Genomic DNA, 57,671 nt, shown 5'->3' on the forward strand with positions numbered 1-57,671 from the left:
GATCAGCTCGTTGTGAATAGTATCAACGGAAATCTCGGCCAGTCCCATACCGCGACGCAGCGCATTGTGGTGGGTCAGCAGGCGTTCAATTTTCGGACGCAGGCTTTCAGGCTCTGCCAGATCAATCACGCGGATTGCACGACGGCCAACCTTGTCTTCATAAGCAGGACCGATACCGCGCTTGGTGGTGCCGATTTTCAGACCAGCGGAACCATCTTCACGAATGGCATCCAGTTCGCGGTGCAGAGACAGGATCAGCGGAGCATTTTCAGCAATACGCAGCACATCAGGTGTAATTGTAACACCCTGCGCGCGCAGCTTTTCAACTTCTGCTACAAAATGATGAGGATCGACAACAACACCGTTACCAATAACGGAAAGTTTGCCGCGTACGAGGCCTGAAGGCAGCAGTGCCAGCTTGTAGCTTACACCGTCAATAACCAGAGTATGACCGGCATTATGGCCACCCTGATAGCGCACGATCACATCAGCGCGCTCTGACAGCCAGTCAACGATCTTACCTTTACCTTCGTCGCCCCATTGCGAGCCGACGACGATCACATTAGCCATGAAGAAAACTCCTCAGTACAAAATGTACAGCTTGTTTGGAATTTGAATCGAGCCTGTGACACATGCCGAATTAGGCCCGCTCTTTTTAAAACGCGTACTTATATAAGCCCGTATTTTTTTACAGAACGTGAGCTTCTATACAGCGTCACAACAAAAAGTGCGACTCCCGATTGTCGGAAATCGCACCTCATCCTGCAAAAACTGGCTTATTTTACCAGATTGCGTATCATAAACCGCGCATCCTCGGAATAGCTCAGCAATTTTTCCTGCAAATGCGGAACATCCTGCACGGAGAATCCCTGTTTTTCCCAATAAGGCTGCGATCCGTTCACTGCCACCAGAGACAGTGAGTCGAAACCATGCGCCTCAGCCGTTTCCACGAGCAGTGCCACCAGCTTGCGTGCGGCACCCAATGCGCGTGCCTCCGGCAACAGCGCCACATCATGCATATAGAAACTGTCTGCACCTTCGGGCACCTGATGTAAAAGCGTGTTCAGCGCCGGTGCGGAAAAACGCACCCACGGATGGCTGAAACTATAGCCGAGCAGCTGTTTATCGCCCTGCAACACAAAAGCACCGGGAGCAAAAACATTAAGCCGGTCTGCAAAGATCGCCGGATCTTCCGGAAAATCCGGGTGCACCACGCAGCTCATATCATGCACTTCCGCAAGATCTGCCGGCTGCATGTGCCGCCAATCGGCTGTCAGCGGTGTTTTATTCTCAGACATAATCATTGCCTTTATTCATATGACGGACTGTCTCATAAATTTCCCGTCAGTTGATAAAGCACATCCCGAAAAGCGCAAAACGCTTTCGGGATGCATGTTGTTTCTAAGTATGAAGGCTTAATGCCTTAATCAATCCGCGGCCACGTCAAAGACCAGCGGGCGCGCCTGCACGATAGCTTCATTGGCACGCAACACCTCAAGCACGGCATCCGGAATACGCTCATCCAGATAGAGAAGCGCAATCGCATCGCCGCCCATACGCTCACGGCCAAGGGAGAAGTTCGCAATATTCACACCGTGATTACCGCAAACTGTACCCAGCCAGCCGATCATGCCCGGCGTGTCATTATTGGTCGTATAGAGCATGTGCTGACCAACTTCCGCATCCAGATTAATACCCTTGATCTGGATAAAGCGCGGTTTGCCATCAGAGAAGCAGGTTCCGGCAATCGAGCGCGTGCGGGTTGTCGTGCGCACAGTGATCTTGATGTAGCCGTCGAAAACGCCGGATTTATCGCGCTTCACCTCTGATACGATAATACCGCGTTCTTTCACCATCACCGGTGCAGAAACCATATTTACGTCCGATACCTGCGGGCGGATCAGACCGGCAAGAGCGGCACTCATCAAAGCGCGGGTATTCATGGCAGCGGTGGAACCGTCAAACAGGATTTCCACTTCCTGAATAGGCTCGTCTGTCACCTGACCGATAAAAGCACCCAGAACTTCTGCCAGTTTTACAAACGGCTTGAGGCGCGGTGCTTCTTCCGCGGTGATCGACGGCATGTTGATCGCATTGGTCACAGCACCCTTGATCAGATAGTCGGCCATCTGCTCGGCAACCTGCAGCGCAACATTTTCCTGCGCTTCCGAAGTCGAAGCGCCAAGATGCGGTGTGCAAACCACATTCGGCAGATCAAACAATTCGGATTCCGTTGCCGGCTCCACTTCAAAAACGTCAATACCGGCACCGGCAACCTTGCCGGATTTCAGTGCTGCAACCAGATCAGCTTCAACAATCAGACCACCACGGGCGCAATTGATGATGCGCACGCCGTCTTTCATCTTTGCAATGTTTTCAGCATTGATGATGTTGCGGGTCTTATCGGTCATCGGCGTATGCAGACTGATGAAATCGGCACGGGCGAGCAAATCGTCCAGCTCAACCTTCTCAACGCCCAGCTCTTCCGCACGACCCTCCGAGAGGAACGGATCAAAAGCCACAACATGCATTTTGAGGCCGATCGCACGGATCGCAACAATCGAACCAATATTACCGCAGCCGATAATACCCAGCGTCTTGCCAGTGATTTCCACGCCCATGAAGCGGTTCTTTTCCCACTTACCGGCGCGGGTTGACTGGTCGGCTTCCGGCAGCTGGCGTGCAACGGCAAACATCAGCGCAACTGCATGTTCCGCAGTGGTGATCGAATTGCCAAAAGGCGTATTCATCACGATGATACCGCGGCGCGATGCAGCCGGAATGTCAACATTGTCCACGCCGATACCGGCACGACCGATAACTTTAAGATTGGTCGCCGCAGCAATCAGCTTTTCAGTGGCTTTGGTCGCCGAGCGGATGGCCAGACCATCATACTGGCCGATAACTTCGAGCAGCTTGTCTTTGTCTTTGCCGAGATCCGGCAGGTAATCCACTTCAACGCCGCGATCTTTGAAGATCTGCACTGCGGTTGGCGACAATTTATCCGAAACGAGAACGCGAGGTGCCATAACGGCCTCCGTAATTGTGTGATAGAAGAAAAATAAGAGTGGTGTGCCGCAACCGTCCCAACACAGTTGCAGCGGGTACTCAGCATGATCCCGAAAAGTGGAAACCGGTTTTCGGATAAGATCATGCGCAATCAAAAGATTAGAGCGGGATAACTATTCAGCTAAAGACATCACGCTCTAACAATTTTCGTAGCCTTGCGGCCGTATGGATAGTTTTAGGAAAGCTGCGCTTTTTGCGTCTGGAATGCCCAGTCAAGCCAAGGCAGCAATGCCTGCAAGTCTGATGCTTCAACCGTTGCTCCGGCCCAGATCCGCAGGCCTGATGGTGCATCGCGATAAGCGCCGATATCAAAGGCAACGCCTTCTTTTTCCAGAAGTGTCACAATGCCTTTAGCAAAAGCAGCCTGATCATCGGCAGACAATGCAGCAATCTGAGCATCTGTAATTGTCAGACATACAGACGTATTAGAGCGGGTGGCCGGATTTTTAGCCAGATTGGCAATCCAGTCACGGCTTTCAACAAAGTCGTTCAACACGGCAAAGTTCTTATCCGCACGCGCCATCAGACCCTGAAGACCACCGATCGACTGCGCCCATTGCAGCGCATCCAGATAATCTTCAACGCAGAGCATTGAAGGTGTGTTGATGGTTTCGCCGGTGAAGATCCCTTCAATCAGCTTGCCGCCTTTGGTCATGCGGAAGATTTTTGGCAACGGCCATTGAGGCTTATAGCTCTCAAGACGCTCAACTGCACGAGGGCTCAGGATCAGCATACCATGTGCGCCCTCACCGCCGAGTACTTTCTGCCATGAGAAAGTTACGACATCGAGTTTGCTGTAATCCATATCCTGCGCAAAAGCCGAAGAAGTGGCATCGCAGATGGTCAGACCTTTACGATCCGCCGGAATGAAATCCGCATTCGGCACACGAACGCCGGAAGTCGTACCGTTCCATGTGAAAACCACATCGCGGTCGAAATCCACTTTGGCAAAATCTACGATTTCACCATAAGGTGCATCAAATGTGCGGACATCTTTAAGCTGAAGCTGTTTTACAACATCGGTGACCCAACCGGCACCGAAGCTTTCCCACGCGACCATATCAATGCCGCGCTCGCCAAGCAGCGACCACAAAGCCATTTCAACGGCACCGGTATCCGATGCCGGCACAATGCCGATGCGGTAATCTGCTGGAATTTGAAGTATTTCACGGGTCAGGTCAATCGCTGCTTTGAGCTTTGTCTTGCCGATTTTAGCGCGGTGCGACCGGCCAAGCGGTGCATCTGCCAGCGCCTCCAATGTCCAACCCGGACGTTTGGTGCAAGGACCTGAAGAAAATTGTGCATTAAGCGGACGGATGTCCGGCTTTGGAAAAGTCGTCATTTTGTATCTACCCTTTCAGATAGCACGCTTCCCGTTGGGGAGAAGTGGCCCACTGACCGAGATATAGAAAATCAGGGCTTTGCGCAAGTGATCTTTAAATGGAAGCGTTCGATTTTTAACGCGCTGCGACAATGGTGCTCAACTTGACATATAGTTAGGCGCCATATTATATTGTGATGTATGGATATATTAGACACAAAACATCATACCCTTATTGCACAGGCAGAACGCAACAATGCGCAGCCTGAAAATCTGCGTCTGTGCTTTGAATTGCTCAGCACCGCCAGAATGATCGACCTGAGCTGCGCTCAGCGACTGGCACCCTACCAGCTCTCCGAGAGCCGTTTTGTGATTCTGTTTTTGCTGCACCATGAGAGCGCTGGGCTTGCTCCTCACTTGCTCGCAGAGCGCGCTGGCATTACCCGCGCTACGCTCACCGGCCTGCTCGACGGGCTGGAGCGCGATGGTTTTCTCAACCGAAATCACGGACAGGCAGATCGCCGTTCAATCCTGATAACCCTCACGGAAAAGGGTGCACAGACTGCCGCATCCCTGTCAAAAGACCATACGCAATGGATCAGCTCCCTGATGACTCCTCTGGACGCACAGGAAAAACAAATATTGAGCGCATTACTGGCAAAAATCCGGACAGCAGCACAGGAGCCATCAGACCATGACCAAAGCCCCCGTTAAATCTGTGCGCCGCATGAGCGACATCACGCCGGAGCGACTAGCCGATCTCAATAGCGGTATAGCTGAAACAACGGTTTTGACAGAATGTCTCGCAATTGATTTTGCACAGCTGATGAAGACTGCGTTTCCTGATACCCCTGCGCAAATGCATCAGGAAATGGCTGCTCCGGCAACCGGATTCACCGCACGTATGGCACTGGCGGCACAACTGCTGCATGACCACGGCAAAACCAATCTGAGCGACCTGAATACCCATAGCTCCGACACTATACGCGGATGGGCCTGCTATTTCATCGCTCAGCAACAGCATTTTTCGCTCCATGAGAAGCTGGAACAAATTCGTCCCCTTGCAGATGATCATCATTTTGGGGTGCGGGAATGGGCATGGCTGGCACTGCGCAATGATCTGATTGCTGAGCCGGAGCTGAGCTTTACCCTGTTGCAGCCGTGGACAAACGATCCGTCCTATAAAATCCGGCGCTATGCCTGTGAGGCTGTCCGCCCGCGCGGCGTATGGTGTGCCCATTTTAATCTGCTGAAAACACAACCAGAACTGGCTCTGACGATACTTGAAGCACTGCGCAGCGATCCGGAAATTTATGTCCAGGATTCTGTTGCCAACTGGCTCAATGACGCCTCCAAAACCACACCGGACTGGGTGCAAAGCCTATGCAACCGCTGGCAGCAGGAAAGTTCGTCGCCAGCCACTACCCGCATTTGCAAACGGGCGTTGCGCACCATCAACAAATAATCCCCCTCAAGAATGAGACTGATATGACCCATTATCTCGCGGAGCTTTACAGCCCGAAACCTGCATGGCTTGCTTTGGCTATGGAAGAAAGACAGGCGTTTTTCGCCACAATCGGTGCAGGCATGGGCAGCCTGTCAGAATTCGGTATTGAACCTCTGGCTTTTGGCCAGACAGATCCGTCTCAGTTGCATCCGGCACAACAACAGTTTTTCGCAATCTGGAAATTCACGGATAAAGCGGCCGTCACAGCCCTGCTTGAGGCAATTGCTGCCACCGGCTGGCATGATTATTTTGAGACCATCAATGCCGCAGGCGAAGCCTCAGACATGAGCACACATCTGGCGCAACTGGCTGCCTGCTAAAAACAAAAATGCCGCGTTTTCATAAACGCGGCATTTTAATTATGGCAGGAATTTCAGCCAGATCACCAGGTTGTCATGCGCAAACCTGCGCGAATCTGATGCGATTCCAGACCTTTATCCGCAATCGTCAGTGACCCCAGATTTCCGACATCTCCGGATGATATACGTGCATAGCGGTAACCAAGATCAAATTTGATATTCTCGGTCACATCAATCGCCGCACCGGCCATCAGCGCCCATTGCAGACGGGTTGTGTCGCGACCATCAACCAAATTGCTGCCTGTTAGCGAATCTTTGTAACCGATTTTGTAATCGACATTGGCCATACCAAGACCGGCACCGATATAAGGCGTTACGCCGGAAAAATTACCGATATCGTAATAGGCATTCGCCATAGCTTCCCAGATACCGGCATCAACCGGTTCACCGCTCAACTTCATCTTACGATAGCCAACCGTTACATCGCCGCGAATATTATCGGTAAACTGATAACCGACACCACCACTATATGCAGCTGTGGCTTTGGTGTCGCCGCGCCCTTCGCCCATCCAGTCATAGCCCTTCAGGCGAGACTTAACATTATCAGACGGCACATAGGCGATATCACCGCGCAAATACCAACCGGAACCGATTTCCACCGGACGGATGACATCCTGCTCCGCAGGCGAAGCGTAGAGAATCTGATCAAGATCGGCAGCCTCGACCAAACCGGTTGCAGCAATTAAAGCCGAAACTGCAATCATCGCGCTAGGCAATGACGGGAATGAAGATTTTTTCATCATCTGCATCCTGTAAAATCGCATCCTGCCCAATCATGACAGCAATGCATTGATTAAAAATCAGCATAAAACCCTGCACATTCCAAACCGGTCCGGTTCAGAGCACGTCACTCAGGGTCTTCATATCCGTGAAAATGTGCTGCGCCTGATATCGCGCAGCACAAGCTGTTTTATTTATAAACCGGTGTTGTCATATCGTTATAGGCAACAGGGCTGGAATAGCCGCCGAACTGATAACGCAGACCGACGCGCACATCATGGATGTCGAAGCTCTTATCAAAGCCACGGCCGATATCCTTGGTCGCACCGAACATTTCGCCGCCCTGAATGCGACGGAAGCGATAACCGGCATCCAGCTTCAGGCTCTGTGTCAGGTCGTAGGAAAGACCGGCCATCAAAGCCCATGTGAAGCGCCAGCTCGCCGAACCGTAATGAACGGTTGAACCTGACTGATCAAAACCCGGATCAATCGTATTGGTCAGATCGCCCCACTTGATGCGCGTTCCACCGATACCGGCACCGACATACGGTGTGAAACCGTTGAAGTTACCAAGGTCGATATAGGCATTGGCCAGAATTGACAGTGCAGACATTTTCGCTGTGTCGTTAGACACGCAATCAACATAAGCATTGTTTGCTGTACATGTGCCGCTGGTTGACCCGCTGAATTTTGCACGGGTCAGATAATCAACCGTCAGATCTGTACGGAAATAATCAGTCACCTGATAACCCACACCACCGCCAAGCAGGAATGAACCTTTCAGTTTGCCGTCCAGTGAATTTTCACCAAAAGTCGGGCTGCCACCGCCGCACTGGCCACAATTATTATCAATCGTGGTATAATTCGCGCCTTTGAACTTCGCACCTGCATAACCGATATCACCACGCAGATACCATCCGCCGATAGGTGAAGGAGGTACAATCACCTCAGGAATAACAGGCTCCGGAATATCAACGATATCCGCAGCGAAGACCGAAGAAACAGAGGCTGTGACTGTAAGCCCTGCAACACCGGCGATAAGCAAATTCTTTAATTTAGTCATAGCGTGTCCTATCGCATTTCCACGGTCAGTTACACCGGGACAACTATTCTCGGACACCACCATAGAAGCGAAAGGTTAAATGCTGCTTAACCTTGTTTCTTCACGATATTTATTAATATTTACGCAAGTTATTATATAAAGGAAAGGGCGCTTGCGCGCCCCTTTTACCCTCTGCATTACTTCAAGCTATCAAACCAGACTAAACTGATTTTATTGCGCTATAAGCTGCAAAACGCGCAGATCACTTAGCAGCAGTTCTGATAGATGTAATAATATCATCAACAACCGTTTCAACCTGCCGGTAGTCATCCCCTTCCGCCATAACACGGATAAGCGGCTCAGTTCCCGAAGGACGGATCACCACACGGCCGCTGGCACCGAGTGCATTTTTACCTTCTTCAATGGCCTCAATGACTTTTTTGTCTTCGAGCAATTTTCCGCCCGCAACACGGATGTTTTTGAGAATCTGAGGTACAGGCTTAAATTTACGGCAAACCTCGCTCAGCGGACGTCCCTGCTCCTGCATAACAGCAAGGATTTGCAAAGCCGAAATCAGACCATCGCCAGTTGTACCGAACTCCGACAGAACAATATGGCCGGACTGCTCACCACCCACGTTAAAGCCATGCTCACGCATGTGCTCCACAACATAACGGTCGCCGACTTTTGTGCGCGCCAGTGTCAGCCCCTTATCACCAAGAAAACGCTCCAGTCCCAGATTAGACATGATCGTTGCCACGATACCGCCACCGGCGAGACGTCCGGTTTGAGACCAGCTTTCCGCAATCACGGCCATCAGCTGATCACCGTCAATAATCGTGCCGTTCTCATCCACCAGCAACACGCGGTCAGCATCACCATCCAGCGCAATACCAACATCTGCGCGGGTTTCATGCACTTTGCGGATCAGGCCTTCGGGATGGGTTGAGCCACAGTCTTCATTAATATTGGTGCCGTTCGGCGTGTTATTAATGGTAATGACCTCTGCACCCAGTTCCCACAATGCAGAAGGTGCCACTTTATAAGCAGCGCCATTGGCACAATCGACTACAATGCGCAGACCATTCAGCGACAGCTGGCGTGGCATAGTACGCTTGGCAAATTCAATATAACGGTAAATATCGCCGTCAACGCGCTTGGCACGACCGATTTCACCATGACTGCTCATATGAGCACTCATGTCATCATCAATCAGTTTTTCGATCTGCAGCTCAAGCGCATCCGACAGTTTGTAGCCGTCAGGACCAAACAGCTTAATGCCGTTATCATAATACGGATTGTGCGAAGCCGAGATCATCACACCGATATCTGCCCGCAGCGAGCGGCAAAGCATAGCCACTGCCGGTGTCGGAATTGGCCCCAGCAGAAACACTTCCATGCCCATTGAGGTGAAGCCCGCAACAAGCGCGTTCTCCAGCATATAACCTGAACGGCGGGTATCCTTGCCGATCACCACACGTTGCCCCTGCCCGCCATCGCGGAATGACAGGCCGACAGCCATACCGACACGCATCGCAATGTCCGGTGTCATCGGGAAAGAATTAGCCTTGCCGCGAATGCCGTCAGTACCAAAATATTTACGGGACATGTTCAAGCCTTTTCTTCAAGCAGTGCCTTCACCTGCAAATCTCATCGTCCAAGGGACAAAACAGGCATTATTTGAAAATAGCAATGCAGCGATTTCTTAGCCCTTGTCAAATATTGACGCGATCAAACTGTGTTTCTGGTAAACATATCCGGTTTAAAATCGTTAAAACGGGTGAGAAATTTAACGCGCCATCTCACCGGACAGAGCTTGCTCATTGCGCTTCTTAATAAAAAACCGGGCTCTTAAGCCCGGTTTTTTATCGTTTAATCCGTGTTACCGGCAAGCGATCAGGCCTGCGGTTCAGGTTTCATATCCTGACCGGCTTCAGGTTCACTATCCGGCTTTTTGCGTGATGCTCCGGCTTTCGGCACACCTGAGCCACGGGACGATGATGAATCATCGCCTGTATCACGGTTCGGTTTCTGACCGGCGATCAGCTGTTTGATCTCTTCACCGCTCAGCGTTTCGTATTCCAGCAGGCCTTCAGCAATGGCAACCCATGCATCATGCTTTTCTGTCAGAATACGGCGCGCTTCAATATAAGCAGTATCAATCAGCTCACGCACTTCCGCATCAATCAGCTGTGCTGTTGCTTCAGAAACATTCTGTGTGCGCGATACGGAATGACCAAGGAAAACCTCTTCCTGATTTTCGCCATAGGCAACATAGCCGAGCTTTTCAGAGAAGCCCCAGCGGGTCACCATTGCACGGGCAAGCTTTGTTGCCTGTTCAATATCAGAAGATGCGCCGGATGTGATGTTTTCCTTACCGAATTTCAGTTCTTCGGCAATACGGCCCCCCATCATGATTGCAAGGCGCGACACCATCCACTTATAGCTCATGGAATATTTGTCGCCTTCCGGCAGCTGCATCACCATACCCAGCGCACGACCGCGCGGAATGATTGTTGCTTTATGCACCGGATCAGCCGCAGGCACATTCATCGCCACGATCGCGTGACCGGATTCGTGATAGGCTGTCAGTTCTTTTTCTGCCTGCGTCATCGCCGAAGAACGGCGTTCCGCACCCATCATGATCTTGTCTTTCGCGTCCTCAAATTCCTGCATGGTCACCAGACGCTTGTTACGGCGTGCAGTCATCAGCGCAGCTTCATTGACGAGATTCATCAGATCCGCACCGGAGAAACCAGGGGTACCGCGTGCCAGCACTTTCAGATCGACATTCGGTGCCAGCGGTACATTGCGCACATGCACTTTGAGGATCTGCTCACGACCGCTCACATCCGGATTAGGCACAACAACCTGACGGTCGAAACGACCCGGACGGAGAAGCGCAGGATCAAGCACGTCAGGACGGTTGGTTGCAGCAATCAGAATAATATTCTCATTGGCTTCAAAACCATCCATCTCAACCAGCAACTGATTCAGCGTCTGTTCGCGCTCATCATTACCGCCGCCAAGACCGGCACCACGATGACGGCCAACCGCATCAATTTCGTCGATAAAGATAATGCAAGGCGCGTTCTTTTTTGCCTGTTCGAACATGTCACGGACACGGCTCGCACCGACACCAACAAACATTTCAACAAAGTCAGAACCGGAAATCGTAAAGAACGGTACATTCGCTTCACCGGCAACAGAACGTGCCAGCAAGGTCTTACCGGTTCCCGGAGGACCAACGAGCAGCACACCGCGCGGAATTTTACCGCCCAGACGCTGGAACTTCTGCGGATCACGCAGGAATTCTACGATCTCTTCCAGATCTTCCTTGGCTTCATCAACACCGGCTACGTCCTGAAAGGTCACACGGCCATGCGCCTCAGTCAGAAGTTTGGCCTTGGACTTGCCGAACCCCATAGCGCCACGCGAACCGCCCTGCATCTGACGCATGAAGAAAATCCACACGCCAAGGATCAGGATCATAGGCAGCCATGACAGAAGAATACCGAACAGCGATCCCGAGCCATCGCTTTCAGGCTTTGCGGTAATCGCAACATTCTTTTCTTCAAGACGGCTGATCAGAGTGGCATCTGAAGGGGAATAGGTCTGGAATGTCGCATTGTTATCCGCATAGGAACCAACAATGCGCGGACCGGTAATGGTGACGGATTTCACCCGACCGCCCGTTACATCCTCGATAAACTGCGAATAAGGAATTTCACGAGACGACGCACGCTGCGCCGGACTCTGAAACAGGTTAAATAGTGCAACCAGCAGGAGAGCAATGATCGCCCAGAGGGCGAAGTTGCGATAATTTGGATTCATCTCGGGTCCAATCGATTACCAATCGTCCTTCCGGTTCATGCGCCGTTTGGTGCGTTCCGGAAAAATATTCAAACCTAACATAGGTTCGATGCACGGCCTTGCCAAGGCGATGTAAAGCCTCATAAGTGATTCTTCTGCATTCTTTGCAGAATTTACCTGTAAATATGGTTGAAAGGCATGGTTAAAAGCACCTTCACAGCCTTCGCCACCTCAAAATCATGACCTGAAAGCACCCTGTCGAAGCAAGCAACATGGCGTTTCATCCGCATGGAAGAGGCTTGCGGCACCAGATGGGACAAAGCAGGAATCTCAACAAGGCTTCCGTCACGGAATATTGCCGGCGCGGACAACAACATGTCACGCTCACTCTGTGTGCTCTCAATCTGATGCCCGCGCAAATAACCGGACAATTGATTCTCATTCACCGCTGCCACAACCAGATCATCCGTTCCTTCATTGCTAAGAGTATAACGCCCGTCCCACACCGCGCGCTCACTAGAATGCAGCAACATTACGGGTAAATTACGCCGCTCGCGCCGGATGAGAATTCCCGTTACTGATTTTTCAACAACACAGGAATGCAGCGTCTTGCGGTGTTTTCCCGACGCCGGAGCGGAGCGCAACCAGTCAGCCAAAATACTGCAATCACGCATGGATGGTAAATATGTCTGACCACCGACCGTTGCCAGCAAATAGCCAAGCATCAGAGGTGCTGCATCTCCGACATTCTCAGTCCATCCGGCCACCAGTAACAGACCATCACCTGCAAGCCGCTCAATCGGATAATCCTCACGGGTGAGCAAATGAACAACTTTGCGATTATCAGCGCGCCGCTGTTCCGCCGCCTGTTCTGCTGCTGCCAGCAATGCTGGTTTATCCAATGTTCTGGCGGCCTGCCTGATCCGCGGGCGTTCATAGGTCGGATTGTCATTGCTCGGATCATCAAACCAGCAGATATTGTCAGTGCGCAACACGTCCCGCAGCTCTTCCCGCCAGATAGACAGCAGAGGCCTGCACAGCAAAACACTGTCTTGTAACAATGTTTGCATGGCCATAGCGGCAAGTCCGCGCCCCTCACCGGCAAGGCCGGTAACCACATCGGCCCGCTCACGGCGCATCAGATAAGTCTCAACCTGATCATCCGCTGTATGCCCTGTCAGGATCATACCAGCACCGCACGCCCGTGCGGCCTGCACCAGCAAGTCATAACGGGCATTGCGCGCGGCCATAGCAAGGCCGCTGGCAGGCTTTTCACCTTCCCAACACATTATCTGATGAGGGATATTCAGGTTTTTGCAAAATTCGGCAACACCTGCTGCCTCTGTCGCGGATTCTGCACGCAGACCATGATCCACTGTGACCGCAATCAACCGGCATGCGGGCAAATATGTTTGCAGATAGCGCCTTGTCAGCAACAAAAGCGCCAGAGAATCGCTGCCGCCGGAAACTGCTACAACTACGGCGGGGTTTTCCTGCTGCGGCATACAAGAACCAAAGCCCTTAAGCACCCGCGGCATAAAATCAGACCGGATACCGGTGCCCGTTTCAGTGTTTTCGGTGATTATTGCGCTCACATCTCCGCCCGCAATGCCCTGCCAGCCCCTGACTGGAGATTAGCAATGGTTTAGTTTGCGCTCATCTTCCGCCCGTTTCAAGACAGCCGGTGCAGCTGAAGGAAAGCGGGTGCCGACCTTGGCCAGCGTAGCACAGGCTACTTCACGATCATTGAGCTTGGCCATTGCCATACCGAGCTTCAGCATATTTTCCGCACCGCGTTTGGAGTCAGGAAAGTCGCGCTGATTATCAATAAAAACCGTGGCCGATTCCGCATAGCGATCCTGCCCGTAAAGCGCCTCACCCAGCCAGTAGCGGGCATCCGATGTCATAGGATCAGCCGGATAGCGATCAATATGTGCGCGGAACGCCACTTCAGCCGAGCGGTAATCACCGGCCAGAATAAACTGATAGGCCGCATTGTAGAGCTCGTTCGGATTATCGGTTTGCGGCAGGGAAACGATCTGCTGCTGCGCTGTATCTTCCAGACTGCCGCCGATTACATTGCCACTGGAATCAAACCGGATAGAGCCGAGCGCACGCGGAGCCTGCGAATTGACAATAACCGGAGATTGCTCACCAGTAGCAACGGAAGCGGCGGAATTATCTGTAGTGCCCGCAGCCTGTGCCGGCTGAAGATCAGATGGATCCTGCTCTGTAGCATTATCATTATCTGCACTCAGAGCAGCGCTCTGACGCGGCTCTTTATCTGAAGATGCACTGCCTGAAGACACAGCGGCAGAATCTGCCGCTGCTGTCTCAGTTGATGTTTCAGAACCGGCATCAGCCTTTTTCTTCTTTTCCAGCTCTTCGAAGCGGAATTCATTATCTTCCTGAATTTTACGCATCTGCTCCTGCATCTGCAAAATCTGGAAGTTCATTTCTTCAAGCTTGCCGGTCAGGTCACGCACCTGTTCCTGCAGCTGAATTACCCGCTGATCACTGGCCTGAGCAAAGGCTGTGGTTCCGCCAAATGCCAGAGCCAGCAGCGGCAGTAAACTGACAGCCAGAGCCAGTTTTTTCATCGCTTTCTTCATTCGCAATACCTCATGCGCCCGAACTTTATCCTTGGGGTCATCATCGTCCTGTCAATGCAGCCGAAGTGAACACCCGCTCAATCTTTATAATCTCAGTTGAAATGGTGCAATTGAGTGCGGCCAAATTTTGGCTTTTATGTTCAAACTGAAAAAAGCGACCCTAAGGCCGCTTTTCACATAACTCTGTGTCTTTTTTATCGCGCAATGCATACGAAAACACGACAAATGACTTTACAAACTGCCAGATTAGCTACCGGCACCGTTCAGAACGGTTACTGCACGGCGGTTCTGCGACCAGCAGGAAATATTGTCGCAAACTGCAACCGGACGCTCCTTACCATAAGAAACAGTGCGCATGCGGTTAACAGGTACGCCGCGTGAAGCAAGATAGTCACGGGCAGCAGCAGCACGACGCTGGCCAAGTGCCAGGTTGTACTCGCGTGTACCGCGTTCGTCCGAGTGACCTTCAACAGTGATTGAATAGTTCGGGTAACGGGCAAGCCACTGAGCCTGACGCGACAATGTCTGCTGGGCGTCAGCGCGGATCACGGAACTGTCGAGATCGAAGAACACGCGGTCGCCGACATTAACAGTAAAGTCCTGTGCAGAACCGGCAACAGCGCCATTGGCGCCCATGCCGCCATTCAGGCCAAGATCACCTGCATTGTTCGGCAGGTTTTTCTTGTTCGCGCAACCGGCAACGGCAAGCGATAGGAACAGGGCAACAGCAAACGGGCTGCGGGCAATCGACTGGGAACGGCGCATGGCCCGTACTCCTTAAGAATAATGCGTTTACATGATGTATGACTAACCAGATGATTAATCATATTGAGGTTAAAAACCGTTCAAATAACATGGTTAATTGTTACTTAATCAGCATAAAAACTCAAGTTTTCTCCGTCAAAAATCCGTTTTTCGGGTTATGCACGGAGGCAGTTTTAAAGTGGTTCTTCTCTGATTTCAAAGCGAACCGTTTTTAGGCAACCTAAAAAGCAATGCGGCAGAAACACGGCTTTAATCACAAAAAGCTTATTTGACGCCACCACCTGCTCTCAGAAAATAAGCTCTGTGTCTTATTCAGCACACAGAGCTTATCTCAAACTTAATTCAGCAATGGCGACCATGCCGGATCAGAAGCCGCATTCGGCGTCTGGATCTGGCGTTCATTGCGGCCCGTCAGATCAATCGTAAACAGACGTGATGAACCGCCGGCTTCACGGAAGAACATCAGAACACGGCCGTTCGGGGCCCAAGTCGGACCTTCATTATGGAAGCCGCTTGTCAGCAAACGCTCACCCGAACCATCGGTCTTCATCACGCCGATGGAGAACTGACCACCGGACTGTTTGGTGAAGGCAATCAGATCGCCGCGCGGAGACCATACCGGTGTGGAATAGCTGCCGTTACCGAAAGAAACACGCTGCGGGTTGGAACCATCGGCACCCATCACGTAAATCTGCTGACGGCCGCCGCGATCGGATTCAAATACGATCTTGGAGCCATCCGGAGAATAGGACGCCGAGGTATCAATGGCCTGACTGCTGGTCAGACGGGTGGTTGTACGAGAACGCAGATCCATCGTGTAGATGTTGGCGCTACCATCATCCTGCAAAAGGCTCATCACCACTTTCTGGCCATCCGGCGAGAAGCGCGGAGCAATGGTCATGCCCGGAAAATTACCGACCAGTTCCTGCTGACCTGTTTCCAGCTGCAGCAGATAAACGCGCGGACGGTCACCGGCGAAAGACATATAGGTGATTTCCTGACGGCTTGGTGAGAAGCGCGGTGTCAGAACCAGATCTTTACCATTAGACAGGTAGCGCACATTCGCACCATCCTGATCCATGATCGCCAGACGCTTAACGCGTTTCTGGGCACTACCGGATTCATCAACGAAAACAACACGTGTATCGAAGTAACCTTTTTCACCGGTCAGGCGCTCATAAATCGCATCAGCGATAATATGAGCAACGCGGCGTTTGTTTTCCGGCGTAGTAAAGAATTGCTGTCCGGCAAGCTGCTGTCCGGCAAAAGTATCCCACAGACGGAATTCCGCTTTCAGGCGGCCATCCGGCTGTTTGGTCACACGACCGGTCACCAGAGCCTGCGCATTGATAACTTTCCAGTCTTCAAAGCGCGGTGCCACATCCGGATTGGTGATTTTTTCAATGAATGCTTTTTTGTCGATCGGCGCAAAAAGGCCGGAACGCTCAAGATCCGCAGCGATGATAGAGGTAATTTCCGCACCCAGCGCATCACCGGACAAAAAGTCGGTCAGAGCAATCGGCAGTGGGTCAACATTACCCTTGTTAATATTTACTTCCACAACGGCGCGGGCGGGCAGCACCGCAGCCGTGCTCACAACTGCAACAGTCGCAAGCACAGAAAATAAGGTTTTAAACAGTGTCTTCATGATGGCGTGGACCTCGTTTGTCCTGATCATATTTGGTTCTGTGAGACGTCTCACATGTGTTTGTAGTCAGGAGCCTCACAAGGAGAGCCCCGGAACCGGCGCTACAGAACGCCGGTCCGTATTTGGTTTTAGAACATTTCACTCGGGTCAAAATTCACGATGACCGTCGCCCAGGTTTCATATTTATCCCGCGGCAGGTTGTAAGGGGCTGCGCGCATCACTGCACGCCGCGCACTGTCTGCCGCCGCACGACCGATGACAGAATCGCCGCCTGTAAATGTCACTTCCGGTGTGCCTTCGATTTCACCCGCTTCTGTCAGGCGCATTTTGACTATAATCCGCAAGTCCGATGCATCAGCCACACCTGAAGGAATACTCCATTTGTCACTGATCTGACCTTTCAGGGCATCCATTTCAGTCTGGCTGAGTTTGGTGCCGCCGGTGGTCTTTTTCGCGCCAAATGCTTCCTTATCGGTCGAGCGTTTTGCACCGCCACCCGCAGCTTTCTCACGGTTCAGGAGTGCGGCAACCTCATCGGCCTTTGCATCCTTATCCTTAGAAGTGTTCTGCGCGGTTGTGCTTGGCTTCTCCGGCTTTTTCTCGTCTTTTTTCTTATCTTCAGCTTTCGCCGTTTCCGTTGGTTGCGGCTTCGGCTTGGCTTCCGGCGCAGGCACACGATCCGGCAATTTGACGTCTTCGGTCTGTTCAGGCTGCTTTTCAATCGCTTCCGCAACCGGATCAGGCTTCACTTCAGCCTTTGGTTCCGGCTTCGGCTCAACCTTTGGCTCTGGCGGCTTGACAGGTTCAGGCGGTTTAACCGGCTCCGGCTTTGGTTCCGGTTTGGTTTCCTGCACAGGCTCCGGCTTTTCTGCCGGTTTTTCCGCTGGTTTCGCTGCTTCTGCCGTCTCAACCGGTTTCGGTTTTTCGTTTGGCATCGGCGGCGTTTTCAGATCAAGCTCGCTGTCACCAGCATTTTCAGCCTGTTCAACGGTTTTCGGCTTGGTTGTCGGCTTTGGTGCAGCCTTCTCGGCTTTCGGAGCTTTCTTGTCGCCCTGCTGAACCTGCGAAATATCTTCAACCGGCACAATATCGACAGGAAAGGATTCAGTATCGGTCATGTCAAAAGGCTTTGGCGATGAGAACGTGAAAAGTCCCCAGCCAATAATAGCCACATGGATGAGTGTTGAGGAAGTCAGACCTGCCTTCATGATGGCGTCAGCTATCCTGCTCCTGGAGTGTCACCAGACCGATATTCTTGAAACCGGCAGCGGAAATACGCGACATAACTTTCATAACCGTACCGTAATCAGCATTTTTGTCGCCACGCACAAAGACGCGCTCTTCATAACCGGTCTTCGCAATGGCTTCGAGCTTCGGCACCACTTCAGCAATGTCGATTTCGGATTCCTGCAGATAGACCTGCCCCTTGTCATTCACAGAGACCGTAATCGGCTGGGTATCGGCATTGAGCGCTTTGGCCTGCGTATCCGGCAGATCAATCGGCACACCGGAGGTGAGCAGCGGCGCAGAAACCATGAAGATAATCAGCAGCACCAGCATCACGTCCACAAACGGCGTAATGTTGATTTCGCTCATCGGAGCCTTCTTGCCGCCGCGTCTGCGACGACCGCCTCCGCCCTGACTTCCTAGTGACATACCCATATTCTGAACCTTCCGGCCTCAATCTAAATGACCTGAAATCCGGCCTGACTTTAAAACAGCTGACGTGGCGCGGATTATCCGCGCGGCGTCAGCTTCTCATCAATTTGTCGCGACAGTATGGCCGAAAACTCATCGGCAAAACCTTCCATACGCGCAGTGATTTTTCCGGCATCGGCAGTCAGCTTGTTATAGGCAATAACGGCCGGAATAGCGGCGAGAAGACCAATCGCGGTAGCCAGCAGCGCTTCGGCAATACCCGGCGCCACAACGGCAAGACTGGTATTTTTGGAAGCGGCAATCGCCATAAACGAGGTCATAATACCGACAACAGTACCAAACAGCCCGATAAACGGTGCCGACGTACCAATGGTCGCCAAAAATCCGAGGCGTGATTCCAGCTTGTCGTTTTCACGTGCCAGTGCCACATCCATCGCTTTTTCAATACGCATCTGCAATGCGATCGGTGAGCGTGCACCTTTCTCGAAGGATTTTTTCCACTCGCGCATTGCCGCCATAAAAATGGCGCTCATACCGGTCGTGCGGCGCTCACCGAGATTGCGGTATAATTCTTCCAGCGACTGACCAGACCAGAAAACCTGCTCAAAACGGTCAATCGCACTTGCTGCGCGGCGATAGGACAATGTCTTGTCCACAATGATCGCCCATGTCCAGATTGAGGCTGCCAGCAAGCCCAGCATGACCAGTTTGACAACCCAGTTGGCCTGCATGAACAGTCCCCAGAGACTGACATCACTTGTGTGCGCTGCAATGGGTAGCGTTTCCATTTGTCACCTGTCCTCGAATCCAAACGCCCGGCTCATCACCGGGCGGCAAAAGCAAAACGGTTGACTGCACGGGTTCGTGCGACCGTTTCGATCTGTTGTTACCTTGAGCGGTCCGGATGCATTTTGCTTGCACGGCCCGCTGAATTGCTTTGCGCCGTATCTGCATGTCGCCGGACACAATTATTGTGCATAACCGGCAACTTTGCTTTTTACGGTTAATTTTGGTGAAAGGAAGGCGACAAGCAGATTCAAGCCTGTCACCTCTCCATCTTGCGCTAAAGATGAACTATTATGGTTAAAGATAAGTTAGGATTCGTGGCAGTGTGGGCAATTTTGCACGTGCGAACTTATTTTCCGTATCCAGTTTTGCCATCATGAAAGCCGCTATGCCTAACCGGCAAACAGCTCTTTCCATGTCGCAGGCATACGTCTTGGACGCCCCTGCTTGTTGATAAGCGCCGCCTCAACCTGCGCTTCAATCAGCAGATCGCCATTGTTGCGCTTAATGCTTTGGCGCATTTTCACCCGCGCACCGGAGGCTTCTGTCACGCAAGTCTCAATCACCAGCATATCATCAATGCGGGCAGGCAAACGGAAATCAATCTCCATCCGCCGCACGATCCAGACAATCGGCTCTCCGAGCTGTCCTTCTTCAAGTTGAGTATGATGCACACCTTTCAGCCGCAGAAAATCTGTGCGGCCGCGCTCCAGAAACTCCAGATAGCGGGCGTGATAAACCACACCGGAAAAATCCGTATCGGCATAATAGACCCGCGCCAACAGCCGGTGCCCTTCTGCCGTCAGCATGCCATTAATCACTTCAGATTCTGCAGTGCTTAAATTGTCTGGCGCAGTTACATCCGGCATCAGCCCTCATCCTCAAACATCGTGATCTGGCGTGCAGCCAGATCGGTCGGTGCCGTCAGGCCTAAGTGCTGCCACGCAATTGTTGTCAGTACGCGGCCACGCGGAGTACGCTGCAAAAAGCCCTGCTGGATCAGATAAGGTTCAATAATATCTTCAATCGCGTCGCGCGGCTCAGACAGACCGGCAGCTATGGTTTCAATCCCCACAGGCCCGCCGCCAAAATTGCGCGCAATCATATTGAGATAACGGCGATCCAGCTGATCGAGGCCAATATTATCCACTTCCAGACGGATCAGCGCCTCATCTGCAATTTTTGCATCAACAATGTCTGCTTTTGCCACCAGAGCAAAATCACGGACACGACGCAGCAAACGTCCGGCAATACGCGGCGTTCCGCGTGCACGGCGCGCAATCTCACGCGCACCATCATCGGAAATATTCAGTTTCATCAGTCGTGCACCACGGCGCACAATATATTCCAGCTCATCAACCGTATAGAAATTCAGCCGAACCGGAATACCGAAACGGTCACGCAGTGGCGTGGTCAGAAGACCGAGACGGGTTGTCGCTGCCACAAGCGTGAATTTCGCCAGATCGATTTTAACCGAGCGCGCCGCAGGCCCCTCACCGATAATCAGATCGAGTTGATAATCTTCCATCGCCGGATAAAGAATTTCTTCAACCGCAGGGCTGAGACGATGAACCTCATCAATGAACAGCACATCGCGGTCTTCAAGGTTGGTGAGCAGTGCCGCCAGATCACCGGCTTTGGCAATCACCGGCCCTGAAGTGGAGCGGAAATTAACCCCGAGTTCCTTAGACATAATCTGCGCCAATGTGGTCTTGCCTAGCCCCGGAGGGCCGACAAACAACACATGATCCAGCGCTTCACCACGGGTTTTTGCGGCTTCGATAAAAATCTTCAGATTGGCACGAGCCGCCGCCTGACCGACAAAATCATCCAGACTTTGCGGGCGCAAAGCTGTGTCCGTATCCTCTCCGCGCTTTTGCGCAGAAATCAGACGATCTTCATCACTCATCAGTTACACCCGCACTTCAATTATTTCTGGGCGCGATCTTATCGCGCCAGTTCTTTCAGACCAAGCCGGATCAGCTTGGCAGAATCTGCATCTTCTCCGACCTCGCGCAAGGCGCTGGCCACCGCATTGGCAGCCTGATCGCGTGAATAGCCGAGATTGCTCAGCGCGGAAACCGCATCACTCACAGCAGTGGATGCAACACCCTCACCGATTTCCTGCTTCAGCCCGATATTTGCGGCAGCATCACCGGCAAAGGCAGGTGCTTTGTTTTTAAGCTCCGTCACAATGCGCTCAGCCACTTTTTTGCCGACACCCGGCGCACGGGACACCATAGCAATATCACGCAAGGCAATGGCATTAGCGAGCTCAGACGGCGTTAATGTGCCCAGCACTGCCAGCGCTACTTTAGCGCCAACGCCCTGCACATTCTGCAAAAGGCGAAACCACTCACGCTCCAGCACTGTGCCAAAACCATAGAGACGCAGCACATCTTCACGCACATAGGTTTCAATCAGCAGGATTGCCGCCTCACCCGCTGAAGGCAGATTGCCCAGCGTGCGCGCAGAACAGAAAGCCACATAGCCGACACCATGCACATCAAGAATGACGTGATCGTCAGCGATTTCATCGACAACACCTTTCAGTTTCCCGATCATGATATGGCTGCAATCCTCCCGCTTTTCTTCAATTCCGCCAGATTATACAGGCTGTGCCGGTTATGGGCATGACAAATGGCAATCGCCAGCGCGTCAGCCGCATCGCTTGTATCGAAGCTTGCTCGCGGCATCAGCACTTTGACCATCATATGAATTTGCTGTTTTTCACCGTGGCCGACACCGATGACAGACTTTTTCACCGCATTCGGTGCATATTCGGCGACACGCAATCCGGCCTGCGCAGGCACCAGCAGCGCAATACCGCGCGCCTGCCCCAGTTTCAGCGTTGCCGCCGCATCTTTATTAACGAATGTATGCTCAACAGCCGCCTCGTCCGGCATCATCTGATGCAGGACGGCGCTCAATCCCTCATGCAACTGGCGCAGACGTGAGGCCAGATCCAGCTTGTCATCAGACGTCACTGTTCCGGCCGCAACAAAATGCAAGGAATTACCCGCGGATTCAATCACGCCCCAGCCGGTGCGCCGTAATCCCGGATCAATACCAATAATGCGAATCGCCTGTTTCATATGCTGACCTTAACTTGTGTAAGGCGCACTCAACAATCAAAATGTGAACAAAATGGAAACATTGTCTGTGAAGAACTGATTTTAATCACATCAGCCGGATCAATTACCGCCGAAAGCTGTACGCAACAAAACGATCTGATCGGAAACAGCATTGCCCTTACATTCAACCAGTCTGCGGATCGGCTGATGATAGCTGTCACCATCCATGCAACGCACACGATCCTGCAGATGCAAAGAATGTGAGATCATATCGCGGAATGCCTGCGGCAGTTCCTGCCAGCCAGCCGTCTTTTCACCGGCAGAATGGGTTTCCAGACTGACTTTGGCCTTTTCCTTCGCCACCATTTCGCGCGGCATATCGCCGGAACGGCTGGCGCGCAGCAGCAAAAGCCAAGAAGCAATATGCATAAGGCGCGATGTCAGACGCATGGATTCGGCCGCATAAAGTGTTGCAGCCTGATGAGAGAGAGAACGTGCAACGTCTTTGCCGTCACCGTCCAGATATGCCGCGGCTTCTTCAACCAGCGCCATACCTTCACTGTAAAGCGGCTTGAAACTGTCTGAAAAGACCATCCGTTCTGACAGGCGGATCATATTATCCGTACCCGTATTTTCTCTGCGATGTGTCTGTTCCATCATGTTGTTCTGCTCACTGGCAAAAACAGCATCTCTGCTGCATCCGCAATTTCTGACAAGCATTCTGACTGAAGTGATTCCACGATTTGACCGGTATTTTTGCCGGTAAAACAGGCGAATCCCTTTTCATTCAGGCTGCACTTGACTTGTTTGCATCACAAAGCGTGACCGTAAAAAACCGTCTGGCTATGGCCTATCCAAGCAAAATGCACGCTCATACACGCTCGCGCAATAATATGGTTAAAGAAAGATGAATCGTGATTTTGTGCTTGCCAGATCAAATCTGGCTACACAGACGAATAAAATCAATATGTTCAATCAGTTAAGCAGAATCGCATAAGCTTGACCGGTAAAAACAATGATTGTCCGGAATTTTGCACAGGGCAGCTTATCCACAAAGGCACAGCATGTTTCACAAAAGAAGAGCCCTGTTTTGGCATAAAAAAAGAGCCGCATCAGCGGCTCTCAGAAGTTTAACAGGGAGGCGTCATACAGAGGGACCAAGTCCACTCGGTAAGAATCCGACAATGCCGGATAGGCCTATATTCTTTCGTTAACTTTAATATTTAGTTAATTCGCGCTTATTCCTTAGAACTGCCGTTTCAGGAAACCGTTACAGGCCGTGGTTTCACCGGTATATGCGGCAGCTTCGTACGGGTTTCTGGAGCTCTTGCTTCAGATCTGGCAATTTCAGGCACAGAGCTTTTGACAGGGGTTTTGCCCTTCCAGCCGATGCGCGGCAACCATTCCAGATAATAGACCAGCGCGAACTGGGCCATGATACCACCCGCAATCAACAGTGTGTCAAAAGACAGGCTCACCGGATAAACATGACGCAGCGCCTGAGCGACCATCGCCAGAATAGTACCGGCAATAAAGACTGGCAGCGAATGCTTACCTAGCAAGGCCAGCGGGTGGTTCTGATCAAGACGGGCTTTTGCCGACAGTGCAGGAATACCGGCAATCACATAGGCAAGCGCCAGAATATGCAACAGGCGGGTCGCTGACAGATAAGTCTTATCAAAACCGGTCAGTACTGTTGGCAGACCAAAGGAAATATCCCAGTTCGGATGCGGAATGCGCAACCACAATAAGGAGAAGACCAGATAGCCGATAGCCGCAAGCATCAGCGGACGGTTCTGATCAAAGCGACCACCCTGCTTCACGTGAGTCATCGCACCAATACCAATGGCAAACAGAAACTGCCATGACAACGGGTTCAGGAACCACACGCCTTGTGTCGGATAGTTCATCGGGGCGATATGATAATAACCCGACAGAAACCAGATCGCACCAGAGATTGTCAGCATCAGTGAAATACTGATCCGCGACAGATAAAGCATAACCGGTGCAAACAGCATCAGCACCAGATAGAGCGACAGAATATTATTATAACCGAGCTGGTGGCCAAGTGTGACCAGACCGACAAAGGCTTCAGCCGGTTGCTCCATCACGGTTTTAATATTGATCATTTCCAGCATTTCCGGCCGCTTCATATAGAGGGCCGTGAAAGCGAAAACAGCCAGCGTGATGAGTGTTGTCATCATCTGCGCCATATAAAGTGTCATGGAACGGCGTGCCATTTTCAAAGACAGCAGCAGGCGATTCCCTTCAACAAATTTGGAACTGTAGGCAAGCGCAACAGCCAGACCGGAGATCAGAACAAAGGCTTCCGCGGAATCAGAAAAACCGAATTCGCGGTGCGTGAACTTCTCAAAGATCGTTCCCGGAACATGATTGATGAAAATGCTCAGCAATGCCAGCGCCCTGAAAACATCAAGCCGCGTATCGCGTATTTTCGCCATCTGTCCCGTTTGTGGTGCTATGCTCAGTATTGTCATCTGCCAGCCTGTTCTTTGCCTGATCCTTGTGCGTGCTTTCAATTTTCAGCAATGAAAACACGTCCCGCAGGCAATTTTTGTCTGCATACAACAATACGACTCAAATGGGACACGAAAGCGGCTAAGCCGCCTCACAACCCCATCACATTATTTTCCAGAGCTAAACAAAGCGGCAATTACAAGAAGTTGAAAGCTATCTGCACCTGCGGAAGCGCGGGAAAACCAGCCGTTCCTTGCCGGTTTTGCACTGCATCACTCAAAAAGCCGGTTATCTTTTAGCAATTATGCTTTATCTTTTTGTTTTAATCGCATTATCCATCGCAAAGCGCTTCCCGTTTTTGCTGAAAATGCTCTAAACACGATGCAATGGCCGCTATATTGTACTCAGGTGAGTGCAGTTCCCGAACTTTGCCACTTTTAAGGGCTATTTGCGCCCGCTCAACGAGGCTTTGTCTAATGAAATTTCCTGAAAACCGTCCGCGTCTGGTTCTGGTCGTTCCTTCCCCTGCTTCAGAAGGACATACATCTGATGCGCTGCTCCTCACTTTGGATAAAGCGCTCGCCGCCGGTGATATTGCTAGTGTCATTCTCGACAATGGCAAAGCAGACGAGGCATCATTTCAGACTTTCGCTGCCGCTGCCGTTGCTAAAATTCAGACAGCCGGTTCCGCAGCAATCATCCTGAACGATACCCGCACTGCCGGTCGTGTTGGCGCGGATGGTGTTCATATTGAAGGCTCACAAGCCGATATTGCCGATGCTGTTGAGCGCTATACGCCTAAAATGATTGTCGGTACCGGCAATGTAAAAGAGCGCCATACCGCTCTGGAAGTCGGTGAATTACAGCCGGATTATATGTTCTTCGGCAAAATCGGCGCAGATACCAAGCCTGAAGCGCACCCGCGCAATCTGGGTCTGGCTGAATGGTGGGCAGCTATGGTTGAAATTCCGGCCATTCTTCAGGCAGGCGCAAAGCTTGATGATCTCGCAGCTTGCTTTGCCACAAGAGCTGAATTTATTGCACTGGGTGCAGCGGTGTTTTCCGCTGAAGATCCTGCTCAGGTTGTGGCAGACACAAACCGCCGGCTCGATGAAATGAGCGCCGCTGAAGCAGAAGAGTAACAGAGTTAGACCCATGTTGAAAAAATCCGTTCTCCTCAACAGCACCTGTGCCTTCTGGCTGATCGTCGCGGCTGTGGCCATCCACAAGCCCGCACTGGCTGCGGAAGTGACAAAACCGGCCCCTGAAAAAACAGCCGCTGAAACCACAAAAACAGAGACGGACAAAAAAGCTGAACCATCAGGCGCATCTATGGATGTGCCTGCGGTTTCTACCGGCTTCACTATTCCCGAGCTGGCCGGAGCATGGTCGAAAAATAAAAATGATAAGTCTGATATGTTGCAGCAGCCTGCAACAACCGATGCTATGCCCGCCTTTAACGAAAACCGTTTCGGAGACAAGATTGCCGATCCGGCATTCGGTGCGTTTCAGCGTGGCCTCTATCTGACAGCATTCAATCTTGGCATGGAGCGCGCCAAAGCGGGCGATGCGGCAGCGCAAACACTGGTGGCTGAAATTTATGCCCGTGGCCTTGGTATCAAAGCAGACCAGAAGCAGGCCGCGCATTGGTATGGGCTGGCTGCTGAAAAAAACGAACACGAAGCGCAGTTCCGCTATGCTGCCATGCTGCTGCAGGGCATTTACGTTGCCAAAGATGCTAAAAAAGCTGAAGTCCTGATGCAAAAGGCTGCCGAGGCAGGCAATGCAATGGCGCAGTTTAATTACGGGCAGATGCTGATGATGCGCAATCCCGGCCTGAAAGGGCTGGAGGAAGCAACACCGTGGTTTGAAAAAGCCGCAGATGCCGGTCTGGCAGACGGAGAATATGCAGTCAGTCAGATTTTGGCGAATGGTACATCCAAAATCAAACGCGATGATGCAAAGGCGCGGGACTATCTGCTGCGCGCCGCCCGCAAAAACTATGACACCGCACAGCTTGATCTGGCCACATGGCTGGTCGAGGGACGCGGCGGTGAACGCAATTTTGATGCCGGCTTCCGCTGGATGCTGACAGCAGCCCGCGGCGGCAATATTGCAGCGATGGCGCGGGTAGCACGTCTCTACCGTGACGGCATCGGCACAGACGGCAATTCTGTGGAAGCAGCCGCATGGTATATTCTGGCGCGGCGCTCGAAACTCAACGCCAAAGACCTCGATTCTTTCATGGACGGGTTGACGGATGATGAAATTCAGCAGGCAATTTCCCGCGCTAATAATTTGCGTTGACCTGTGAAAATCATATTTTCGCTAACATAGTGCATACTGAAACATCCATCAGGCTTGCCAAAATAGCAGATTTATGGTCTTGGAAACGCCGATTGATATGGCTTGAATGCCCTCTGACGCGCACTGCGGCATCATTTCCGGAACCGGAACAGGTTTAAGAATGAGGCGACGCAGAATTTCAAAGGGCGATTCAGAGAAAATTTCACACTAATTCCGGATTTTATTCACATGAAGATCAACGGTAACGAAATCCGTCCCGGCAACGTCATTGAACACAATGGCGGCCTGTGGGCAGCGGTTAAATGCAATGCGGTGAAGCCTGGCAAAGGCGGCGCCTATAATCAGGTTGAACTGAAGAACCTCATCGACGGCACCAAGCTGAATGAACGTTTCCGTTCAGCTGAAACTGTTGAGCGTATCCGTCTTGAACAGAAGGATTTCTCCTTCCTCTACGAACAGGGCGAAGCGCTGATCTTCATGGATACAGAAACCTATGAACAGCTTGAACTGCACAAGGACTTTGTCGGCGAACGCGCTGCATTCCTTCAGGACGGCATGATGGTTACCGTGGAAATGCACGAAGAGCGCCCGATCGGTATTCGCCTTCCGGATCAGGTTACACTGGCAATCACAGAAGCTGATCCTGTTGTTAAGGGTCAGACTGCGGCTTCTTCCTACAAGCCTGCAATTCTGGAAAACGGCATCCGTATTCTCGTGCCGCCTTTCATCTCAACAGGCGAACGCGTCATCGTTGATACCAATGAACTGACCTACGTTTCCCGCGCTTAAGGTTCGTATTCATTTCTAAAAACGCCGGTTTACGACCGGTGAACCGGCGTTTTTTAAAAAATAATAAAATTTTTCATTCGCGGAGATTGCTCTACGGATGATATTAAAGCGCCTTGCGCCTTATCGGGTGAACAAAGGTCGCTCTAACAATTTATATTTGCAGCATAATTCCTTAAACTGATTCAAGTTTAAAGAATTATGCTGTATCGTTTAAACTCCAACGCATAAGCAAACGCAGCCTCAAGGGAAGACTCATCCCACGGCTCTCTTATGCACAAACAGGACGTATACTATGGCGCGCTCAGCAATTCTCAATGTTATGGTTCAGGCCGCAATCAAGGCCGGACGCTCACTGGCGCGTGATTTCGGCGAAGTACAGAATCTGCAGGTTTCTCTTAAAGGCCCGGGCGATTATGTGAGCCAGGCGGATAAAAAAGCAGAAGACATTATTTTCAGTGAACTGCGCCGTGCGCGTCCTGACTATAGCTTTCTGATGGAAGAACGCGGCGCGGTTGAAGGTGCAGACAGCCAGCATCGCTGGATTGTTGATCCGCTCGACGGCACCACCAACTTCCTGCACGGTATTCCTGCTTTCGCAGTATCCATCGCGCTGGAGCGTCAGGGACAGGTTGTTGCCGGTGTTATCTATAATCCTGCAACCGATGAGCTCTACACATCTGAACGCGGTGGCGGTGCATTCCTCAACGACCGTCGTCTGCGCGTTGCTGCACGCAGCAAACTCTCCGATGCGGTTATCACCCACGGCATGCCGCATCTTGGTCGCGGAAAACACGGTCATTACCTGATCGAACTGCGCAATGTGATGGGTGAAGCCGCTGGCATACGTGCACTCGGTGCCGCTTCTCTGGAACTCGCTTATGTCGCAGCAGGCCGCGTAGACGGTTACTGGGATGAGCCGTTGTCCCCTTGGGATATGGCAGCAGGCATCCTGTTGGTGCGTGAAGCCGGTGGTTTTGTTTCTGATAAAAACGGCCAGCAGGACATGTATGAGCAGAAAAACATCGTTGCCGGTAATGAAATCATTCACGGCCAGCTGCTGCGCACGCTGAAAAAGCCGGTTTGATAAAAACTGACTGATCTAAAGTACAAAGCAAAATATACGATCCCCCGCTTATGAAAATTAAGCGGGGGATTTTTTTACGCCTCTGGCAGACCCGCCTGAGCACATTCTCACGGCCGTCGCGTCAGAGCATGTCACAGTCAAGTTGGATCAACTTGACGTCCGTGCAATGCGACCACTAAAGAATCCAGAGCAAGCGCTGCGACCTAAGCTGAACGTAAACTGCTCTGGCCTGCCATAATATGAAATGCTCTAAAGTTTCGCTATTCCGCTTTCAGACGGTTCCGGTTTTGCAATTTTTGCAGTAGCGTCCTGTTCCATATGCAGATGCACCAGCTCAGGCGAGAGAATAGTATGGCACAGCGGGATATTAACATGGGAACTGAATACGACCCGAACCGGCTTTCCAGTCCGCGGCAGGTTATGATGATTATGCTCATCTTCCTGGCTCTGGTCGCCTTTCTGGCTTTGGCTCTGGTGCGGCAAATTCAGACATTTTTTGTGACCAATCCCGGTCTGAACGGCCTGATTCTCGGTGTTCTGCTCGTCGGCATCATATTGGCTTTCATACAGGTCTTGCGGCTGGTGCCGGAAATTCGCTGGGTCAATTCGTTCCGCGATGGTGATGACGGCGCAACAGATCCGGTTCTGCTGGCCCCGATGCGGGCAATGATCGGACGCCGCCAGTCTATGGCGCTCTCGGCGACCTCCATGCGCTCGATCCTTGATTCTATTGCCACCCGCCTTGATGAAAGCCGCGACATTTCCCGCTATCTCATCGGGTTGCTGGTTTTCCTCGGACTTCTCGGTACATTCTGGGGGTTGCTTGAAACCATCGGCTCCATCGGCCAGACCATTCAGTCGCTTGATCCGAAATCAAGCGATACCGGCACCGTACTGGATTCGCTCAAGAGCGGTCTTCAAGCCCCGTTGAGCGGTATGGGCACAGCCTTCTCATCATCCTTGTTCGGTCTTTCCGGCTCGCTGATCCTCGGTTTTCTCGATCTGCAATCCGGTCGCGCGCAGAACCGTTTTTATACGGAACTGGAAAACTGGCTGTCTTCGGTAACCGATCTCAATTCTGACCTGCCCGTTAACGCAGAGAACGGCAGCACGACGATTGAAGAAATTCGCCTGTTCTCCGACCGTTTGCAAAATATTCAGGACGGCAACGGCACCAGCCAGCGCACGACAGCAGCATTGGCCAATCTGGCGGAAGGCGTACAAGCACTGGTCAAAACCATGCGTCATGACCAGCAAAGCATGAGTGACTGGGTTGAACGGCAGGCCGAAGAGCAAAAAGCATTGCGCCAAGCCGTAGAAAAGCTCAACACGATCCTCTCTGCTTCCAAGCGCGAACAATAAGGCGGAACCAATGGCCTTATCCCGTAATCGTCGCAGTGAGCGCCATGTAGATTATTGGCCGGGCTTTGTGGATGCCCTGTCCACATTGCTGCTGGCCATCATGTTTCTGCTGTCTGTCTTTGTGCTGATGCAGTTCCTGTTGTCACAGGAGGTCAACAACAAGGATTCCGTGCTGAACCGGCTCAACAGCCAGATCAGTGAACTCACTGAGCTTTTGTCGCTTGAGCGTGGCAAGGGGCAGGATCTGGAAGATACACTTGCCGGTCTTCAGGCCTCGCTTTCTGCTGCGGAGACTGAAAAATCCCGCCTGCAAAGCCTGCTGGCCTCCGGCGGCTCCGGTGCAGCGGCAGAACAGCGTGCCGGTGAACTGTCCCAGTCTCTGGATACGGAAAAGCAGGTCAGCGCCCGTGCCCTGTCGCAGGTCGAATTGCTTAACCAGCAGATCGCAGCCCTGCGCCGTCAGATCGGCGCTCTGGAAGATGCCCTCAATGCGTCTGAAGCACGCGATCGCGAATCAAACACCAAAATTGCAGATCTCGGCAAACGACTGAACGTGGCGCTTGCCCAGCGTGTGCAGGAACTGAACCGCTACCGCTCCGACTTCTTCGGACGTTTGCGGGAAATTCTCTCAGACCGTGAAAATATCCGCATTGTCGGCGACCGCTTCGTCTTCCAGTCAGAAGTGCTGTTCCCGACCGGCTCGGCAGATATCAACCCTCAGGGCCTGATCGAAATGAAAAAGCTGGCCGATGCCGTGGTGGAACTGAACAAAGAAATACCGGACGACATCAACTGGGTACTGCGTGTAGACGGCCATACGGATAATGCACCGCTCTCCGGCACAGGGCGCTACCGCGACAACTGGGAGCTGTCTTCAGCCCGCGCAACCGCTGTGGTCAAGTACCTGATTGCCAATGGCGTTCCTGCCAACCGGCTGGTTGCCGCAGGCTTTGGCGAATATCAGCCGCTGGAGGCTGATGACAGTTCAGACGCACGCAGCCGTAACCGCCGCATTGAGCTGAAACTCACAGAAAGATAACAAAAAGCCCCGTTAAAACGGGGCTTTTTATATTTTAATGAGCCTGCTGGAACTGCAAATTGGCAAGACGGGCATAAATCCCGCCGGTCTGGCTTAAAGTAGCATGCGTTCCCTGCTCCACAATGCGTCCCTGATCCATAACCAGAATATGATCCGCTTTAAGCACTGTGGCCAACCGGTGCGCAATCACCAGCGTTGTACGCCCCTGCATCAGATGCTCCAGTGCCTTCTGCACCAGCATTTCGCTCTGGGCATCCAGTGCCGAGGTAGCCTCATCCAGCAGCAGCACCGGCGCGTCACGCAACAGTGCACGGGCAATGGCAATGCGCTGGCGCTGGCCGCCTGAGAGCATCACGCCACGCTCACCGACCGGTGCATCATAACCGCCCTCAAGCGCCAGAATAAACTCATGCGCCTGCGCAGCCTTAGCCGCCGCTTCAATATCTTGCGCACTTGCATCCGGTCGCCCGAAGGCAATATTTTCACGAATGCTCGCGGCAAAAATTGTCACATCCTGCGGCACCAGCGCAATATTGCCGCGTAAATCATCCAGCGAAAGCGCTTTCAAATCCGTATCATCCAGTAAAATTTTACCGTGCTTCGGATCATAATAACGCAACAGCAAGGCAATCAGCGTTGATTTACCGGCGCCGGAAGCACCGACAATCGCCACGGTCTTGCCGGGCTCCACCACAAAACTCACATCATGCAAAGCCTGTGCGTCCGGCTGTATCGGATAGGCAAATTCCACATGAGAGAATTCAACACGGCCTTGAGCGCGGGAGAGCGGCACAGGATTGGCTGGTGAAACGACCGCTGATTCTTCATTCAGCAACTCCACCAGCCACTCAGCTGCACCGGCTGCCTGCGCCAGTTCTGCCCACACCTCCGACAAAGCGCCAAGCGAGCCTGCCGCCACCACCGCATAGATCAGAAACTGACCCAGCGTACCGGCACTCATGCGGCCGCTCATCACATCATGCGAACCAAACCACAGAACTGCCACCACACTGGAGAAAACAATAAAAATTGCAAAAGCTGTCAGGATGGAACGGGAGAGAATCGATTGTTGTGCAGCGCCATAAGCATTGTCCACGGCATCGGAATAATGCTGAATGGCCGGTGCCTCATGGGTAAATGCCTGAACCGTGCGCACTGCGGCAATTTTTTCACCGGCATAGGCGGTGGCCAGTGCCAGCTCATCCTGCGCACGGCGGGAGCGGCGGCGCACAGAGCGGCCAAAAGCAACCAGCGGCAGGACCACAAGGGGAATCGCTGCCAATACCAGCGCCGATAATTTGGGGCTGGTGATGACCATCATCACCACGGCACCGATCACCAGAATCAGATTGCGCAAGGCGATCGAAGCCGTAGCACCAACCGCTGATTTCACCTGCGTTGTATCAGCTGTGAGGCGTGAAACGATTTCACCCGACTGCACTTCATCAAAAAAAGCCGGAGACAGGCGGGTTACATGGGCAAAAACATCGCGCCGCAAGTCGGCAACGATGCGCTCACCAAGAGTAATCACAAAGTAATAGCGCGCAGCGGAGGCCACGGCGAGAACTGCCGCCAGGATCAGCAAGGCTGCAAAAGATGTATCAATAAAACCGCTATCGGCGAGTGTCAGCCCGTTATCCAGCAGGCTGCGAACGGCAACCGGCAAGACCAGAGTTGCCACCGCAGCAGTGACCAGAGCGACCAGCGCTCCGGCAACCGAGCGTGGATATTGCCGGACATAAGGGAAGATTCGCGCCAGTGGTTTCAGGGACCGGCGTGACTTTTTACCATCTCCGGCTTCAGAAACCGCTTTGTTCTGTGAAATCGTCACTGTCATTATGCTTGCTTGCGAGATTGCGCCCTTGTTATTAGCTGTCGCCTGATGTATAGGCTCCCCAACCCTTTTGGAAGCCGTAGCCGTATTGTCTGCAGCTTCAATGAGACAAGTGGGCGTATCTGCCGCAGTTCCGGTGGCGACCGGAGCGTGGCTAAATGCCATAAACCTTTCAGGAAGCTGACTATGAAAGCAGACATTCATCCAGACTACCACACCATCAAAGTTGTAATGACTGATGGTAGCGAATATTTCACACGCTCCACATGGGGCAAAGAAGGCGATACGATGAACCTCGATATCGATCCTTTGAGCCATCCGGCATGGACCGGCGGCAATCAGAACCTGATGGATCGCGGTGGCCGCGTTTCCAAGTTCAAGAATCGCTTCGGCAATCTGGGTATCTAATTCCCGATTTCCTGATGAGAATAAAAAGCTCCGCACTGCGGAGCTTTTTTTATGGCTGTATTTGAGTATGCCTTCTAATAAGGGCTGACCGGCTCCAGAGGAATGTCCACGCCTATTGCGCTCAGCATCCGGCGAAATGTTTCCAGATCATAGCGCTCATCCTCTGTCACCAGTGCGCGGATTTTGCCCTGCCCTTTGGTGCCTTTACCGATCCGCGCTACCATGTCTTTTGCCGGATCCAGAAAATGACACTGCGGTCGGGCATTTTCAAAGAAGCGGCGCAACCACGGCAGATGGGTACTGGAAAGCGTCAGCACATCAATATCCGGATATTTGGTAAAGACCTGCGCCAGAAACGCATCAACCGCTTCCTGTGTCTTATCCGGCGCAAAAAGAAACGCCCCCGTCTCAACCAGCTCCACCATCGGCGATGCGTTGATGAGCGCAACCTGATCACTATAGGCACTGTTCTCGGTCACAAACTCACCAATCATCGGGCTTTCAACCAGTGACTGAACACCCATAATTCCCACGCGACCGCTCTGCGACAGCCCCCACGCCTCACGCAATGGCGGATAGACACCGAACAACGGCAGATGAACATCCTGACTGAGCTCTTCCAGTACCATAATGGAGGGCGCATTGGAGGCGATAACAATCGCTGACGGGTCGAAGGCCGATAGATAGTCAATTGTCCGCCGCATGACCTGCAACAGCTCTGCGCGGCTTTTGCCGCCATAGGGAAAACTCGCCCGATCCGCAAAATAAAGAATATCCTGATCCGGCAGGCGATTACGGATTTCCGCAACAACAGCATAGCTGCCTATACCGGCGTCAAAAACAGCAATAGGTCTGTGCATGGATCGCTCTCCCGTATCCGTATTGCGGAACGGCTCCCGCTTGCGGCCGCTTCAAATTTTATATCTGCCCGTTTGCCGCGGGCAGATATAAAATCTGCGGTTGGTTCATTTCGCTATGCTGTATCAATTTAGTGTCCGGATTTTACCTGCCAAGGTCAACAGGCCTATTACGCAGCACAAAAAGAAAAACCTCCGGCAACGTCAGCTGCCGGAGGTTTCTTTCAATCAATGCCTGAAATGTTTTACACGCTCAGTTTGGCCAGCACTTCTTCGCTGACTTCAAAATTGGCGTAAACATACTGCACATCATCATCATCTTCGAGTGTCGAGATCAGACGCAGCACTGACTGTGCCTTGTCTTCGTCAACAGGTGCAGAAACCTGTGGCTTCCAGATTGTTTTGATGGACTCAGCTTCACCCAGAGCGGCTTCAAGCGCTTTGGAAACATCGCCGACATCTTCAAAAGCGCAGATGATTACATGGCCTTCTTCATCAGACTGCACATCTTCAGCACCGGCTTCAATCGCTGCTTCCATCACTGTGTCGGCATCACCGACGGACAGCTTATAAACAATTTCACCAACGCGGGCGAACATGAAGCCAACAGAGCCGGTTTCACCCAGCGCACCACCGGATTTGGTGAAAGCAGCACGCACATTCGACGCGGTACGGTTGCGGTTATCTGTCAGCGCTTCAACGATAACAGCCACACCACCCGGGCCGTAGCCTTCATAGCGCACTTCATCATAGTTCTCAGAATCAGCACCGGCAGCTTTTTTAATCGCGCGCTCAATATTGTCCTTTGGCATGGACTGCGCTTTAGCATTCTGGATCGCCAGACGCAGACGCGCATTCATCGTCGGGTCAGGCAGTCCCTGCTTGGCTGCAACGGTAATTTCGCGTGCAAGCTTGGAGAACATTTTCGACCGCATGGCATCCTGTCTGCCTTTGCGGTGCATAATATTTTTAAACTGTGAATGGCCGGCCATAACACCCCTGTTCAGTTTCCAGAGCGGCTTCCTCTATTGTGAACTAAAAACCGCTCTATCTCTTTATATTGACGCAGTTTCGAACGAAAAAACCGTTTCCACTTTTGTCCCGAAACTGCTTTAAAATTGGCAAGGGATTGAATATGCGGCGCAGCGTGAGCGAGGCATCCGCAATCATCCCTGCGGAATGTGCGCTTTATACGGAAAATGGCGCGCCACGTCCAGCCACACAGCACCGCACTTCTTTGATCGGTTTATATTAGCGTGTTTTATGTGTTGAAGACAGCTTTTTACTATCCAGTACCCGCCGGAAGCTGGACACTGCCGGTTATGCGTTTTATCAATAGTTTATGCACGGGCACGCACTGAAACCGCCCGTCAAACCGGATATTGACTGACGTGACCGAACAGCCTGCCCCACAGAAGAAAAAAACAGACACGATTGCCGCACAAATCAGCCGCATCCTGTCGCAGCGGATTATTGCGGGCGAGCTGGAACCAGGCGCAAAGCTGCGTCAGGATCATATTGCTGATGAATTCGGAACCAGCCATGTGCCGGTGCGGGAGGCGTTCCGTCGCCTGGAGGCACAGGGGCTTGCAGTTTCTGAGCCACGGCGCGGTGTTCGCGTTGCTTCTTTCTCGCTTCAGGAAATCCGCGAAGTTGCGGAAATGCGCGCCGCACTGGAAGTGCTGGCCTTGCGCCATGCGGCACCGCACCTGACCCGCGCCATTCTTGATGAAGCGGAAGAGGCCACCCATGCCGGTGATAATTCCAGCGATGTGCGTTCATGGGAAGCCGCCAACCGTAAATTCCACCGGTTGCTGATTACGCCCTGCGCTATGCCGCGCCTGCTCGCGACAATTGACGATCTGCATGATGCCAGCGCACGCTTTCTGTTCGTCTCGTGGCGTGCAGAATGGGAAGCCCGCACCGATCATGACCATCTGGCCATCCTTGCGGCTCTGCGTAACGGCGACGTTGAACAGGCGGCAAATATCCTCACCCGTCATGTACAGTGGATCGGACGCAAACCTGTCACCAGCCCGTCTGGCAAAGTACGCGATGCCTTTGCCATTGTCGGCTAGAGCATTTCACAGTCAAGTTGGATCAACTTGACGCCCGTGATAATGCGGCAAATTAAAGAATCTAGAGCGAGTACTGTGATCCAATCTGGACGTAAACCACTCTAGACCTCATCACCGGCGCCCAAATTATCTATAAAATTGACATTTGATCAACGTCTCGGGAAGCAATCCATGCTTGAAGCATTTTGTTTTCATTTTATGTGCGGATCTAAGCCTGACTCACACTGAACTATAAACAAATTTCAAACAGTTCTGTCTGGTCAAGCCGATCGAATTCACTTAATACTTTTTGCGATAGATGCCTCGTGCAAACTATCTATAATTTCACCAGAGTGCATCGCAAATCATATTCCCCATTGCGCGCACTCTCATTTTATTTTGCCGCATTATCGTGGCCGTCAAATCAGATCGTTTGACACCGAAATGCTTTAAGGAGCTTCTCATGTCTCTCGCACATGCAGTTCGCAAACCGGCTTTCAGCCCGCTCAACCTCGACAACCGCAGCGTGGCCATGAAATTGTTTGCCGTAATTTCCGGCACCATGATCCTCGCACTCACCTCCCAGATCACCGTACCGATGTTGCCGGTGCCGATCACTCTGCAGACACTGGTTGTGCCATTGATCGGCGCACTTTACGGCTGGCGCCTTGGCGCACTGACTGTGCTCGCATGGCTCGGTGAAGCTGCAATGGGCATGCCGGTTCTGGCAGGCGGCAACGGCACTCTGGCAGCTTTCGCTGGCCCGACAGCCGGCTACCTGTTCGCATTTCCGGTTATCGCAGCCCTCACCGGCTACCTGGCCGAACGCGGCTGGAACGGCAGCAGCCTGCCAAAAGCTTTCGCTGCTTTCCTGACCGCCAATATTCTGGCTCTGGTTCTCGGTGCAGCATGGCTGAGCCTCACCATCGGCGTTGAAAAGGCCGTACTGGTTGGCGTTACGCCGTTCCTGATCGGTGCGCTGATCAAATCCGCTCTCGGCGCTTCGATCCTCAAAGCTTCTTTCCGTAAAGACGCTTAAAAAACACTGCGCTTAAATCGAAAAAAGCCCCGTTGCAGATTGCCTGCAACGGGGCTTTTTTATTGTATATCTTTCAGGAGATTACTCGCCTGACTGCCTGCGGCGGCGCGCCAGCATATTCAGCACCTCGACCAGCGCCGAGAAGCCCATAGCCGCATAGATATATCCTTTTGGCACATGGAAGCCGAAACCATCAGCAATCAGTGTCATACCGATCATCAGCAGGAAGCCCAGCGCCAGCATGACGATTGTCGGGTTCTTACCGATAAAGCGCGACAGCGGGTCAGCAGCCAGCAGCATCACAGTCACAGCACCGACAACGGCGATGACCATGATAACGATCTCATCGGCCATACCAACCGCAGTGATGATACTGTCAACCGAGAAGACCAGATCCAGCAACAGGATCTGCGTGATGGCAGCACCCATGCTCAGCATGACCACTTTACCGGCACCGGCTTCATGACCATCATTCGGATCAACTGTATGGTGAATTTCTTTGGTCGCTTTCCAGACAAGGAACAGACCACCGGCGATCAGAATAATATCGCGCCATGAGAAAGCATGACCGAAGGCTTCAATCACCGGATCTTTCATCTGTACAATGATGGAAATCGTGAAAAGCAGGCCGAGACGCAGGATCAGTGCAGCGCCAATACCGATACGACGGGCTTTGGTCTGCTGATGTTCAGGCAGTTTATTGGTGAGAATGGAAATAAAAATAAGATTATCAATACCGAGAACAATTTCCATGACCAGCAATGTGATCAGAGCAGCCCATCCCGCAGGGCTGTTTAAAAAACCAAAATACTCAGCGAAAAATTCCATTCAGGCGCCCTTTGCGTCGAACAAGTGTTGATGCATCTGCTGCATTAATAATGAAATCGCGTCTTGAAGCATAAACCTGTCCTTATCGGACAGAGATCAAGCTGAACTAAAACGAGATATCCCGCAATCTCTTGAAATCACGAAAAAAGCACATGGGAAAACTATGACTGTTTTTCAATGAATTATAAGACCAACATTTTATTTCTTTCTGAAATATTTCGCTGGCTCAACCAAAAATAAAACCCGCATCTCCGGTAAAAAATGCGGGTCTTATTATTTTCACTCAGATCAAGTTCGAATTTAGCGCCAGAAAGACGGGATCGTTTCTTCCAACCGCGGCCCGATGCGCAGAGGCGCTGCTTTTTCGGCCAGACCGGTACGGTCTGAAATTTCCACACCGATACCGCTGATGGTTGCAGGCCCGCTGGCAGCTTCAAAACGGCCCTTTGGCACTTTGGAGAGAAACCGGTTGAGCGGTTCTTCTTTATCCATACCAAGCGATGAATCATAATCACCGCACATACCGGCATCCGACATATAGGCCGTGCCATTGGTCAGAATCTGGCAGTCAGCGGTCGGCACATGGGTATGTGTACCCACAACCAGACTGGCACGACCATCGACAAAATGACCGAAACACTGCTTTTCGCTCGTCGCTTCCGCATGGAAATCAAAGATCACCGCATCGGCCTGCTCACCAAGCGGACAGGCGCCCAAGATTTCCTCACCGGCTTTAAACGGATCATCCAGATCGGGATGCATGAAAACGCGTCCCATAATATTGGCAACCAGCACACGCGCACCGTTCTTGGCAATATAAAGACCTGAGCCTTTACCCGCAGTGCCTTTCGGAAAATTGGCCGGACGCAGGAAACGATCTTCACGACGCGAGAAATCCAGAGCCTCACGCTGATCCCAAACATGGTTGCCGGTGGTCATCACATCGGCACCGGCACGGATGGTCTCATGGAAAATATCTTCAGTGACACCAAAGCCACCGGCAGCATTCTCGCCGTTGACGACAACGAAATCCAGTTTCAGATCAGAAATCAAACCCGGTAATTTTTCAAAAACTGCTGTGCGGCCGGAACGGCCAACCATATCACCTAAGAAAAGAAAACGCATAGATCCTTCAAACCTGCTTTTTGTTTTTCCGCAAATATCACATTGGCGATGCCGCAATAAGTCCGGTTTCAGTCAGAATATAATTCAATGCCACATCATGTGGCTCATGCGCTATGTGATCTACCCGTTGCGCATCAAACGCAACACCTATCAGCAGCGGAAACTTATTTTTATGGTGTAAAGCCGCAATTGCACGGTCATAATAGCCCGCACCATAGCCAATTCTGTTGCCTGAGGGGTCAAATGCCGCCAGCGGTATCAGCATAATATCCGGATCAACAACCGGCGCATCAGCTGCAGGTCCCATCGTGCCGAAGCCTGTTTCAACCAGCGCATCCCCAAAAGACATTGCACGAAACTCAATGGTCTGCTTATCCAATATCGCGGGCACACACAGCGTCATGCCGCGTGCTTCAAGCGCCTGCATCAGCGGACGCGGATCAATCTCCGAGCGGATTGGCCAAAAACCGGAGACACGGGATTTTTCCGGCAGAGTCATTGCGTTCAAAAAGTTCTGAGTAATGGATTGAGCAGCAGCATGGCGTAAAGTTTCAGGAAGCGCATTGCGCGCCTGCAATACAGATTTGCGCACTTCCGCTTTGCGTGTTTTCAGATCATCAATATGCACATCCGCCCCCTGTCATTATCCTGCCTGATAAAACAGAATAAGCGGACAAATTGCAAACTTAACAAACGAAAGAGAAAAGCGGCGACCACGACAAACGATGAAGAGGTTGATCCTCTGGGTGCCTACAACGTAGGTGGGCGCCGTGTGAAGAAGCCCAGGAGCCTCTCCAGGGACAGCTCCCTAAAGATCAGTAAGGCCCCGAGGTATAAGTGTCTTCTGTCGGGATGTGCAGTTCGCCTGATTTCAATATAGTTATTTATCAGGCCTTGCGCCAGTGGCTATCGCACAGCTTACATGAAATATCAGTTTATTTTTCAGCTCTTCAGAAACGGCTGTTTTAGCCGCCGCGCGGGGCAATCTTTCTGGCCATACCTTCAATTTTCTGCGCGGCACGCGCTACAGCTTCAGTCAGCGCACTGTCGCTTTTGTCGGCTCGTGAAAGCGCATCATCGCGGGAGCGGCGCAGCGTTTCCGCTTCATTTTCCAGCCCCTGCATCCGCTTTTGCAATTCAGCCAGCTCATCCATCACCATGATACCGGCCATAACGGTCAGGCGCTGATCACCGATTTCACCGAATGACCCTTTAAGATGCATGACATATTGGTCAAAACGGTCGGCCAGACCGGAGAGATGCTCTTCCTGCCCCTCGTCACAGGCCATACGATAGGCTTTGCCATCGATTGTCACTGTTACTGTAGCCATAGAACCTCCGTACCGCCGTTTTTATTATTGTGCCTTGCGCAAGCTGTAAAACAATAAATAGCTGCTAAATTTTGTCCGGCAAGAGCCTCAGCGATCCAAAACCGTGCGGATTGTTTCCATTGCCGTCACCAGCCGCCGCGAGACTTCACGATTGGCCGTTTCCAGCCGCTCGGCCCGTGCCTCAGATGTATCCAGTTCCTGTGCCAGCTTGGAGCGGTCAGCATTCATACGCTGCACTTCTTCTTCAGCTTCCGCGAAGTCGCCCTCTTTCTCAAGCCGCAATTCAACAGCCTGCTCAAGGGTAACCATTGCTTTTTCCAGTTGTTCAATTGCCTGTCTGAGCGTAATTTCCGAAGCCATATTGTTTCCCTTTGCCGATCACGGCCTTTTAAAAAATAAAGCCGAATCGTCATGCCGGAAGCGGCAGATTTCGCATCACTTTAATAAGCACAATGCTGTGAAGCAACAAATGTCACACAAAGGCGTTAACTCATACACGATAATCACAACAGCGTTTGACAGCGATTGCCGCAACTTAACCGTTTTAAGAACGCACACTGTGTCGCATGCAAGCCGGAAAACCTTTGATTTGCGTGCAGAATGGCAGCGCTTTGTTGACTCTCTTCATGCAAATGTTATGTGTCCCCAACCCTTGCAGAAGAGGTATTTTTATCTTTTTACTGCAAGTAATGTCCTAATGCTCACAAACCTGCCGATGTTTTAAGATAACTGCCTTCATCCGCATTCTGCAGGCACCACAGGAAAGACAGCCGAAACCATGAGTAATTCCGACAAACAGAACCAGATGGCCAACGCAATCCGCTTCCTGTCTGTAGACGCAGTGGAAAAGGCCAATTCAGGCCATCCGGGACTGCCGATGGGCGCAGCTGATATTGCGACCACGCTTTACACCCGTTTCATGTCCCATGATCCGCAGAACACCACATGGCCTGACCGCGACCGTTTCGTTCTGTCCGCCGGCCACGGTTCGATGCTGCTTTACTCCCTGATGTATCTGACCGGCTATGAAGACATCTCCCTTGATGAGATCAAGAATTTCCGTCAGCTCGGTCACCGCACTGCCGGTCATCCGGAATTCGGTCATGCCGCCGGTATTGAAACCACAACCGGCCCGCTCGGTCAGGGTATTGCCAACGGCGTTGGCATGGCACTGGCAGAACGCATTCTGAATGCAGAATTCGGCGATGCACTCGTCAACCACCACACCTATGTGCTGGTTGGTGACGGCTGCCTGATGGAAGGTATCAGCCAGGAAGCGATTTCGCTGGCAGGTCACCTCAAGCTGAACCGCCTGATCGTAATGTGGGATGATAACAACATCTCCATCGACGGCCCGATCTCGCTTTCTGATTCCACCAATCAGTGCGCCCGTTTTGAAGCTTCCGGCTGGAACACGCTGAAAGTAGACGGTCACGATCAGGATGCGATCGCGAAAGCGCTTGAATTTGCCAAAACCTCTGACAAGCCGACCATGATTGCTTGCAAAACCACTATTGGTTTTGGCTCGCCGCACAAGGCAGGCACCAGCAAAGTTCACGGTTCGCCGCTCGGCGCAGAAGAAATTGCTGCAACCCGCAAAGCACTCGGCTGGGAATATGAGCCATTCGTCGTCCCGCAGGATGTGCTTGATGCATGGCGTCTGGCTGGCCTGAACTCCGCCAAAAAGCGCATTGAATGGGAAAAGCGCTTTGCTGCCGCTGACGCATCGGTACGTGCAGAATTTGAACGCCGTATGCGCGGCGATCTGCCAAGCGCCTTTGACCAGACCATCATTGATTACAAGAAGAAGCTCTCGGAAGATAAGCCGAAGGTCGCCACCCGTAAATCTTCGGAAATGGCTCTGGAAGTTATCAACGGCGTTGTACCGGAAACCGTTGGCGGCTCTGCTGATCTCACCGGCTCCAACAACACTCTGACGTCACAGACCAAGCCGATTACACCGGACAACTATCACGGCCGCTTTGTTCATTACGGCATCCGTGAGCTCGGTATGTCAGCTGCGATGAATGGTATGGCGCTGCATGGCGGTGTTATCCCTTATTCCGGCACTTTCCTTTGCTTCTCTGACTATGCACGTCCGGCCATGCGTCTGTCCTCGCTGATGGGCATCCGCGTTGCTTATGTCATGACCCATGATTCCATCGGTCTTGGCGAAGACGGCCCGACACATCAGCCGGTTGAACATCTGGCTGCATTGCGTGCGATCCCGAACCATTTCGTATTCCGTCCGGCCGATGCGGTTGAAACTGCGGAATGCTGGCAGATTGCACTGAACTCAACCAAAACACCGTCGACACTGGCTCTGACCCGTCAGAACCTGCCGACCGTGCGCACCCAGCATGATGATGACAATCTCTGCGCCTATGGTGCCTATGAGCTGGCGACCGCATCGGATGATGCAAAGGTCACCATCTTCGCCACCGGTTCTGAAGTTGAAATCGCGCTCAACGCCCGCACCCAGCTGGAAGCCAAAGGCATTGCAACCCGTGTGGTTTCGGTTCCTTGCTTTGAGCTGTTTGAAACCCAGACTGCAGCTTATCAGAAAGCTCTGATCGGCACTGCACCGGTGCGTATTGCGGTTGAAGCGGCAATCTCGATGGGCTGGGAACGCTTCATCGGTGAAAACGGCACATTCATCGGCATGAAGGGCTTCGGCGCTTCCGGTCCGATCAACGATCTGTACAAGCATTTCGGTATCACTGCAGAAGCCATCGTTGCTACTGCTGAAACCAAGCTGAAGTAAAAACAGTTAAAATGAGCGGATTTCTCCGCTCATTTTTCTTCTCTCTCAGGCTGCAAAGCGGCCTGACAAAACATGAAACAGTTTTTCGGGAGTTTATAATATGGCAGTTCGCGTCGCTATTAACGGTTTTGGTCGTATCGGCCGTAACGTCCTGCGCGCTATCATCGAATCGGGTCGTACCGATATCGAAGTTGTTGCAATCAACGATCTTGGTCCGGTTGAAACCAATGCGCATCTGCTGCGCTACGACAGCGTTCACGGCCGTTTCCCGGCTGAAGTAACCGTCAAAGGCGATACCATTGATGTTGGCCGCGGCGCAATGAAAGTGCACGCTGTGCGCAATCCTGCCGAACTGCCTTGGGCTGCCGAGGGCGTAGACATTGCTCTGGAATGCACCGGCATTTTCACTGCCCGTGACAAAGCTGCCCTGCATCTGGAAGCCGGCGCCAAGCGCGTGATCGTTTCTGCACCTGCTGACAATGCCGACCTCACCGTTGTTTACGGCGTCAACCATGACAAGCTGAGCAAAGATCATCTGGTTATTTCCAACGCATCCTGCACCACCAACTGCCTTGCACCGGTGGCTCAGGTTCTCAATGAAGCAATCGGCATTGATAAAGGCTTCATGACCACGATCCATTCTTATACCGGTGACCAGCCAACGCTGGATACCATGCATAAGGATCTGTATCGTGCGCGTGCTGCTGCTCTGTCGATGATCCCGACTTCAACCGGTGCTGCTAAAGCTGTTGGTCTGGTTCTGCCGGAACTCAAAGGCAAGCTCGACGGCGTTTCTATCCGCGTACCAACCCCGAATGTTTCCGTTGTTGACCTGACTTTTGTTGCCAAACGCGCCACATCTGTTGAAGAAATCAACAATGCGATCCGTGAAGCTGCCAATGGCCGCCTTAAAGGCATTCTCGGTTACACAGATGAGCCGCTGGTTTCTATCGACTTCAACCACAACCCGCATTCATCCGTGTTCCACATGGATCAGACCAAGGTTATGGAAGGCACAATGGTGCGTATCCTCACCTGGTACGACAATGAATGGGGCTTCTCAAACCGCATGAGCGATACTGCGGTTGCGCTTGGCAAGCTGATTTAATCTGTTCATCTGACAACAGAGCTTAAGCCGCGTGACCACACTGGACGCGCGGCTTTTTTATTAGAATTTACAGCGAAAACCGGAGAACCCCATGAGTTTCCGCACTCTCAAAGATGCTGATGTTGCATCCAAGCGCGTCCTCGTTCGCGTTGACCTGAACGTACCGATGCAGGATGGCAAAGTCACGGATACAACCCGTATCGACCGCATCATCCCGACCATCAATGCTTTGCGTTCCAAAGGCGCAAAAGTTATTTTGCTCGCCCATTTTGGCCGCCCGAAAGGCGAAGCTAAAGCTGAATTTTCGCTGGAGCAGGTTGTTCCCGCGCTGGCACATGCTGTTAAGCACCATGTTGCTTTCGCCAAGGATTGTATCGGTGATGCAGCAGCAGAAGCTGTCAACGCAATGAAGGACGGCGATGTTCTTCTGCTTGAGAACACACGTTTTCACAAAGGCGAAGAAAAAAATGACGCCGATTTCGTCAAAGCTCTGGCAGCGAACGGCGACATCTATGTCAATGATGCCTTCTCGGCGGCGCACCGCGCCCATGCATCGACAGAAGGTCTCGCGCATGTTCTGCCTGCTTTTGCCGGTCTGACAATGGAAGCCGAACTCACCGCGCTTGAAAAAGGTCTGGGGCAGCCAGCCCGTCCGGTGATCGCGATTGTCGGCGGTGCTAAAGTTTCCTCCAAAATCGACCTGCTCTCCAATCTGGTAGAAAAAGTTGATGCTCTGGTGATCGGCGGCGGCATGGCCAACACTTTCCTCGCAGCGCAAGGCCACAATGTCGGCAAATCGCTCTGCGAACATGATCTGGCCGATACAGCCCGCGCCATTATGGCCAAAGCAGAAAGCGCCAATTGCGCGATTATTCTGCCGGTTGATGCGATTGTGGCATGGCACTTTGCGGCTGATGCCCCGCACCAGAATTATGGTGTGGATGCAATCCCGCATGACGGCATGATGCTGGATGTGGGCCCGCTCTCGGTTGACCGTATTAATGCGGCGATCAGCGATGCCTCCACTCTGGTCTGGAACGGCCCGCTCGGCGCTTTTGAACTACGTCCTTTTGATGCGGCAACCGTATCGGCCGCCAAACACGCGGCAGAACGCACCAAACAGGGTAAACTGGTTTCCGTTGCCGGTGGTGGTGATACTGTTGCAGCGCTGAACCATGCCAAAGTCAGCGATGACTTCTCTTATGTTTCCACCGCAGGCGGCGCGTTCCTTGAATGGATGGAAGGCAAACCGCTTCCGGGCGTCGATGTGCTGAAAGCCAAATAAGACATATCAGGAAATCAAAAAGCCCGCTGATGATCAGCGGGCTTTTTCAATATCTGATCATTTCGGCGTCAGACGCAGCAAGCGCCCCGGAATATCATCTTCAATCACATAGACAGAACCGTCTTTGGCAACGGCCACATCGCGGATACGGTTTTCCATATCATAGCGCTCCGCCTCGTTCGCATCACCATTCTCTTTGAATTCCACCCGTATCAGCGCCATCGAGGCAAGGCCACCAATCAGCGCTGAGCCTTTCCAGTTTTTGAACAACGCGCCTTCATAAAAAGCCAGTCCGGCAGGCGCAATAACCGGTGTCCAATAGACCACCGGCGGTTCAAATTCCGGTCGTGTATCATGATGCGGGATCGGCTCTCCGCTATATTGAGCCCCGTTGGACACTACCGACCAGCCATAATTCAAACCCGACTTGATCAGGTTCAGCTCATCCCCGCCTTTCGGCCCCATTTCATGCAGCCATAATTTGCCGTCAGGCGCAAAGGCCAGCCCGTAAGGATTGCGGTGACCGGTCGTCCATGTCAGTGCCCGTGCGTTATCTGCATCCTGTCCCGCCAGATCGGCACGCGGATTATCCTGCGGCACAGAACCATCCCGATTAAAGCGCAGTACTTTACCCAGCGCCAGTTTCGGATCCTGAGCGGTTTTCGGGTTCATGCGGTCGCCGGAACTTAAATACAGATATTTGCCGTCCGGTGAAAAAGTGATGATGCCGCCCGGCTGTCCCCATTTGCTTTTCGGCATCTGCCGCCACATCACGGTCAGATCATCAAGTGAGGCCTTCCCGCCTTTTTCGCCCAGTTTTGCCCGTGCCAGTGTCAGAGAACTGACAACATCTTTCCCGCTGCGCTCCGGCTCAGAGAACGTGAAATAAACCAGTCTGTCAGTCGCAAAATCAGGCGAGACAGCCACATCCAGCATCCCGTTTTGTCCTTCAAAAGACACAGCAGGTACATTGCTGATTTCTGTCTTTAGTCCTGTCCGGTCAACCACGAACATATGACCGGCTTTTTCTGTCACCAGCAGACGCTGATCCGGCATAAAAGCAATAGCCCACGGTGTATTAAACGCAGCAATTTCCTGCACCTTAAAGGGATTTTCAGCAACGGCTGCGCGACCGCCGGCATTAATACTCTGAGATGCAAGAATCGGTTGAACCGCCAGAGCAGTTGTGACTATCATCGCAGAAAAACAACAAAGAACTGTCTTTTTCAGACCTGTATTTTTCACCACGCTAGCGCCCCTGTGCCCGTTTCATCTCTCGCCCTGCATCAAACGCAATATGGTTGCTGTTGACAAGTCTGTCAGGCAGATAAAATTATCCTGCAATTTTAACCAGCTTTAAGAAAACTTGTCCGACTTAAATCGGTTAAAATTAATTCAATCGGTTCAAGTGCTTGGCGCAGTATTTGTTTTGTCAGGCACTTCTGCTATCGGCTGGGTACCAAATTTTAACGCCCTTCTTAACACGGAGTTTTTTATGAGCGAACGTCTCGAAGATATTGCAATTGCCATGGTAGCAAAAGGCAAAGGCATTCTTGCCGCCGATGAAAGCTCAGGCACCATTAAGAAGCGTTTCGACAGCATCAATCTGACTTCAACAGAAGATGCACGCCGCGATTACCGCGAAATGCTGTTCCGCGCTGATGATGCGATGAAGAACTACATCTCCGGCGTTATTCTTTATGACGAAACCCTGCGTCAGAAAGCCCGTGACGGCAGCCGTCTTGCGGATGTCATCAAAGCAGCCGGTTCCATCCCAGGTATCAAAGTAGATGCTGGCGCACAGGCATTGGCTGGCTTTGCCGATGAAACCATCACCGAAGGTCTTGATGGCCTGCGTGGACGCCTGAAAGAATATTACGAACTCGGCGCACGCTTTGCCAAATGGCGCGGCGTTATCGCAATTTCCGACACCCTGCCAACATGGGGTGCAGTGCGCCAGAACGCACAGGCGCTGGCTCGTTATGCAGCTCTGTGTCAGGAAGCCGGTATCGTGCCAATCGTTGAGCCGGAAATCCTGATGGACGGCGCACCGGGCAACCACTCCATTGAGCGTTGCTACGAAGTGACCGATCTGGTTCTGAAAACCGTTTTCAACGAACTCTATGATGCCCGCGTTAAGCTGGAAGGTATTATCCTGAAGCCAAACATGGTTATCGACGGCAAGAACGCCCGCAATGCTTCCGTTGAACAGGTTGCTGAACTCACCGTTCGCGTGCTGAAAGCCAATGTTCCTTCAGCCGTTCCGGGTATTGCATTCCTCTCCGGTGGTCAGTCGGATGTTGAAGCAACTGCACATCTCTCCGCGATGAATGCCGGTTATGATATGCCTTGGAACCTGACCTTCTCCTATGGCCGCGCTCTGCAGGCTGCAGCGCTGAAGGCGTGGGGCGGTAAAGACGAGAATGTTGCTGCGGCTCAGGCTGCCTTCACCCATCGCGCCCGCATGAACGGCCTTGCCGCTACCGGTGCATGGACTGAAGCTCAGGAAAAGAATGCTTAATCAGCATTTTTGATAAATTTAAAAAGCCCGCTTTCGAGCGGGCTTTTTTATTTCAAAATTTTAAAAACCATAATGCGCCTGCAACAACACAGTCACCATCATAACCCCGATGGCAGCAACCGCAATTTTCCAGAAGTCGCCGCGGCGTTTCAGCCCCCAGAACCCCAATGGTTTGATCAGATGCAGTGCCATCAGGATCAGCAATAATACCGGCGCAATCTTAGTCATTCACTTCTCCTGTAGCAGCCGCGATCCGCAGCTTTTGCCCACCCCCCTCTTTAGTTGGATGGACGCAACTTTAACAGTGTGGATTAATATCGCTGAGGAGAATGGCGCAGTTTATGTTTTCAAAACCGCACAGAAATCCGGTGAAAATTATTCTGCGCCCTGAGAGATGCGAGCACAACTTGCATCGCAACGGGAGGAATACATGACTTCGGCTTATCCCGATATTTATCAGGCATGGAAAAACGATCCTCAGGCATTCTGGGGACAGGCATCCGCACTCATCGACTGGTATCAACCCGCGACACACATATTTGACCCCGATCAAGGTCCTTACGGGCGGTGGTTTGCAGGGGCACAATGCAATACCTGCTATAACATGCTGGATCGTCATATTGAGGCCGGTCGCGGTGATGTTCCTGCCATTCTCTATGACAGCCCTGTCAGCGGCCAGAAGGCTCGCTTCACCTATAGCGAAACACTGGAACAGGTGATGCGATTGAGCGCCGTAATGCAGGATTTCGGCATTCAAAAAGGCGATCGGGTACTGATTTATATGCCGATGGTGCCGCAGGCGCTGTTTGCCATGATGGCCTGCGCCCGCCTTGGCGCTATTCATTCTGTGGTTTTTGGCGGGTTCTCTGCCGATGAACTGGCAGCGCGTATTGATGATGCAACGCCTGCCCTGATTATTGCCAGCTCCTGCGGGCTGGAAGCCAATAAGACCGTCAACTATAAACCACTGCTCGATAAAGCCATTGCCAGTGCCAAACATCAGGTGCAGCATTGCCTGATCCATCAGCGCAAACGATGTGTTTGCGAACTAACCACAGGTCGCGACCATGATTTTGCGCAACTTTGTGAAAAGGCTGCGGGACGCGTAGTGCCCTGCACGCCTGTTGAAGCTACCGACCCGCTTTATATTCTCTACACCTCCGGCACGACCGGAAAGCCGAAAGGCGTGGTGCGCGATAATGGCGGCTATATGGTAGCACTCGCATGGTCGATGGGTGCGCTCTATGACATTCATGCCGGTGATATTTTCTGGACAGCATCCGACATCGGCTGGGTGGTTGGCCACTCCTATATTGTCTATGCACCGTTGCTGATCGGTGCCACAACGGTGTTGTTTGAAGGCAAACCGGTCGGCACGCCCGATGCCGGTACATTCTGGCGTGTGGTTGCCGAGCACAAGGTGAAAGTGTTGTTCACTGCACCCACCGCTTTGCGCGCCATTAAGCGTGAAGATCCGGACGGTAAACTCCTGCATCAACACGATCTCTCAAGCCTTGAAGCACTGTATCTTGCCGGAGAACGCGCTGACCCGAATACGCTGGAATGGGCAGAACAGATGCTGGAACGCCCTGTGATTGACCATTGGTGGCAAACTGAGACCGGTTGGCCGATTGCCGGAAACCCGCGCGGTCTTGGTATGTTACCGGTAAAACATGGCTCCACTTGTGTACCAATGCCAGGCTTCGATGTGCAGGTGCTCGATGATGCAGGCCATCCGGCGAAAACCGGTGAGCTTGGCAATATTGTTATCAAACTGCCGATGCCACCCGGTTGCCTGCCGACTTTATGGCAGGCCGACCAGCGCTTTCACGAGGCCTATCTCGATGAGTTCAAAGGCTATTATAAATCCGCTGATGCAGGCTTCATGGATGAGGACGGCTATATTTTCATCATGAGCCGCACCGATGATATCATCAACGTCGCGGGACATCGTCTGTCTACCGGCTCGATGGAAGAAGTCATTGCCGGTCACCCTCAGGTGGCAGAATGCGCGGTAATCGGCATTGCCGACAAGCTCAAAGGGCAAATTCCTTGCGGCTTCATCGTACTCAAGGCCGGTGTGACCCAAGCCCATAGCGAGATTGAAGCGGAATGCGTGGAGCGGGTGCGCGACCTGATCGGCCCTGTTGCCGCTTTGCGCACAGTTCTGACTGTGAACAAACTGCCCAAGACCCGCTCAGGTAAAATTCTGCGCTCCACCATGCAAAAAATCGCCGATCACGAACCGTGGAAAATGCCTGCCACCATTGAAGACCCGCAGACACTAGACGACATCCGTGACTGCCTTCATCAACGCGGCATCGGCACCTGTTCAGAAGTGACCAAGCCTGCCGCCTGATCCTTATACAAAAAAAGCCGCCGGAATATTCCGGCGGCTTTTTCACAATCTCACAAGCAATCGTCTTACAGATCGTCTTCATCTTCTTCCGGAGCGCTCTTCATGGAAGAAAGCTTGGCGAAAACTTTATCCGCATCCAGCTCTTCCGAATCATCGCTCTGGTTGAAGTCCAGATTTTCGGTTGCCGATGCCGGCAGCAATGTATCACCTGAATCCGGTTCAATCGGACGGTTGCGCGCTGCGCGGTCAACTTCGATATCCAGATCAATCTGCGAGCAGAGACCCAGTGTCACCGGATCCATCGGCTGAAGATTGGCCGAGTTCCAGTGCGTGCGGTCACGGATCTGTTCGATGGTCGATTTGGTAGTACCGACGAGACGCGAAATCTGCGCATCTTTCAGTTCCGGATGATTCCGAACCATCCAGAGAATCGCATTCGGGCGATCCTGACGCTTGGACAAAGGCGTATAACGCGGGCCTTTGCGCTTAGCTTCCGGAACATGAACTTTAGGTTCCGAGAGCTTCAGACGGTGGTTAATGTCTTTTTCTGCACGGGCAATTTCTTCACGCGAAAGCTGGCCGGTGATAATCGGGTCAAGGCCTTTAATACCCTGCGCAGCTTCACCATCAGCAATGGCTTTTACTTCAAGCACATGCAGTTTGCAAAAATTTGCGATCTGGTCAAAAGACAGAGCAGTATTATCGACAAGCCATACGGCTGTTGCCTTAGGCATAAGAAGCTGAGTGGCCATAAGATACAATCCTCTCGTTCGCCCGCTCCGGTAGCGCGGGACGTGGGGTAAACCACAATTTCCGGGAATTCATTTCTTCTATAACCAAATTTTCCGCGATGAGCAAGAAAGCCCTGCACGGGAATTCAGCTCATTCTTAGAAGTTACGCAACATCGAGGACGATTTTCCCGATATGGTTCCCTTCTTCCATGCGTTCATGAGCCCGCCATGCATCTTTCAGCGGATAAATCATGTCCATCACCGGAGAGATGGTGCGGTTTGCCAACAGCGGCCAGACTTTTGATTCCAGCTCTGCCGCAATCTGCGCTTTGAATGCAACATCGCGTGCCCGCAGCGTTGAGCCCGTATGGGTCAGCCGCTTGGTCATCAGCTTGGCGAAATTGGCTTTTGCCTTGGCACCGCCGAGAAAAGCGATCTGAACAATGCGCCCTTCAACCGCTGCCGCATCATAATTGCGGTCAACATAATCGCCGCCAACCATATCCAGAATAACGTCCGCACCATTGTTATTGGTCGCAGCTTTAACCTGCTCGACAAAATCCTGCTCACGATAATTAATCGCCACATCCGCACCGATTTTCAGGCAGGCGGAGCATTTCTCGGCAGAACCGGCCGTAATAATCACTTTCGCTCCCAGCGCCTTGCCAAGCTGAATGGCTATCGTCCCGATACCTGAACTGCCGCCGTGGATCAGCAATGTCTCACCGGACTTCAACTGCCCGCGTTGCACCACATTATGCCAGACAGTAAAAAGTGTCTCCGGCAAGGCTGCCGCTTCCACATAGCCATAGCCGGAAGGCAGCGGCAGTGCATTGCCCTCATAGGCCGTTACATATTCAGCATAACCGCCGCCCGGTAAAAGCGCGGTGACGGCATCACCAATTCTGTAGCGCTGTACGCCCTCCCCGACTGCAGCCACATCACCGGCAACTTCCAGACCAGGCAGGTCAGAGGCACCGGCAGGTGCCGGATAATGGCCTTGTCGTTGCAGCACATCCGGCCGGTTCACACCAGCGGCTTTAACGCGGATCAGAATTTCCCCTTTACCCGGATGCGGCACCGAGCGTTTGACAGGTTTCAGAACCGATGGCGCACCTGCCTGTTCGATTGCAATAGCCATCATCTGGGAAGCAAGTTCCGTTGTCATATCCGCTCCTTGAAATATCATTATCCGCATTGCAGGCCGCTGCTTGGGAGAGCAAACCTGCCCGCCCCTGATCTAGCCATATTATCCTGAAAAAATGCAACGGATAAAAATCTATATCGCTAATAATGCAGCTTTATGAGATGGTGAAAACGTATGTGACATATCAGGCCTGCTTTTTGAGGCCGGTATAACACGAATATTGCGACCATATTGAAAGCTGCAGCGGACAGGCTGCAGCAGGAAGTGAGGAAAACGCCATGTTCTTTGATAATGATGCGCAGGAGAAATCCGCCTTCAGCCACACTATAGGTGAGGATGTCACCCTGCTTTCTGCCGCTGAAATCGATAGTCGCATTGCCTTACTCAAAGCAGAAATCCGCAGACTGGAAACAGACCGCCGTGACAGAAACCACAGCCGCGAAGCTGCTGAAGCTCTGTTTCGTATGTGAGCGCTGTTTAAGACCTTCTCATTGCAAACAATCATCAAGACCTCTGCCGTCTTCCGGCAGAGGTCTTTTTATTTTTATCGGCAGATTATCCCGTCACTTCAATTTCTTGCATAAATGCCTGATCCAAAACCTTGCGCTCTTTCAAACGATAGGTCAGCATGGCTGCATTCAATCTGTTTGAAGCGGTAATTTCATGTTGCGCTTTCAGGCAAACAGGTTTCATAGCTTATAGACTGCCCGTGAATAAAAAGGATTCCGCGTGTTCCGTTCTTATGTCCAGATTTTCGCTCTGCTTTGCGGCACCGCTTTTCTGCTGATCGGCTCCGGTCTGCATGGTTTGTTGCTGCCGTTGCGCGGTAATGCAGAAGGCTTTTCGGTCACTGCACTGGGCTTGATCGGTACCACATGGGCAGGCGGCTTTGTGGCAGGCTGTATTTTTGCGCCCCGTCTGGTACGCCGTGCCGGTCATGTCCGGGCATTCGGTTTTTTTGCCTCAACCGCTGCCATTGTGGTCTTGCTGACCGGATTGATGGTTGACGCCACAATCTGGGTGTTTTTGCGCGCCATCACCGGCTTTGCAATGGCCGGTATTTTCATGGTCATTGAGAGCTGGCTCAATGAAAAAGCCACCAATGAAACACGCGGCAAAATTTTCGGCCTCTATATGATGGTCAACTACGGCGCGGTGATGAGCGGTCAGATGCTGGTCACAACCGGCGACATTCAAGGTCACTCGCTGTTTATGATCGCCGCGATTTTTTTCTGTCTGGCGCTTTTGCCGACCGCAGCCTCGAAAGCCTCATCCCCGCGCCCGCTGACAGAGGTACAGCTTGATCTGAAAAAACTCTATGCCAATTCACCGGTTGCCTTTGTCAGCGTTATCCTGATCGGCATTGCCAATGGTGCATGGGGTACGCTCGGCGCGGTTTTCGGTTCTCAAAGCGGTATCGACACAACCACAATCGCGCTGATGGTCAGTTTCACAATTGCCAGCGGTGCGCTGATGCAAATTCCTGTCGGACGTTTTTCCGACCGTATCGACCGGCGCTATGTTATGGCCAGCGTGGCAGGCTCGGCAGCGCTTATCGGCTTTCTGATTTTTGCAATTGCGCCGACCAACGGCACCCTCATTCTGGTGATGACCGCATTTTACGGCGCACTTGCCTATGCGATTTATCCGGTCGCCGTGGCGCATGCCAATGACCATGCAACACCCGAAACATTCGTCAAGGTTTCCGGCGGCTTGCTTCTGCTCTATGGTTTCGGCACCATGCTCGGGCCGCTCATCGCCGCTGAGGCTATGAATATGCTGCGCCCTTCCGGCCTGTTTCTGGTGACAGCATTTTCACATATTGCCATTGCCGGTTATGCCATTCTGCGTTCGCGCAAGCGCGCATCCCCGCTCCCTTCCGAGAAAGAACAATTTCAGAGTATGGCGGCTGAACGCCCAGCCACACAGGAAAGCGTATTGCTCGATCCGCGATCAGAAATCGCTCAGGAAGAAAAAGCAGCCGAAAAGCCGGAGCCGGTTAAAGCTGACGGTTAGAGCATAATTCCTTAAACTTGGATCAGTTGAAGGGAGAATTATGCTCTAATTTTAAAGTGTTAGAGCGACCTTTGTGTGCCAAGTCTGGCACACGGCGCTCTAAACCAGCAAGATCATTCTTTGCGCGCATGCAGGGCTGCTTTCATCAGCCTGCGGAATTTCGGGCATTCCATATGCGATTCTGCCTGACATTCCGCCACATGCCGCAGAGCTTTACTGAGCGTGGTGAGCTGGCGAATTTGCACATCTAGCCGGTCTGCCTGCTGGTGCAATGCCTCTCGCGGCAAATCAGCAGTACCATCCTTGCCGAACATGCCCTTCATGGCGGCAAGCGGAAATCCTGCTATTTTCCCCAGTGAAATCAGCGCCAGTTGTTGCAGCACTTCCGGCGCGTATTGACGTCGCAATCCGTGGCGCGTGAAAGAGTCGATCAGGCCGATTTCTTCGTAATAACGCAGAGTTGAAGGCGGAACGCCGCTCCGCTCAGAGAGAACTCCAATATCCAGAAGTTTCATACTTGACCTCAAGTTGACTTGAAGTGGCAATGTAACAGCGACTCAAATTCACCACAAGAGGAACTGCTGTGAGCTCGCCCATCCCGATCATACCGCCCCGCCTTGCACTTATTGCTCTTTCGGGTGCCATGCTGCTCGCCTCGATGGCCGTCAGCATCACCACCATCGCACTACCGGCGCTCAGCCGAGCAATGGAAGCACCCGTTTCCGCAGTGCAATGGGTGGTGCTGATTTATTTGCTGTCTGTCACAGTCACCATTGTGCTGGCAGGACGATGCGCCGACTTGTTTGGCCAGCGTTTTATCCTGCTCACCGGCTTGATAATTTTCACAGTCAGCTCTGTATTTTGTGCCGTAGCACCAAGCCTCACAATGCTCATCGCAGCCCGCGCATTACAAGGCATAGGCGGAGCAATCCTGATGGCATTGCCGGTCTCAGTGATAAGGGGAATGGTTGCAGGAGAAAGAACAGGGTCAGCTATGGGACTGCTTGCCTCGATGTCAGCAGTCGGCACCGCACTTGGGCCCGCAGTGGGCGGTCTTCTGATTGCAGGTTTTGGCTGGCGCTCGGCCTTTATTCTGCTGGCACTCTCCGGCCTGATCGTATTGGGACTGGCTGTAAAAGCGATACCGGCATCAAAGCAAGCACATAAAACCAGTCGCTCCCTCGATTTATCAGGCGCATTGTTACTGGCAGTCGTATTGTTTCTCTATGCAGTAATGACCAGCGGGCAGCAAAGCGGTATGAACTGGGGCCTGTCACGCACACTCCCTGCAATTTTATTCGCTCTCATGCTTTTTATCATCGTTGAGATCAGGTCTTCCTCGCCATTGGTTCCCCTGACAGTTCTACGCAACCCTGCGATCAGCGCCTCTCTGATAACCAACGGGCTGATCAGCTCAGTGATGATGGCCATGCTGGTGGTCGGGCCGCTCTTTTTATCATTCGGACTGTTGCTGGGAGAAGCGCAAACAGGGCTGGTTGTTGCCGTCGGGCCTGTTGTTGCGGCTTTGGCCGGTATTCCTGCGGGTCGTATCACCGACCGGTTTGGCGTAAAAAGCATCCTCGTGGCCGGACTAAGTGCCATGAGTGTCGCACTCATTTGCATGGCTTTGCTACCGGTCAGGCTCGGAACTGCCGGATATATCGTCTCACTGATGATGCTGACGCCATGTTTTCAGCTGTTTCTGACAGCCAATAACACGGCCATCATGCTGGCGGCACCGGAAGAGCAACGCGGTATCTTATCAGGACTGTTGGGTTTATCGCGCAACTTGGGATTTATGACAGGCGCATCTGTCATGGCGACGATCTTCATTACAGCCCTCGGGCAGGAAGACCTCATTCATGCCGCTGTAAACTCAGTCAGCTTTGCCTTCACCGTCACATTACTGACAGCGGCAGGGCTCGCACTGATTTCGCTGATTATCACACTGCTCAGCATAAGAAATAAGATCAAACCGGTGCAGGCCTAACAAGGCCAGCACCACATCTTTCAGAGCCTGCCTGTCCGGCGGTTCTGTTTAAAAACTGTGCTTTACAGTTCAGCGTTTTTTAATGTCGGGTGACCTGAGTTTTAAGCTTTTCGATCTGTTCCTTCAGATAAAGCTTTTTACGTTTAAGATCGGCGATCGTCAGCGTATCGGTAGCTGGCAATGCTGCGGCGTCGGAAATTTCTTTTTCCAGTGCATCATGCTTCTTTTCCAGTGAGGCAAGATGGGATTCGAGTGCCATTATTGCTTCTCCTTTGTGCTTACGCATCATCATAATTTTGTCGGATCAGGTGCTTTTTCCGCTTCTGTCTTGCGGAGAGTCCCCCTGATACCTCTCTCAGCTTTGAACCAGACTGTGACAAAACAATGACAGTCTTGCATGAGTTTTCATTAATGTCGAATTCATATTTGGCGCATTTCAACTTTGCCAAAATTATGCTACGGCAAAGCTGAAAAAGGGCGGATTATACTGACCTGCGGTGCTTCTGTGAAAACTGCGACCTGTATCAGGTTTGCGGCAAATGGGAGTGTTCGCGGTATTTTCTCCCGTTAGGACAGATCAGATGGAATATGCCATGCCCGATCAGGAACAAGCTGAAATTCGCCTCTCCGTTGCACGGTTACGACAGGAACACACGGATTTTGATCTTGCCATCAATGCCATGATGCAAACCGGCTGCAATCAGCTGAGCATTCAGCGTATGAAAAAGAAAAAGCTCGCGGTCAAAGATCAGCTGAGCAAGCTGGAAGACAAGATTATTCCGGATATTATTGCCTGAACGCAGGCTTGAATTCGGGTCTGAATCTGATCCGGTCAT

Annotated in this window: 56 protein-coding genes (1 of these 56 only partly in view); 21 read left to right on the plus strand and 35 right to left on the minus strand. The window is 52.2% G+C overall.

The annotated features are described in order from the left end of the window. The 4 genes from P8H26_RS09720 to P8H26_RS09735 form a co-directional block, all read right to left on the minus strand. Window positions 1–570, minus strand: partial view of an adenylosuccinate synthase gene (locus P8H26_RS09720; protein ID WP_289632763.1) — the 5' end (the start) only. It extends 720 nt beyond the left edge of the window; the window shows 570 of its 1,290 coding nt (coding positions 1–570); it begins with the start codon at window positions 568–570; its stop codon lies beyond the left edge, outside the window. 206 nt (window positions 571–776) lie between these two features. After that, a complete protein-coding gene (locus tag P8H26_RS09725; RefSeq protein WP_289632764.1) occupies window positions 777–1,298 on the minus strand; it encodes a GNAT family N-acetyltransferase in 522 nt (173 codons plus the stop codon). A gap of 129 nt (window positions 1,299–1,427) precedes the next feature. Continuing rightward, on the minus strand, window positions 1,428–3,029 hold the full coding sequence (serA, locus tag P8H26_RS09730) for a phosphoglycerate dehydrogenase (protein ID WP_289632765.1): 1,602 nt from the start codon (window positions 3,027–3,029) through the stop codon (window positions 1,428–1,430). 215 nt (window positions 3,030–3,244) lie between these two features. Then, the gene (locus P8H26_RS09735; protein WP_289632766.1) at window positions 3,245–4,411 is read right to left on the minus strand and encodes a phosphoserine transaminase; all 1,167 of its coding nucleotides are present in this window, start codon (window positions 4,409–4,411) and stop codon (window positions 3,245–3,247) included. Between the two features lie 180 nt (window positions 4,412–4,591). Between P8H26_RS09735 and P8H26_RS09740 the strand changes: the two genes are divergently transcribed. From P8H26_RS09740 to P8H26_RS09750, 3 genes are read left to right on the plus strand one after another with little or no spacing between them, the layout of a single operon-like run. Then, window positions 4,592–5,104, plus strand: coding sequence for a MarR family winged helix-turn-helix transcriptional regulator (locus tag P8H26_RS09740; RefSeq protein WP_289632767.1), 513 nt, complete (start codon window positions 4,592–4,594; stop codon window positions 5,102–5,104). Then, window positions 5,085–5,855, plus strand: a complete 771-nt coding sequence (locus tag P8H26_RS09745) for a DNA alkylation repair protein (RefSeq protein WP_289632768.1) — start codon at window positions 5,085–5,087, stop codon at window positions 5,853–5,855. Before P8H26_RS09740 ends, P8H26_RS09745 begins: the two co-directional genes overlap by 20 nt. Window positions 5,856–5,878: 23 nt before the next feature. Then, window positions 5,879–6,217, plus strand: coding sequence for a DUF6616 family protein (locus P8H26_RS09750; RefSeq protein ID WP_289632769.1), 339 nt, complete (start codon window positions 5,879–5,881; stop codon window positions 6,215–6,217). A gap of 62 nt (window positions 6,218–6,279) precedes the next feature. On the opposite strand, the gene P8H26_RS09755 is transcribed toward P8H26_RS09750, so the two are convergent. From P8H26_RS09755 to P8H26_RS09835, 17 genes are all read right to left on the minus strand, one after another. Beyond that, the gene (locus tag P8H26_RS09755; protein ID WP_289632770.1) at window positions 6,280–6,999 is read right to left on the minus strand and encodes an outer membrane protein; all 720 of its coding nucleotides are present in this window, start codon (window positions 6,997–6,999) and stop codon (window positions 6,280–6,282) included. Between the two features lie 167 nt (window positions 7,000–7,166). After that, window positions 7,167–8,039: an outer membrane protein gene (locus P8H26_RS09760; RefSeq protein ID WP_289632771.1), complete on the minus strand. Its 873-nt coding sequence runs from the start codon at window positions 8,037–8,039 to the stop codon at window positions 7,167–7,169. 241 nt (window positions 8,040–8,280) lie between these two features. Beyond that, window positions 8,281–9,627, minus strand: a complete 1,347-nt coding sequence (gene glmM / locus P8H26_RS09765) for a phosphoglucosamine mutase (protein WP_289632772.1) — start codon at window positions 9,625–9,627, stop codon at window positions 8,281–8,283. Window positions 9,628–9,914: 287 nt separating this feature from the next. Next, window positions 9,915–11,852, minus strand: coding sequence for an ATP-dependent zinc metalloprotease FtsH (ftsH, locus tag P8H26_RS09770; RefSeq protein ID WP_289632774.1), 1,938 nt, complete (start codon window positions 11,850–11,852; stop codon window positions 9,915–9,917). A gap of 152 nt (window positions 11,853–12,004) precedes the next feature. Then, complete coding sequence (gene tilS / locus P8H26_RS09775; RefSeq protein WP_289632775.1) at window positions 12,005–13,426, minus strand: tRNA lysidine(34) synthetase TilS; 1,422 nt, start codon at window positions 13,424–13,426, stop codon at window positions 12,005–12,007. A gap of 39 nt (window positions 13,427–13,465) precedes the next feature. After that, a complete protein-coding gene (gene ybgF / locus P8H26_RS09780; RefSeq protein WP_289632776.1) occupies window positions 13,466–14,443 on the minus strand; it encodes a tol-pal system protein YbgF in 978 nt (325 codons plus the stop codon). A gap of 246 nt (window positions 14,444–14,689) precedes the next feature. Beyond that, window positions 14,690–15,208 carry a peptidoglycan-associated lipoprotein Pal gene (pal, locus tag P8H26_RS09785; protein ID WP_121994081.1) on the minus strand — a complete coding sequence of 173 codons (519 nt, stop codon included), beginning with the start codon at window positions 15,206–15,208 and terminating at the stop codon, window positions 14,690–14,692. A 337-nt stretch (window positions 15,209–15,545) separates the two neighbouring features. Continuing rightward, a complete protein-coding gene (gene tolB, locus P8H26_RS09790) occupies window positions 15,546–16,856 on the minus strand; it encodes a Tol-Pal system beta propeller repeat protein TolB (RefSeq protein ID WP_289632778.1) in 1,311 nt (436 codons plus the stop codon). 128 nt (window positions 16,857–16,984) lie between these two features. Beyond that, on the minus strand, window positions 16,985–18,064 hold the full coding sequence (locus tag P8H26_RS09795; RefSeq protein ID WP_289632780.1) for a hypothetical protein: 1,080 nt from the start codon (window positions 18,062–18,064) through the stop codon (window positions 16,985–16,987). A gap of 7 nt (window positions 18,065–18,071) precedes the next feature. Beyond that, window positions 18,072–18,518 (minus strand): protein TolR, encoded by a 447-nt coding sequence (gene tolR / locus P8H26_RS09800; protein ID WP_289632781.1) that lies wholly within the window; start codon window positions 18,516–18,518, stop codon window positions 18,072–18,074. 74 nt (window positions 18,519–18,592) lie between these two features. After that, entirely contained in the window at window positions 18,593–19,303 is a 711-nt protein-coding gene (tolQ, locus tag P8H26_RS09805; RefSeq protein WP_289632782.1) for a protein TolQ, read from the minus strand. A 390-nt stretch (window positions 19,304–19,693) separates the two neighbouring features. Beyond that, window positions 19,694–20,170: a tol-pal system-associated acyl-CoA thioesterase gene (gene ybgC / locus P8H26_RS09810; RefSeq protein ID WP_289632783.1), complete on the minus strand. Its 477-nt coding sequence runs from the start codon at window positions 20,168–20,170 to the stop codon at window positions 19,694–19,696. Further along, window positions 20,170–21,210, minus strand: a complete 1,041-nt coding sequence (ruvB, locus tag P8H26_RS09815) for a Holliday junction branch migration DNA helicase RuvB (RefSeq protein WP_289632784.1) — start codon at window positions 21,208–21,210, stop codon at window positions 20,170–20,172. The genes ybgC and ruvB overlap by 1 nt, the downstream gene beginning before the upstream one ends. A 38-nt stretch (window positions 21,211–21,248) precedes the next feature. Then, on the minus strand, window positions 21,249–21,866 hold the full coding sequence (gene ruvA / locus P8H26_RS09820) for a Holliday junction branch migration protein RuvA (protein WP_289632785.1): 618 nt from the start codon (window positions 21,864–21,866) through the stop codon (window positions 21,249–21,251). Further along, window positions 21,863–22,396, minus strand: coding sequence for a crossover junction endodeoxyribonuclease RuvC (gene ruvC, locus P8H26_RS09825; protein WP_289632786.1), 534 nt, complete (start codon window positions 22,394–22,396; stop codon window positions 21,863–21,865). The genes ruvA and ruvC overlap by 4 nt, the downstream gene beginning before the upstream one ends. Before the next feature lie 99 nt (window positions 22,397–22,495). Further along, complete coding sequence (locus tag P8H26_RS09830; RefSeq protein WP_289632788.1) at window positions 22,496–23,035, minus strand: DUF1465 family protein; 540 nt, start codon at window positions 23,033–23,035, stop codon at window positions 22,496–22,498. A 599-nt stretch (window positions 23,036–23,634) separates the two neighbouring features. After that, the gene (locus P8H26_RS09835; protein WP_289632926.1) at window positions 23,635–24,858 is read right to left on the minus strand and encodes an OpgC family protein; all 1,224 of its coding nucleotides are present in this window, start codon (window positions 24,856–24,858) and stop codon (window positions 23,635–23,637) included. Window positions 24,859–25,329: 471 nt separating this feature from the next. Here P8H26_RS09835 and P8H26_RS09840 point away from each other — a divergent pair, with 471 nt between their 5' ends. The 6 genes from P8H26_RS09840 to P8H26_RS09865 all read left to right on the plus strand — a co-directional run bounded on the left by P8H26_RS09840 (window position 25,330) and on the right by P8H26_RS09865 (window position 31,434). Continuing rightward, window positions 25,330–25,995: a thiamine phosphate synthase gene (locus tag P8H26_RS09840; protein WP_289632789.1), complete on the plus strand. Its 666-nt coding sequence runs from the start codon at window positions 25,330–25,332 to the stop codon at window positions 25,993–25,995. A 190-nt stretch (window positions 25,996–26,185) separates the two neighbouring features. Continuing rightward, entirely contained in the window at window positions 26,186–27,160 is a 975-nt protein-coding gene (locus P8H26_RS09845; RefSeq protein ID WP_374708281.1) for a tetratricopeptide repeat protein, read from the plus strand. 228 nt (window positions 27,161–27,388) lie between these two features. Beyond that, entirely contained in the window at window positions 27,389–27,949 is a 561-nt protein-coding gene (gene efp, locus P8H26_RS09850) for an elongation factor P (protein ID WP_289632790.1), read from the plus strand. A gap of 292 nt (window positions 27,950–28,241) precedes the next feature. After that, window positions 28,242–29,033, plus strand: a complete 792-nt coding sequence (locus P8H26_RS09855) for an inositol monophosphatase family protein (protein WP_289632791.1) — start codon at window positions 28,242–28,244, stop codon at window positions 29,031–29,033. Between the two features lie 351 nt (window positions 29,034–29,384). Continuing rightward, window positions 29,385–30,395 (plus strand): MotA/TolQ/ExbB proton channel family protein, encoded by a 1,011-nt coding sequence (locus P8H26_RS09860; RefSeq protein WP_374708270.1) that lies wholly within the window; start codon window positions 29,385–29,387, stop codon window positions 30,393–30,395. Window positions 30,396–30,405: 10 nt separating this feature from the next. Next, a complete protein-coding gene (locus P8H26_RS09865; protein WP_289632792.1) occupies window positions 30,406–31,434 on the plus strand; it encodes a peptidoglycan -binding protein in 1,029 nt (342 codons plus the stop codon). A 34-nt stretch (window positions 31,435–31,468) separates the two neighbouring features. Here the strand turns inward: P8H26_RS09865 and P8H26_RS09870 are convergent, their stop codons facing one another. Then, complete coding sequence (locus P8H26_RS09870; RefSeq protein ID WP_289632794.1) at window positions 31,469–33,271, minus strand: ABC transporter transmembrane domain-containing protein; 1,803 nt, start codon at window positions 33,269–33,271, stop codon at window positions 31,469–31,471. Window positions 33,272–33,454: 183 nt separating this feature from the next. Between P8H26_RS09870 and rpmE the strand changes: the two genes are divergently transcribed. Continuing rightward, complete coding sequence (rpmE, locus tag P8H26_RS09875) at window positions 33,455–33,676, plus strand: 50S ribosomal protein L31 (RefSeq protein ID WP_289632795.1); 222 nt, start codon at window positions 33,455–33,457, stop codon at window positions 33,674–33,676. Window positions 33,677–33,750: 74 nt separating this feature from the next. On the opposite strand, the gene P8H26_RS09880 is transcribed toward rpmE, so the two are convergent. Both P8H26_RS09880 and P8H26_RS09885 read right to left on the minus strand, forming a co-directional pair. Next, on the minus strand, window positions 33,751–34,536 hold the full coding sequence (locus tag P8H26_RS09880) for a glutamate racemase (protein ID WP_289632796.1): 786 nt from the start codon (window positions 34,534–34,536) through the stop codon (window positions 33,751–33,753). Between the two features lie 242 nt (window positions 34,537–34,778). Then, complete coding sequence (locus P8H26_RS09885) at window positions 34,779–35,525, minus strand: YebC/PmpR family DNA-binding transcriptional regulator (RefSeq protein WP_289632797.1); 747 nt, start codon at window positions 35,523–35,525, stop codon at window positions 34,779–34,781. A 399-nt stretch (window positions 35,526–35,924) separates the two neighbouring features. Between P8H26_RS09885 and P8H26_RS09890 the strand changes: the two genes are divergently transcribed. Continuing rightward, on the plus strand, window positions 35,925–36,611 hold the full coding sequence (locus P8H26_RS09890; protein WP_289632798.1) for a GntR family transcriptional regulator: 687 nt from the start codon (window positions 35,925–35,927) through the stop codon (window positions 36,609–36,611). Between the two features lie 442 nt (window positions 36,612–37,053). Then, window positions 37,054–37,629 carry a biotin transporter BioY gene (locus tag P8H26_RS09895; protein ID WP_289632799.1) on the plus strand — a complete coding sequence of 192 codons (576 nt, stop codon included), beginning with the start codon at window positions 37,054–37,056 and terminating at the stop codon, window positions 37,627–37,629. Between the two features lie 81 nt (window positions 37,630–37,710). Here the strand turns inward: P8H26_RS09895 and P8H26_RS09900 are convergent, their stop codons facing one another. The 5 genes from P8H26_RS09900 to P8H26_RS09920 form a co-directional block, all read right to left on the minus strand. Continuing rightward, complete coding sequence (locus tag P8H26_RS09900) at window positions 37,711–38,457, minus strand: TerC family protein (RefSeq protein ID WP_289632800.1); 747 nt, start codon at window positions 38,455–38,457, stop codon at window positions 37,711–37,713. 300 nt (window positions 38,458–38,757) lie between these two features. Beyond that, the gene (locus tag P8H26_RS09905; protein ID WP_289387699.1) at window positions 38,758–39,582 is read right to left on the minus strand and encodes a TIGR00282 family metallophosphoesterase; all 825 of its coding nucleotides are present in this window, start codon (window positions 39,580–39,582) and stop codon (window positions 38,758–38,760) included. A 37-nt stretch (window positions 39,583–39,619) separates the two neighbouring features. After that, window positions 39,620–40,210 carry a 5-formyltetrahydrofolate cyclo-ligase gene (locus P8H26_RS09910; protein WP_289632801.1) on the minus strand — a complete coding sequence of 197 codons (591 nt, stop codon included), beginning with the start codon at window positions 40,208–40,210 and terminating at the stop codon, window positions 39,620–39,622. A gap of 337 nt (window positions 40,211–40,547) precedes the next feature. Continuing rightward, entirely contained in the window at window positions 40,548–40,913 is a 366-nt protein-coding gene (locus P8H26_RS09915; RefSeq protein WP_289632803.1) for a cell division protein ZapA, read from the minus strand. An 87-nt stretch (window positions 40,914–41,000) separates the two neighbouring features. Then, window positions 41,001–41,273, minus strand: coding sequence for a DUF4164 domain-containing protein (locus tag P8H26_RS09920; RefSeq protein WP_289632805.1), 273 nt, complete (start codon window positions 41,271–41,273; stop codon window positions 41,001–41,003). A gap of 418 nt (window positions 41,274–41,691) precedes the next feature. Here P8H26_RS09920 and tkt point away from each other — a divergent pair, with 418 nt between their 5' ends. From tkt to pgk, 3 genes are all read left to right on the plus strand, one after another. Further along, window positions 41,692–43,677: a transketolase gene (gene tkt / locus P8H26_RS09925; RefSeq protein WP_289632807.1), complete on the plus strand. Its 1,986-nt coding sequence runs from the start codon at window positions 41,692–41,694 to the stop codon at window positions 43,675–43,677. Window positions 43,678–43,777: 100 nt separating this feature from the next. Continuing rightward, window positions 43,778–44,785: a type I glyceraldehyde-3-phosphate dehydrogenase gene (gene gap / locus P8H26_RS09930; RefSeq protein WP_289632808.1), complete on the plus strand. Its 1,008-nt coding sequence runs from the start codon at window positions 43,778–43,780 to the stop codon at window positions 44,783–44,785. A gap of 91 nt (window positions 44,786–44,876) precedes the next feature. Further along, window positions 44,877–46,070, plus strand: coding sequence for a phosphoglycerate kinase (gene pgk / locus P8H26_RS09935; RefSeq protein ID WP_289632809.1), 1,194 nt, complete (start codon window positions 44,877–44,879; stop codon window positions 46,068–46,070). A 57-nt stretch (window positions 46,071–46,127) separates the two neighbouring features. Here the strand turns inward: pgk and P8H26_RS09940 are convergent, their stop codons facing one another. Further along, window positions 46,128–47,267 carry a PQQ-dependent sugar dehydrogenase gene (locus P8H26_RS09940; protein WP_289632930.1) on the minus strand — a complete coding sequence of 380 codons (1,140 nt, stop codon included), beginning with the start codon at window positions 47,265–47,267 and terminating at the stop codon, window positions 46,128–46,130. A 298-nt stretch (window positions 47,268–47,565) separates the two neighbouring features. Here P8H26_RS09940 and P8H26_RS09945 point away from each other — a divergent pair, with 298 nt between their 5' ends. Beyond that, entirely contained in the window at window positions 47,566–48,591 is a 1,026-nt protein-coding gene (locus tag P8H26_RS09945; RefSeq protein ID WP_289632810.1) for a class I fructose-bisphosphate aldolase, read from the plus strand. 60 nt (window positions 48,592–48,651) lie between these two features. On the opposite strand, the gene P8H26_RS09950 is transcribed toward P8H26_RS09945, so the two are convergent. Then, entirely contained in the window at window positions 48,652–48,819 is a 168-nt protein-coding gene (locus tag P8H26_RS09950) for a hypothetical protein (RefSeq protein WP_289632811.1), read from the minus strand. Between the two features lie 202 nt (window positions 48,820–49,021). Between P8H26_RS09950 and P8H26_RS09955 the strand changes: the two genes are divergently transcribed. After that, window positions 49,022–50,950 carry a propionyl-CoA synthetase gene (locus P8H26_RS09955; protein ID WP_289632813.1) on the plus strand — a complete coding sequence of 643 codons (1,929 nt, stop codon included), beginning with the start codon at window positions 49,022–49,024 and terminating at the stop codon, window positions 50,948–50,950. Between the two features lie 65 nt (window positions 50,951–51,015). Here P8H26_RS09955 and P8H26_RS09960 read toward each other — a convergent pair whose 3' ends face one another. Together P8H26_RS09960 and P8H26_RS09965 are read right to left on the minus strand one after the other, a co-directional pair. Continuing rightward, window positions 51,016–51,702, minus strand: a complete 687-nt coding sequence (locus P8H26_RS09960; RefSeq protein ID WP_289632814.1) for a DUF1013 domain-containing protein — start codon at window positions 51,700–51,702, stop codon at window positions 51,016–51,018. 143 nt (window positions 51,703–51,845) lie between these two features. Beyond that, a complete protein-coding gene (locus tag P8H26_RS09965) occupies window positions 51,846–52,850 on the minus strand; it encodes an NAD(P)H-quinone oxidoreductase (protein ID WP_289632816.1) in 1,005 nt (334 codons plus the stop codon). Window positions 52,851–53,107: 257 nt separating this feature from the next. On the opposite strand from P8H26_RS09965, the gene P8H26_RS09970 reads away from it, so the two are divergent. Both P8H26_RS09970 and P8H26_RS09975 read left to right on the plus strand, forming a co-directional pair. Continuing rightward, window positions 53,108–53,299, plus strand: a complete 192-nt coding sequence (locus P8H26_RS09970) for a DUF1192 domain-containing protein (protein WP_289632817.1) — start codon at window positions 53,108–53,110, stop codon at window positions 53,297–53,299. 259 nt (window positions 53,300–53,558) lie between these two features. After that, window positions 53,559–54,845 carry an MFS transporter gene (locus P8H26_RS09975; protein ID WP_289632818.1) on the plus strand — a complete coding sequence of 429 codons (1,287 nt, stop codon included), beginning with the start codon at window positions 53,559–53,561 and terminating at the stop codon, window positions 54,843–54,845. Window positions 54,846–54,958: 113 nt separating this feature from the next. Here the strand turns inward: P8H26_RS09975 and P8H26_RS09980 are convergent, their stop codons facing one another. Then, entirely contained in the window at window positions 54,959–55,360 is a 402-nt protein-coding gene (locus tag P8H26_RS09980; RefSeq protein ID WP_289632819.1) for a helix-turn-helix domain-containing protein, read from the minus strand. A gap of 68 nt (window positions 55,361–55,428) precedes the next feature. On the opposite strand from P8H26_RS09980, the gene P8H26_RS09985 reads away from it, so the two are divergent. After that, complete coding sequence (locus P8H26_RS09985) at window positions 55,429–56,835, plus strand: MFS transporter (protein WP_289632821.1); 1,407 nt, start codon at window positions 55,429–55,431, stop codon at window positions 56,833–56,835. A gap of 79 nt (window positions 56,836–56,914) precedes the next feature. Here P8H26_RS09985 and P8H26_RS09990 read toward each other — a convergent pair whose 3' ends face one another. Further along, complete coding sequence (locus tag P8H26_RS09990) at window positions 56,915–57,097, minus strand: YdcH family protein (RefSeq protein ID WP_289632931.1); 183 nt, start codon at window positions 57,095–57,097, stop codon at window positions 56,915–56,917. Between the two features lie 331 nt (window positions 57,098–57,428). Here P8H26_RS09990 and P8H26_RS09995 point away from each other — a divergent pair, with 331 nt between their 5' ends. Further along, complete coding sequence (locus P8H26_RS09995) at window positions 57,429–57,632, plus strand: YdcH family protein (RefSeq protein WP_289632933.1); 204 nt, start codon at window positions 57,429–57,431, stop codon at window positions 57,630–57,632. The last annotated feature ends 39 nt before the right edge of the window (window positions 57,633–57,671 follow it).

It is taken from the genome of Pseudochrobactrum sp. sp1633 (assembly GCF_030376605.1).
In the GTDB taxonomy this organism is placed as follows: domain Bacteria; phylum Pseudomonadota; class Alphaproteobacteria; order Rhizobiales; family Rhizobiaceae; genus Pseudochrobactrum.

Coding starts and splice junctions, on each gene's coding strand:
- P8H26_RS09880 (WP_289632796.1), bottom strand. CDS start 34,536: ATGCACAGACCTATTGCTGTTTTTGACGCCGGTATAGGCAGCTATGCT.
- ruvA (WP_289632785.1), bottom strand. CDS start 21,866: ATGATCGGGAAACTGAAAGGTGTTGTCGATGAAATCGCTGACGATCAC.
- P8H26_RS09915 (WP_289632803.1), bottom strand. CDS start 40,913: ATGGCTACAGTAACAGTGACAATCGATGGCAAAGCCTATCGTATGGCC.
- gap (WP_289632808.1), top strand. CDS start 43,778: ATGGCAGTTCGCGTCGCTATTAACGGTTTTGGTCGTATCGGCCGTAAC.
- P8H26_RS09920 (WP_289632805.1), bottom strand. CDS start 41,273: ATGGCTTCGGAAATTACGCTCAGACAGGCAATTGAACAACTGGAAAAA.
- P8H26_RS09735 (WP_289632766.1), bottom strand. CDS start 4,411: ATGACGACTTTTCCAAAGCCGGACATCCGTCCGCTTAATGCACAATTT.
- ftsH (WP_289632774.1), bottom strand. CDS start 11,852: ATGAATCCAAATTATCGCAACTTCGCCCTCTGGGCGATCATTGCTCTC.
- P8H26_RS09860 (WP_374708270.1), top strand. CDS start 29,385: ATGGCACAGCGGGATATTAACATGGGAACTGAATACGACCCGAACCGG.
- tkt (WP_289632807.1), top strand. CDS start 41,692: ATGAGTAATTCCGACAAACAGAACCAGATGGCCAACGCAATCCGCTTC.
- P8H26_RS09760 (WP_289632771.1), bottom strand. CDS start 8,039: ATGACTAAATTAAAGAATTTGCTTATCGCCGGTGTTGCAGGGCTTACA.
- P8H26_RS09840 (WP_289632789.1), top strand. CDS start 25,330: ATGAAATTTCCTGAAAACCGTCCGCGTCTGGTTCTGGTCGTTCCTTCC.
- P8H26_RS09995 (WP_289632933.1), top strand. CDS start 57,429: ATGCCCGATCAGGAACAAGCTGAAATTCGCCTCTCCGTTGCACGGTTA.
- serA (WP_289632765.1), bottom strand. CDS start 3,029: ATGGCACCTCGCGTTCTCGTTTCGGATAAATTGTCGCCAACCGCAGTG.
- P8H26_RS09965 (WP_289632816.1), bottom strand. CDS start 52,850: ATGACAACGGAACTTGCTTCCCAGATGATGGCTATTGCAATCGAACAG.
- ruvC (WP_289632786.1), bottom strand. CDS start 22,396: ATGAAACAGGCGATTCGCATTATTGGTATTGATCCGGGATTACGGCGC.
- P8H26_RS09980 (WP_289632819.1), bottom strand. CDS start 55,360: ATGAAACTTCTGGATATTGGAGTTCTCTCTGAGCGGAGCGGCGTTCCG.
- P8H26_RS09855 (WP_289632791.1), top strand. CDS start 28,242: ATGGCGCGCTCAGCAATTCTCAATGTTATGGTTCAGGCCGCAATCAAG.
- P8H26_RS09865 (WP_289632792.1), top strand. CDS start 30,406: ATGGCCTTATCCCGTAATCGTCGCAGTGAGCGCCATGTAGATTATTGG.
- P8H26_RS09745 (WP_289632768.1), top strand. CDS start 5,085: ATGACCAAAGCCCCCGTTAAATCTGTGCGCCGCATGAGCGACATCACG.
- tolQ (WP_289632782.1), bottom strand. CDS start 19,303: ATGGAAACGCTACCCATTGCAGCGCACACAAGTGATGTCAGTCTCTGG.
- P8H26_RS09900 (WP_289632800.1), bottom strand. CDS start 38,457: ATGGAATTTTTCGCTGAGTATTTTGGTTTTTTAAACAGCCCTGCGGGA.
- P8H26_RS09755 (WP_289632770.1), bottom strand. CDS start 6,999: ATGATGAAAAAATCTTCATTCCCGTCATTGCCTAGCGCGATGATTGCA.
- tolB (WP_289632778.1), bottom strand. CDS start 16,856: ATGAAGACACTGTTTAAAACCTTATTTTCTGTGCTTGCGACTGTTGCA.
- P8H26_RS09970 (WP_289632817.1), top strand. CDS start 53,108: ATGTTCTTTGATAATGATGCGCAGGAGAAATCCGCCTTCAGCCACACT.
- pgk (WP_289632809.1), top strand. CDS start 44,877: ATGAGTTTCCGCACTCTCAAAGATGCTGATGTTGCATCCAAGCGCGTC.
- P8H26_RS09870 (WP_289632794.1), bottom strand. CDS start 33,271: ATGACAGTGACGATTTCACAGAACAAAGCGGTTTCTGAAGCCGGAGAT.
- P8H26_RS09740 (WP_289632767.1), top strand. CDS start 4,592: ATGGATATATTAGACACAAAACATCATACCCTTATTGCACAGGCAGAA.
- tolR (WP_289632781.1), bottom strand. CDS start 18,518: ATGGGTATGTCACTAGGAAGTCAGGGCGGAGGCGGTCGTCGCAGACGC.
- P8H26_RS09950 (WP_289632811.1), bottom strand. CDS start 48,819: ATGACTAAGATTGCGCCGGTATTATTGCTGATCCTGATGGCACTGCAT.
- P8H26_RS09795 (WP_289632780.1), bottom strand. CDS start 18,064: ATGAAGGCAGGTCTGACTTCCTCAACACTCATCCATGTGGCTATTATT.
- ybgC (WP_289632783.1), bottom strand. CDS start 20,170: ATGCCGGATGTAACTGCGCCAGACAATTTAAGCACTGCAGAATCTGAA.
- P8H26_RS09895 (WP_289632799.1), top strand. CDS start 37,054: ATGTCTCTCGCACATGCAGTTCGCAAACCGGCTTTCAGCCCGCTCAAC.
- P8H26_RS09940 (WP_289632930.1), bottom strand. CDS start 47,267: ATGATAGTCACAACTGCTCTGGCGGTTCAACCGATTCTTGCATCTCAG.
- pal (WP_121994081.1), bottom strand. CDS start 15,208: ATGCGCCGTTCCCAGTCGATTGCCCGCAGCCCGTTTGCTGTTGCCCTG.
- P8H26_RS09845 (WP_374708281.1), top strand. CDS start 26,186: ATGGATGTGCCTGCGGTTTCTACCGGCTTCACTATTCCCGAGCTGGCC.
- P8H26_RS09750 (WP_289632769.1), top strand. CDS start 5,879: ATGACCCATTATCTCGCGGAGCTTTACAGCCCGAAACCTGCATGGCTT.
- P8H26_RS09945 (WP_289632810.1), top strand. CDS start 47,566: ATGAGCGAACGTCTCGAAGATATTGCAATTGCCATGGTAGCAAAAGGC.
- ybgF (WP_289632776.1), bottom strand. CDS start 14,443: ATGAAGAAAGCGATGAAAAAACTGGCTCTGGCTGTCAGTTTACTGCCG.
- rpmE (WP_289632795.1), top strand. CDS start 33,455: ATGAAAGCAGACATTCATCCAGACTACCACACCATCAAAGTTGTAATG.
- ruvB (WP_289632784.1), bottom strand. CDS start 21,210: ATGAGTGATGAAGATCGTCTGATTTCTGCGCAAAAGCGCGGAGAGGAT.
- glmM (WP_289632772.1), bottom strand. CDS start 9,627: ATGTCCCGTAAATATTTTGGTACTGACGGCATTCGCGGCAAGGCTAAT.
- P8H26_RS09955 (WP_289632813.1), top strand. CDS start 49,022: ATGACTTCGGCTTATCCCGATATTTATCAGGCATGGAAAAACGATCCT.
- efp (WP_289632790.1), top strand. CDS start 27,389: ATGAAGATCAACGGTAACGAAATCCGTCCCGGCAACGTCATTGAACAC.
- P8H26_RS09905 (WP_289387699.1), bottom strand. CDS start 39,582: ATGCGTTTTCTTTTCTTAGGTGATATGGTTGGCCGTTCCGGCCGCACA.
- P8H26_RS09960 (WP_289632814.1), bottom strand. CDS start 51,702: ATGGCCACTCAGCTTCTTATGCCTAAGGCAACAGCCGTATGGCTTGTC.
- P8H26_RS09885 (WP_289632797.1), bottom strand. CDS start 35,525: ATGGCCGGCCATTCACAGTTTAAAAATATTATGCACCGCAAAGGCAGA.
- P8H26_RS09830 (WP_289632788.1), bottom strand. CDS start 23,035: ATGATGGAACAGACACATCGCAGAGAAAATACGGGTACGGATAATATG.
- P8H26_RS09725 (WP_289632764.1), bottom strand. CDS start 1,298: ATGTCTGAGAATAAAACACCGCTGACAGCCGATTGGCGGCACATGCAG.